General features: G+C 60.4%; 42 protein-coding genes (2 of these 42 only partly in view). 21 read left to right on the top strand and 21 right to left on the bottom strand.

Annotated features, from left to right (window positions below):
- The 3 genes in view from HU739_RS01365 to HU739_RS01355 are tightly spaced (each overlapping or abutting the next) and all read left to right on the top strand, a layout consistent with a single transcriptional unit that may run on beyond the window.
- Positions 1 to 918 carry the 3' portion of a Tc toxin subunit A-related protein gene (locus tag HU739_RS01365; RefSeq protein ID WP_186549949.1) on the top strand. Its footprint begins 3,930 nt before the window's first position, so 918 of the gene's 4,848 nt are visible here — the last part of the coding sequence; its start codon lies beyond the left edge, outside the window; it ends in the stop codon at positions 916 to 918.
- A complete protein-coding gene (locus tag HU739_RS01360) occupies positions 915 to 5,564 on the top strand; it encodes a SpvB/TcaC N-terminal domain-containing protein (RefSeq protein ID WP_186549947.1) in 4,650 nt (1,549 codons plus the stop codon). The genes HU739_RS01365 and HU739_RS01360 overlap by 4 nt, the downstream gene beginning before the upstream one ends.
- Positions 5,565 to 8,249 carry an RHS repeat domain-containing protein gene (locus tag HU739_RS01355; protein ID WP_189684490.1) on the top strand — a complete coding sequence of 895 codons (2,685 nt, stop codon included), beginning with the start codon at positions 5,565 to 5,567 and terminating at the stop codon, positions 8,247 to 8,249.
- Between the two features lie 231 nt (positions 8,250 to 8,480).
- On the opposite strand, the gene HU739_RS01350 is transcribed toward HU739_RS01355, so the two are convergent.
- Genes HU739_RS01350 through HU739_RS01325 form a run of 6 tightly spaced genes read right to left on the bottom strand, consistent with a single transcriptional unit; the run spans position 8,481 to position 14,433 of the window.
- Positions 8,481 to 10,223, bottom strand: a complete 1,743-nt coding sequence (locus tag HU739_RS01350) for an ABC transporter substrate-binding protein (protein ID WP_186549945.1) — start codon at positions 10,221 to 10,223, stop codon at positions 8,481 to 8,483.
- Between the two features lie 47 nt (positions 10,224 to 10,270).
- Positions 10,271 to 10,543: a DUF2160 domain-containing protein gene (locus tag HU739_RS01345; protein ID WP_038861868.1), complete on the bottom strand. Its 273-nt coding sequence runs from the start codon at positions 10,541 to 10,543 to the stop codon at positions 10,271 to 10,273.
- Between the two features lie 10 nt (positions 10,544 to 10,553).
- A complete protein-coding gene (locus tag HU739_RS01340) occupies positions 10,554 to 11,354 on the bottom strand; it encodes a carbohydrate ABC transporter permease (protein WP_003232361.1) in 801 nt (266 codons plus the stop codon).
- A gap of 9 nt (positions 11,355 to 11,363) precedes the next feature.
- Positions 11,364 to 12,230, bottom strand: coding sequence for a carbohydrate ABC transporter permease (locus tag HU739_RS01335; protein ID WP_007912484.1), 867 nt, complete (start codon positions 12,228 to 12,230; stop codon positions 11,364 to 11,366).
- Positions 12,227 to 13,339: an ABC transporter ATP-binding protein gene (locus HU739_RS01330; RefSeq protein WP_186549943.1), complete on the bottom strand. Its 1,113-nt coding sequence runs from the start codon at positions 13,337 to 13,339 to the stop codon at positions 12,227 to 12,229. The genes HU739_RS01335 and HU739_RS01330 overlap by 4 nt, the downstream gene beginning before the upstream one ends.
- A complete protein-coding gene (locus HU739_RS01325) occupies positions 13,339 to 14,433 on the bottom strand; it encodes an ABC transporter ATP-binding protein (protein ID WP_125918071.1) in 1,095 nt (364 codons plus the stop codon). Before HU739_RS01325 ends, HU739_RS01330 begins: the two co-directional genes overlap by 1 nt.
- Before the next feature lie 386 nt (positions 14,434 to 14,819).
- Here HU739_RS01325 and HU739_RS01320 point away from each other — a divergent pair, with 386 nt between their 5' ends.
- Positions 14,820 to 16,658 (top strand): sigma-54-dependent Fis family transcriptional regulator, encoded by a 1,839-nt coding sequence (locus tag HU739_RS01320; protein ID WP_186549941.1) that lies wholly within the window; start codon positions 14,820 to 14,822, stop codon positions 16,656 to 16,658.
- Between the two features lie 472 nt (positions 16,659 to 17,130).
- Here HU739_RS01320 and cysS read toward each other — a convergent pair whose 3' ends face one another.
- Both cysS and HU739_RS01310 read right to left on the bottom strand, forming a co-directional pair.
- Entirely contained in the window at positions 17,131 to 18,513 is a 1,383-nt protein-coding gene (gene cysS / locus HU739_RS01315; protein WP_186549936.1) for a cysteine--tRNA ligase, read from the bottom strand.
- Positions 18,514 to 18,531: 18 nt separating this feature from the next.
- The gene (locus HU739_RS01310; protein ID WP_186549934.1) at positions 18,532 to 20,229 is read right to left on the bottom strand and encodes a glutamine--tRNA ligase/YqeY domain fusion protein; all 1,698 of its coding nucleotides are present in this window, start codon (positions 20,227 to 20,229) and stop codon (positions 18,532 to 18,534) included.
- A 251-nt stretch (positions 20,230 to 20,480) separates the two neighbouring features.
- Between HU739_RS01310 and HU739_RS01305 the strand changes: the two genes are divergently transcribed.
- Both HU739_RS01305 and lpxH read left to right on the top strand, forming a co-directional pair.
- The gene (locus tag HU739_RS01305) at positions 20,481 to 20,987 is read left to right on the top strand and encodes a peptidylprolyl isomerase (protein ID WP_186549931.1); all 507 of its coding nucleotides are present in this window, start codon (positions 20,481 to 20,483) and stop codon (positions 20,985 to 20,987) included.
- Positions 20,984 to 21,736, top strand: a complete 753-nt coding sequence (gene lpxH, locus HU739_RS01300; protein WP_186549929.1) for a UDP-2,3-diacylglucosamine diphosphatase — start codon at positions 20,984 to 20,986, stop codon at positions 21,734 to 21,736. The genes HU739_RS01305 and lpxH overlap by 4 nt, the downstream gene beginning before the upstream one ends.
- 134 nt (positions 21,737 to 21,870) lie before the next feature.
- Here the strand turns inward: lpxH and HU739_RS01295 are convergent, their stop codons facing one another.
- From HU739_RS01295 to HU739_RS01265, 7 genes are all read right to left on the bottom strand, one after another.
- Positions 21,871 to 23,400, bottom strand: coding sequence for a DHA2 family efflux MFS transporter permease subunit (locus HU739_RS01295; RefSeq protein WP_110645493.1), 1,530 nt, complete (start codon positions 23,398 to 23,400; stop codon positions 21,871 to 21,873).
- A gap of 213 nt (positions 23,401 to 23,613) precedes the next feature.
- Positions 23,614 to 24,816 (bottom strand): HlyD family secretion protein, encoded by a 1,203-nt coding sequence (locus HU739_RS01290; RefSeq protein ID WP_186549927.1) that lies wholly within the window; start codon positions 24,814 to 24,816, stop codon positions 23,614 to 23,616.
- A gap of 15 nt (positions 24,817 to 24,831) precedes the next feature.
- Positions 24,832 to 26,301 (bottom strand): efflux transporter outer membrane subunit, encoded by a 1,470-nt coding sequence (locus HU739_RS01285; protein ID WP_186549925.1) that lies wholly within the window; start codon positions 26,299 to 26,301, stop codon positions 24,832 to 24,834.
- Positions 26,291 to 26,773, bottom strand: coding sequence for a MarR family winged helix-turn-helix transcriptional regulator (locus HU739_RS01280; RefSeq protein ID WP_186549923.1), 483 nt, complete (start codon positions 26,771 to 26,773; stop codon positions 26,291 to 26,293). The genes HU739_RS01285 and HU739_RS01280 overlap by 11 nt, the downstream gene beginning before the upstream one ends.
- A gap of 372 nt (positions 26,774 to 27,145) precedes the next feature.
- Complete coding sequence (locus HU739_RS01275; RefSeq protein ID WP_186549920.1) at positions 27,146 to 30,820, bottom strand: translocation/assembly module TamB domain-containing protein; 3,675 nt, start codon at positions 30,818 to 30,820, stop codon at positions 27,146 to 27,148.
- Positions 30,817 to 32,544, bottom strand: a complete 1,728-nt coding sequence (locus HU739_RS01270) for an autotransporter assembly complex protein TamA (RefSeq protein ID WP_186549918.1) — start codon at positions 32,542 to 32,544, stop codon at positions 30,817 to 30,819. The genes HU739_RS01275 and HU739_RS01270 overlap by 4 nt, the downstream gene beginning before the upstream one ends.
- A gap of 66 nt (positions 32,545 to 32,610) precedes the next feature.
- Complete coding sequence (locus HU739_RS01265) at positions 32,611 to 33,261, bottom strand: GNAT family N-acetyltransferase (RefSeq protein WP_186549916.1); 651 nt, start codon at positions 33,259 to 33,261, stop codon at positions 32,611 to 32,613.
- Positions 33,262 to 33,558: 297 nt separating this feature from the next.
- Between HU739_RS01265 and xthA the strand changes: the two genes are divergently transcribed.
- Complete coding sequence (gene xthA, locus HU739_RS01260) at positions 33,559 to 34,371, top strand: exodeoxyribonuclease III (protein WP_186549914.1); 813 nt, start codon at positions 33,559 to 33,561, stop codon at positions 34,369 to 34,371.
- Between the two features lie 188 nt (positions 34,372 to 34,559).
- Positions 34,560 to 35,894, top strand: coding sequence for a substrate-binding domain-containing protein (locus tag HU739_RS01255; RefSeq protein WP_186549912.1), 1,335 nt, complete (start codon positions 34,560 to 34,562; stop codon positions 35,892 to 35,894).
- A gap of 140 nt (positions 35,895 to 36,034) precedes the next feature.
- Here the strand turns inward: HU739_RS01255 and HU739_RS01250 are convergent, their stop codons facing one another.
- Complete coding sequence (locus HU739_RS01250; RefSeq protein WP_186549910.1) at positions 36,035 to 37,264, bottom strand: acyl-CoA dehydrogenase; 1,230 nt, start codon at positions 37,262 to 37,264, stop codon at positions 36,035 to 36,037.
- A gap of 183 nt (positions 37,265 to 37,447) precedes the next feature.
- On the opposite strand from HU739_RS01250, the gene HU739_RS01245 reads away from it, so the two are divergent.
- From HU739_RS01245 to HU739_RS01235, 3 genes are all read left to right on the top strand, one after another.
- A complete protein-coding gene (locus HU739_RS01245; protein WP_186549908.1) occupies positions 37,448 to 38,377 on the top strand; it encodes a LysR family transcriptional regulator in 930 nt (309 codons plus the stop codon).
- Positions 38,378 to 38,574: 197 nt separating this feature from the next.
- Complete coding sequence (locus HU739_RS01240) at positions 38,575 to 38,973, top strand: MerR family transcriptional regulator (protein WP_186549906.1); 399 nt, start codon at positions 38,575 to 38,577, stop codon at positions 38,971 to 38,973.
- Positions 38,974 to 39,115: 142 nt separating this feature from the next.
- Positions 39,116 to 40,015, top strand: a complete 900-nt coding sequence (locus HU739_RS01235; RefSeq protein WP_186549904.1) for a hydroxymethylglutaryl-CoA lyase — start codon at positions 39,116 to 39,118, stop codon at positions 40,013 to 40,015.
- 661 nt (positions 40,016 to 40,676) lie between these two features.
- Here HU739_RS01235 and HU739_RS01230 read toward each other — a convergent pair.
- Positions 40,677 to 42,374 (bottom strand): AMP-binding protein, encoded by a 1,698-nt coding sequence (locus HU739_RS01230; RefSeq protein ID WP_186549902.1) that lies wholly within the window; start codon positions 42,372 to 42,374, stop codon positions 40,677 to 40,679.
- Between the two features lie 295 nt (positions 42,375 to 42,669).
- Between HU739_RS01230 and HU739_RS01225 the strand changes: the two genes are divergently transcribed.
- The 4 genes from HU739_RS01225 to HU739_RS01210 all read left to right on the top strand — a co-directional run bounded on the left by HU739_RS01225 (position 42,670) and on the right by HU739_RS01210 (position 48,282).
- Positions 42,670 to 43,833: an isovaleryl-CoA dehydrogenase gene (locus HU739_RS01225; protein WP_186549900.1), complete on the top strand. Its 1,164-nt coding sequence runs from the start codon at positions 42,670 to 42,672 to the stop codon at positions 43,831 to 43,833.
- Between the two features lie 12 nt (positions 43,834 to 43,845).
- Complete coding sequence (locus tag HU739_RS01220; protein WP_186549898.1) at positions 43,846 to 45,453, top strand: carboxyl transferase domain-containing protein; 1,608 nt, start codon at positions 43,846 to 43,848, stop codon at positions 45,451 to 45,453.
- A gap of 79 nt (positions 45,454 to 45,532) precedes the next feature.
- Positions 45,533 to 46,345 carry a gamma-carboxygeranoyl-CoA hydratase gene (locus HU739_RS01215; RefSeq protein ID WP_186549896.1) on the top strand — a complete coding sequence of 271 codons (813 nt, stop codon included), beginning with the start codon at positions 45,533 to 45,535 and terminating at the stop codon, positions 46,343 to 46,345.
- The gene (locus tag HU739_RS01210; RefSeq protein ID WP_186549894.1) at positions 46,345 to 48,282 is read left to right on the top strand and encodes an acetyl/propionyl/methylcrotonyl-CoA carboxylase subunit alpha; all 1,938 of its coding nucleotides are present in this window, start codon (positions 46,345 to 46,347) and stop codon (positions 48,280 to 48,282) included. Before HU739_RS01215 ends, HU739_RS01210 begins: the two co-directional genes overlap by 1 nt.
- Positions 48,283 to 48,322: 40 nt before the next feature.
- Here HU739_RS01210 and HU739_RS01205 read toward each other — a convergent pair whose 3' ends face one another.
- Positions 48,323 to 48,982, bottom strand: a complete 660-nt coding sequence (locus HU739_RS01205; protein WP_186549892.1) for a LexA family protein — start codon at positions 48,980 to 48,982, stop codon at positions 48,323 to 48,325.
- Between the two features lie 130 nt (positions 48,983 to 49,112).
- On the opposite strand from HU739_RS01205, the gene HU739_RS01200 reads away from it, so the two are divergent.
- The gene (locus tag HU739_RS01200; RefSeq protein ID WP_186549890.1) at positions 49,113 to 49,451 is read left to right on the top strand and encodes a DUF6124 family protein; all 339 of its coding nucleotides are present in this window, start codon (positions 49,113 to 49,115) and stop codon (positions 49,449 to 49,451) included.
- 471 nt (positions 49,452 to 49,922) lie between these two features.
- Positions 49,923 to 51,074: a M14 family metallopeptidase gene (locus HU739_RS01195; protein WP_186549888.1), complete on the top strand. Its 1,152-nt coding sequence runs from the start codon at positions 49,923 to 49,925 to the stop codon at positions 51,072 to 51,074.
- A gap of 59 nt (positions 51,075 to 51,133) precedes the next feature.
- Here HU739_RS01195 and HU739_RS01190 read toward each other — a convergent pair whose 3' ends face one another.
- Positions 51,134 to 51,679: a cytochrome b gene (locus tag HU739_RS01190; RefSeq protein WP_186549886.1), complete on the bottom strand. Its 546-nt coding sequence runs from the start codon at positions 51,677 to 51,679 to the stop codon at positions 51,134 to 51,136.
- Positions 51,676 to 52,782 carry a catalase family peroxidase gene (locus HU739_RS01185; RefSeq protein ID WP_186549884.1) on the bottom strand — a complete coding sequence of 369 codons (1,107 nt, stop codon included), beginning with the start codon at positions 52,780 to 52,782 and terminating at the stop codon, positions 51,676 to 51,678. Before HU739_RS01185 ends, HU739_RS01190 begins: the two co-directional genes overlap by 4 nt.
- A gap of 156 nt (positions 52,783 to 52,938) precedes the next feature.
- Between HU739_RS01185 and HU739_RS01180 the strand changes: the two genes are divergently transcribed.
- The 4 genes from HU739_RS01180 (at position 52,939) to HU739_RS01165 (ending at position 56,990) form a co-directional block, all read left to right on the top strand.
- Positions 52,939 to 53,445: a sigma-70 family RNA polymerase sigma factor gene (locus HU739_RS01180; RefSeq protein ID WP_186549882.1), complete on the top strand. Its 507-nt coding sequence runs from the start codon at positions 52,939 to 52,941 to the stop codon at positions 53,443 to 53,445.
- The gene (locus HU739_RS01175; protein WP_186549880.1) at positions 53,442 to 54,197 is read left to right on the top strand and encodes an anti-sigma factor family protein; all 756 of its coding nucleotides are present in this window, start codon (positions 53,442 to 53,444) and stop codon (positions 54,195 to 54,197) included. The genes HU739_RS01180 and HU739_RS01175 overlap by 4 nt, the downstream gene beginning before the upstream one ends.
- Positions 54,198 to 54,332: 135 nt before the next feature.
- Positions 54,333 to 55,463, top strand: a complete 1,131-nt coding sequence (gene zapE, locus HU739_RS01170) for a cell division protein ZapE (RefSeq protein WP_186549878.1) — start codon at positions 54,333 to 54,335, stop codon at positions 55,461 to 55,463.
- Positions 55,464 to 55,676: 213 nt separating this feature from the next.
- Positions 55,677 to 56,990 (top strand): leucine-rich repeat-containing protein kinase family protein, encoded by a 1,314-nt coding sequence (locus HU739_RS01165; RefSeq protein WP_186549875.1) that lies wholly within the window; start codon positions 55,677 to 55,679, stop codon positions 56,988 to 56,990.
- Positions 56,991 to 57,092: 102 nt separating this feature from the next.
- On the opposite strand, the gene HU739_RS01160 is transcribed toward HU739_RS01165, so the two are convergent.
- Positions 57,093 to 57,671 carry the 3' portion of a YebC/PmpR family DNA-binding transcriptional regulator gene (locus tag HU739_RS01160; RefSeq protein ID WP_186549873.1) on the bottom strand. 126 nt of this gene lie beyond the right edge of the window, so the window shows 579 of its 705 coding nt (coding positions 127-705); its start codon lies beyond the right edge, outside the window — the gene reads right to left on this strand; the stop codon is at positions 57,093 to 57,095.

Raw genomic sequence — 57,671 nt, 5'->3', positions numbered from 1 at the left:
AAACTTGAAAACGAACAAGTCAAGGCGCAACTCGCCGTTTACGAAGAACAGCACAAGGCCACCCAACTGCAACTGCGCCAGGCGCGAACCGCGCTGGAGCAGGCGCAGGTGACCCACGATTTTCTGCTGGGCAGTAACCGTTTCAGCCGCTCGCAGACCTACGACTGGCTCAACAGCAAATTCTCCGGGTTCTACAGCAGCGCCTACACCACGGCCCAGTCCCTGTGTCAGGCGGCCGAAGCGTGCTGGCAGTACGAAATGGGCGATTTCTCTCGGACCTTCATCCGCCCAGGCGCCTGGAACGCAACCTACCGTGGCCTCGGTGCGGGCGAAGAGTTGAAAATGAGCCTGCAGCAGATGCACGCCGATTACCTGAAAAACAACAGGCGCGACCTGGAAATCCGCAAAACCGTCTCGCTCAAAAGCCTCAAGTCCCTGGATCCAACGGTGAACAAGACCTGGGATGAGATCAAAAAAGACCTGATTGAAAACGGCACGTGTGCGTTCGAACTCACGCAAAAAATGTTCGATGATGACTATAAAGACCAAAATCATTACCTGCGTCGGATCAAGACCATCAGCGTCACCTTGCCGGTCAGCATCCCACCGTACATAGACATCCGCGCCGTGCTGGCGCAGAGCTACAGCAAGGTCGAGATGGCCACCGCCCCCGGCAACGCCAGGGAAAACCTGCGCGCCAGCCAACAGATCGCCCTGTCCCACGGTATCGACGATAACGGCATGTTCCAGCTCAACTTCCAGGATGAACGCTATCTGCCGTTCGAATACACCGGAGCGGTGTCGCGCTGGAGCCTGACCTTCCCCAACCTCGAGGCCCAGGCAGCGCTGCTCAAATCTCTCACCGACATCATTGTGCACGTCAACTACACGGCCAGACGCGAGGGGGGAGCGCTATGAACGAACAACAGCCACAGCAACAGTCGACGCTGCAGATCAACACCCCCACGCTGCCAAAAATGGGCGGCGCCATCCAAAGTATCGGCAAGGGTTGGGGCGCCGTCGGCACCAATGGTGCCGCCTCGCTGGAACTGCCGCTGCCGATTTCGCCCGGGCGCGGCTTCGCCCCGGCGCTGGGTTTGAGTTACCAAAGCAATGTCGGCAACAGCGCATTCGGCATCGGCTGGACGAACACAGTCAATGCCATCACCTTGCGCACCACCGGCGGAGTACCCGGCTACGACGGCACAGACCTGGCGCATGGCCCTGGCGGTGATCTGTGGATGCCCGAACGCAATGAAAGCGACGGCTCGTTGATTGCCCGCACCGCCAATACCTACAACGGTGAGCCGCTGGCGGAAACCTGCACGGTGGTGCGCTACTGGCCTCGGGTCGAGAGTGAGTTCGCCCTGATCGAGCATTGGTCCACCGCCACCGACACGGCGGGATTCTGGCTGATTCACAGTGCCGACGGCAGCTTGCATGTGTACGGCAGCACAGAAAGCTCGCGCCGTGCCGACCCGAATGATTCACAACGCGTCGGCGTCTGGTTGATCGATGAAAGCCTTAACACCCGCGGCGAACACATTGTCTACGAATACCAGGCCGAAACCGATTTGCCCGCAAAGCCGCAATGGCGCGACTACCGTGCCCAGCGCTTCCTCAAGCACGTGTACTACGGCAATGCCGTGGCCCATCCGCATCTGTATGCCTGGAAGAGAGATAGCTGGAAGGACCAGCAATGGCATTTCCACCTGATATTCGATTATGGCGAGCGCTGCACTGATCTGGAAGAATTACCGACCTTCAAGGAACCGCAGCCCTGGCTTGAACGCAGTGATCCGTTCTGGAATTACGCCTACGGCTTCGAACTGGGCACCCGGCGCCTTTGCCGGCAGGTATTGATGTTTCATCATTTCCCCGAAGAACTGGGTCCGGAACCGGTTCTGGTCCAGCGCCTGCTGCTTGAACATCGGGCCGATCCGTTGGGCTATAACCATCTGACCGCGGCGCATGTGCAGGCCTACGACAGCCTGGGCCAGATTGAAAGCCGGCCACCGACGGAGTTCAGCTACAACGCCTTTGACCTCGCCCCGCAACCCCAAGGCTGGGCGCAGTTTCCGGACATGCCCGGGTTCAACGACGGCCAGCATTATCAATTGGTCGACCTGTACGGCGAGGGTATGCCGGGGGTGCTGTGTCGGTACGATCAGGCCTGGTATTACCGCGAGCCGCTGCGCTGCGAATCCGGCGGCGATAACGTCTGCTACAGCGAATGGAAACGTCTAGAGCAGATTCCGCTGGCCGATAGCAGCAAATCCGTTCACCAGTCGCTCACCGACCTGACCGGCGATGGCAAGCTCGACTGGGTGTTGGCCATGCCCGGAATGAACGGTTTCTTTACCCTTGATCCACAGCGCAACTGGGCCGGTTTTGTGCCCTTCGAGGCATTTCCCGGCGAGTTCCTCCACCCCATGGCGCAAATGGCCGATCTGATGGGTGACGGCTTGAGCGACCTCGCACTGATTGGCACCCGTAGCGTACGATTGTATGCCAACCTGCGTGAGCAAGGTTTTGCTGACGGCATCGACGTGCCCCATTTGGCGAAGACCGGCGAGGGCGACGACGACGAACTGCCGTCGCTGAGCAGAACATCGCTCGAACTGATCGCCTTCGCTGACGTGCTCGGCAGTGGCCAGCAGCATCTGGTGCGGATCCGCCCCAACGAAGTCAAATGCTGGCCCAACCTGGGCCGTGGGCATTTTGGCAAAGGCTTTGTCTTGTGCGCCCTGCCGTTTGCCGAAAGCGAGTTCAATGCCGCCCAGGTGCTGCTGGCCGACCTCGACGGCTCGGGAGCGGTCGACCTGATTTACCTGGAAACCAATCGCCTGCGAGTGTTCATGAATCGTTGCGGCGAGGGTTACGAGCAAACGTCCAGCGACCTGTCATGGCCGGAAAACGTGCAATACGACCGGCTATGCCAGGTCAGCACCGCGGACCTGCAAGGTCTGGGTTGCTCCAGCATCATCCTGACGGTGCCGCACATGGCACCACGGCACTGGCGCTACGATTTCGTCAAAGCCAAACCCTATCTGCTCGACCGTTCCTGCAACAACATGGGCGCCAGCAGCAGCGTCACCTATCGCAGTTCGGCCCAGGAATGGCTGGATGAAAAACAGGAACAACACGCCGCCGGGGTCGAAAACCCGATTTCCCAATTGCCGTTTGCCATGCACCTGGTCAGCCGGCAAACGCAGCTCGACGACATCACCGGTAACCGGCTGACACAAGGTTTCAGCTATCGCGGTGGCTATTACGATCGCTTCGAACGCGAGTTCCGCGGCTTTCGGCTATTGATGCAGACCGACACTGAGGCCTCGGCGGCGGAACGGGCGACAGCCGGGTTCAGCGCACCGATCCTGAGCAAGACCTGGTTCCACACCGGTGCGGCCATTGATCCTGCAAGAACTGGCTATTATGATCGCGACACACTGGCGCAGCCCTTGCAACCCACGCTGTTGCAGAACTACCACTTCAATGATCGGGCGGCGCAGCCCCTCAATGCCCCTGACGAAGACACCGCCCGAGAAGTCGCCCGGGCGTTGAGTGGCAGAGTGCTGCGCTCGGAGACCTTCGCGGCTGACGATGACCCGGCCACCGCGGTGCCCTATACCGTTCAGGAAAACCGCGCTCTGGTGCGAATATTACGCCCCAAAGGTGAACACCAGCCCTACTCAGTACTGCAAGCGTTAAACCTGGAATCCGTCAGTTGCCAGTACGAACCTACCATTGCCGACGACCCGTTGTGCCAGCACCAGATCAACCTGGAGTGGGACGAATACGGCGCCTGCGTTCATGGTTTCAGCGTGCACTACGCGCGCCGCAAAACCATTGACGATCCGCCGCCCTTCACTGACGAGCATCAACAAACCTGGTGGAAAGATGCCCATGACCCCGCGCAGCAAAAGTGGTATCTGACGCAAGCCCGCGCAAAGTTCATTCACTTGGCGGATCCAGAGGCATGGCGCCTGGGCTTGCCCTACCAGACCCGCAACAATGCCCTGGTTCTGGAAAAGGCCGCACTGGACCCCACGAAGCTCAACTACGATTATTTTCTTGCCCAGAGCAAGGACGACGGCGAATGGGCAGAACAGTCGGTGCTGGCGGGATTGTCCAGGCAGCACTACATCAGTCCCGCAAACGGTCAGACCCTGGCGCCGGGCCTGGCGACTTTAGAAGGTTTGCCCGGCCATACGGAAACGGCAGAACTGGACGCCACAGCCCTCAGTGCGTACGACGTACTCAAGGACGAACACGGCAACCCGCAGTTCAACCTGAAAGAGAAACTCGAATCGCCCGAAGTGGGTTATCACATCATGGAGCTGTTTTTACCCGAGGTGGCCGGGCAAGCGCTGCCAGATCCGGGCGAGGCGAAAAGCTATTTATGGGCGGTCCATCGGGGCTTTCCCGTCTATCACGGGCCGGACCGTTTTTATAACGTCTGCCAATACCGGGAAACCCGCAGTCACGGCCAGACCGAGATCACCTGGGACGATTACGACTGCCTGACCGTCGCCGTGACGCTGCCGGACAAGTGCACCACGCGCAGCCTCGATATTGATTACCGAACGTTCCTGCCAGCGATGATCGAGGACGCCAATCGCAATATCCAAGAGGCGCGGTACAACGCCTTCGGCGAACCATTGGTGACCAGTTTCCACGGCACTGAATCGGGACAGCCCGCAGGTTTTCACAAATTGGAGAGCTACATCCCACCGCTGGATCGCGATCCTGCCATTGCCATTGCCGATCCCAAGCTGGCCATCGGCAACTTCGCCAGCGCAGGTTTCGCCGACCTGTTCAGCTGGATGGGACGTCTGTCACGCACCGCGCCCCCTTCCCCGGCATGGCTTGCCTGGGCCAGCGGCGAAGGTTTTGTCCTGCCCAGTGGGCACTTCTGCGACAGGGCTCGGCAGCATGTTGCCGGTCTGGTGAATCCCGATGCCGACGAGGTGATCCTGAAGCAGCAGATGGACGCGGCAATGCGTCAGCCGGTGTATGCGGCCATGCTGCTCGCCGACAGCTACCCCAAAGACCCCGAAGCCCCCATAAACCCCGAAGACCCTGAAATGCAGGTGCGGCTCAGCATCACCTGCCTGGACGGCTTCGGCCGCACGCTGCAAACCCTGCAGGAAGTCGAACCTGGCAAATCGTGGCAGCTCGACGAACAGTGTGAACTGATTCTCAACGAAGATGGCACACCCTTGGAGGCCGAAGCCCCCAGGCGCTGGCGCTGTAGCGAACCGGTGGAATATAACAACAAGGGCAAAACCGTCCGCATCTACCGCCCGAGTTTCATCAATAAACCGTGCTACATGAAAGTTGAGTCGATGCGTCGGCACCTGTTCCACGACCAACAGTTCTACGACGCCGCAGGCCGTCCGACCGAAACCGTACTGGCCAAACAAATGCTGCAAGGCGATCCGCCAGTGTTAAAACCGTTGCGCCGAGAGACTTGGTACTGGATCTGGTGCAACGTGGCGTTCGACGAAAACGATTTGTTCGACTCTCCTCCCGAACAGGGCCGACGCAATTGGTGGTCCTGAATGCACATCCATGCGCATACGCCGCACTTGCTCGCCATTGACAGCCGCGGTTTGCCGGTGCGCCAGGTTGCCTACTGGCGCGAGGATGCCAGTGCTCCCGAAGCCTGCATCACCGCGCAGCAGCACGATGCCGCCGCGCGGTTGGTGGCGCAGCGCGATCCGCGGTTGATGACCGACCCGTCGGCCCCCGCCAACCTCACCACGATCTATTCGCTGACAGGACAGGTGCTGAGTACCGTCAGTGTCGATGCCGGGTGGCGCGTCAGTCTGAAGGGCGAAGCAAGTCAGCCCCTGCGCAGTTGGGATGGCCGGGGCAGCCAAGGCGCCGTCGAGTATGACGAGCAGATACGCGTAGTGGCGATATCCGAACAAGCGCTGGATGACGAGCCTTTATGCGTGGAGCGCTACGAATATGGCGGCAACGATCCAACCTTCGCCGCGCGCAACCAGTGTGGCCAATTGATTCGCCACGATGATCCGGCGGGCACGCAGTTGTTCGAACAGTTCGGATTGACCGGTGGGGCTTTGCAGCAGACTCGGCATTTTCTGCGCACGCTGGAAGCACCCGACTGGCCCGAGTCGCTGGCCGAGCGCGACGCGTTGCTCGAGCCTGGTGAAGGGGCGATCAGCCAAACGGTGTTCAACCCACTCGGCGAAACGATCAGACAGACCGACGCCAAGGGCAACCAGCAGTTCTTCGGCCAGACCCGCGACGGCCAATTGCGCGAAGTTCGCTTGCAACTCAGCCATCAGGCGCAAGCGAAAACGCTGGTCAGCGCCATCCAGTACAACGCGGATGGCCGGACAGCTCAGGAAACGGCCGGCAACGGCGTGATTACCACACTGCAATACGCCCCGGATGACGGCCGCTTGACCCGGCTGCAAGCGAGGGGCGGCAACGATCATCTGCAAGACTTGCTCTATGCCAATGACCCGGTGGGCAACGTACTGAGCATTGAAGACGCCGCTTTGCCAATCCGCTACTTCGCCAACCAGCGGATCGAATCGGTCAGCTACTTTGATTATGACAGCCTTGATCAGCTCAATAAGGCAACGGGCTGGGAGGCTGGCCAAACCTCGACGTTCTCACCGTTCGCCGCCCCCGCTGCGTGCGCCAACTACATCCAGACCTACCGCTATGACCGCGGCGGCAACCTGCTCGAACTGACCCATCAAGGCCCGCAAAACCACGGCCATCGCCTGATCGCTGCCGCGCACAGCAACCGCTGTTTGCCAGTGCGCGATGGCGCGGAACCGGGCGAGGAAGACTTTCGCAACGGCTTCGATGCCAACGGCAACTTGCTCAGCCTGCAACCCGGGCAATTGCTGAGTTGGGATATACGTAACCAATTGCGCGAAGTCCGAACGGTTGTGCGTGCAGTTGATGCAGACGATGGCGAGCATTACATGTACGGCGCTGATGGCATGCGCGTGCGCAAAATACGGCAGACGCAGACCAATGTCCGCACCTTGACCGCTGAAGTTCGTTACCTGCCGAACCTGGAAATCCGCACCCACAGCGGCACGGGTGAACGGTTGCAGGTCATCAGCGTTCAGGCCGGACGCAGCAGTGTGCGGGTTTTGCACTGGGAGTCTGAACCGCCAAAAGACATGGACAACCATGAACAGCGCTACAGCCTCAACGACCACTTGGGCTCTTGCACTTTGGAACTCGACGCCGAAGGCCAGGTGATCAGCCATGAGCGCTATCACCCTTTCGGCACCACCGCGTGGTTTGCCGGGCGTGGGGAAATCGAGGCGAGCTATAAAACGTTGCGCTATTCGGGCAAGGAACGGGATGCGACGGGGTTATATTACTTCGGGTTCAGGTATTACATGGCGGGATGGCAGCGGTGGATCAATCCGGATCCGCTTGGTCAGGCCGATGGACTGAATATGTTCAGTATGGTGAAAGGCAACCCGTTGACCTACTTCGATATTGATGGGCGGGTTCGTGAAGGAATCAATAAAGAGAATTTACCTGAAGAGGCCTTCGGATTTTCGCCTCCGCCATTATCAGGAACGCCATTTTCAGCGAACGCCGTGGGCAACGAAAGCACACATTTCGAATTTCCTGATACCCCGCCTCTCTCTTCCGAAGACAGGAGTGAAAGTCAGCCTATCGAAGTGTTGATGAAAAAAATGCAGCTGACAGACTCTCCCCTTCAGAATAAGGTCACCTCCATTGCAAGTGATATTGGTGATCGCTCCCCTATAGCCGGCGGTGGTGAAGGAGAAATCTACGCAAGCTCCGATGGAAAGCACGTCTATAAAAAATTCAAGGGATTCCAAGAACTAAGCAGTATTCCAGGTTCCATAAAATCCGAGGCCGAAAGTTTCAACGCTTTTCATGGGCCCGGTTCGGCGATGGCGCTCATTGAAGACAATCAAGTTTATCTCAAGATGATAAAACTCGATGGCATCCCCCTCGGCAGAATTAAAAAAGGTGCCATTCCAGCAAGCGCCGCCAATGCACTTTTGGAAATGTTTGACGAGATGGAGGCAAAGGATCTGTTCCACCAGGATGTACAGGACCATAATTTCCTTTTTTCCGAAAAAGATAACAAGGTCTACCCGGTCGATATGGAAACGCACCCGTTTGAGTTTGCCCAGTATTCCATAGATGTGTACGACCGGAAGAAAATACAGTTGCTGACGCAGTTCGCAGATAACGTAGAACGTTGATTTGGGTACTCAACGAATTTTATGAAGCTGGCTGGTTCGCTGGGATACGATTCCAATGTGGAATGTCAGGCCGCGATCGCTTGCAGGCAAGCTCCCACAGTAACTCGCGATGTACGCAAAACGTGTAAATACGGCAAACATCTGTGGGAGCCAGCCTGCTGGCGATTTCTGTAATCAGACAGAAAAGAAAACGGCACCCTGCGGTGCCGTTCGCTTTCCACATTTCAGCTGTTACTTACGCGCATCCGCCCACGATTTCAGCAGTTCGCTATAGCTCACGGTTTCACCCTTCGGCTTCTCGTTCGCCAGTTTCGGTTTCGGTGCGCCCGGCTGATCGAACCAATACTGAGCATCGCGCTCCGGGTTCATCTTCGGAGCACAAACTGCCTGAGCCTTGGAGCGTTCGAGGCGTTCCATGATGCGGTCCTGATCCTTGGCCAAACCATCAAGCGCCTGTTGCGGGGTTTTCTCGCCACTGGCCGCTTCGGCGATGTGGCTCCACCACAGTTGCGCCAGACGCGGATAGTCCGGCACGTTGGTCCCCGTCGGGGTCCATTGCACGCGGGCCGGGCTGCGGTAGAACTCGACCAGGCCGCCGAGCTTCGGTGCCAGATCGGTCATCGCCTGGGAGTTGATGTCCGACTCACGAATCGGCGTCAGGCCGACGATGGTTTTCTTCAGCGAGACGGTTTTCGACGTGACGAACTGCGCGTACAGCCACGCCGCCAGTTTCTGCTTCTCAGGCGTAGACTTCATGAACGTCCACGATCCCACGTCCTGATAACCGAGCTTCATGCCCTCTTCCCAATACGGCCCACGCGGCGAAGGCGCCATGCGCCATTTCGGCGTGCCGTCGGCATTGACCACCGGCAGGCCCGGTTTGGTCATGTCGGCGGTGAACGCGGTGTACCAGAAGATCTGCTGAGCGATGTTGCCTTGCGACGGCACCGGGCCGGACTCGGAGAAGGTCATGCCGGCCGCTTCCGGTGGCGCGTACTTCTTCAACCAGTCGACGTATTTGGTGGTCGCGAACACTGCCGCCGGGCCGTTGGTATCGCCGCCGCGGGTCACGCTGGAGCCGACCGGGTGGCAGTCTTCGACGCGAATGCCCCACTCGTCCACCGGCAAACCGTTGGGAATGCCCTTATCGCCGCCGCCGGCCATGGAGAACCAGGCATCGGTGAAGCGCCAGCCCAGCGACGGGTCTTTCTTGCCGTAATCCATGTGCCCGTAAACGCGTTTGCCGTCGATTTCCTTGACGTCTTCGCTGAAGAATTTGGCGATGTCTTCATAGGCCGACCAGTTCACCGGCACGCCCAGCTCGTAACCGTACTTCTCCTTGAACTTGGCTTTCAGATCGGCGCGCTCGAACCAGTCGGCGCGGAACCAGTACAGGTTGGCGAATTGCTGGTCGGGCAATTGATAGATTTTGCCGTCCGGCGCGGTGGTGAAGGAGATACCGATGAAGTCCTTGAGGTCGAGAGTCGGCGAGGTGAAGTTCTTGCCCTCGTTGGCCATCAGGTCGGTGATCGATTCGGTCTTGCCGTAGCGAAAGTGCGTGCCGATCAGGTCGGAATCGTTGACCCAGCCGTCATAGATGTTCTTGTCCGACTGCATCACCGTTTGCATTTTCTCGACCACGTCGCCTTCCTGCAGCAAGTCGTGGGTGAGCTTGATCCCGGTGATTTCGCTGAAGGCCTTGGCGAGTACTTTCGACTCGTATTCGTGGGTGGTCAGGGTCTCGGAAACGACCTTGATGTCCATGCCGCGAAACGGCTCGGCGGCCTTGATGAACCACTTCAATTCTTCGAGCTGCTGTTCGGCCGTCAGGGTCGAGGGCTTGAACTCGCTGCCGATCCATTTTTTCGCAGCATCTTCATAGGCGTCCGCCCAGGCAGATGCGCTCAAACCGCTGAGTGCCAGCATGGCTGCCAATGAAATGCTATGTCGCAGCTTATTGTTTTTATCGAACATAGAGACCTCCTGTTTAAGTTGTGGAGCCGCGTTGCCGAACGATTCGACTAGCCCCAACGCATCACAGCCAACAGCCACACCAGGGATAACGCGGACGCGACCCAGATGCTCCAGTCGGTGACGCCGATTACCAGCAGATGCAGGTAGGCGCTGCCGAGAAGACCGATAAACAAGCGATCGCCACGGGTGGTGGCAATCGGCAAAAACCCTCGCCGCAGAATGCTCGGCGAACGCAGTTCCCAAGTGGTCATGCCCACCAGAATCAGACCGATGCCGATGAAGAACGCGGCGGTCGGTGTCGTCCAGCTCATCCATTCCATCATCAGTTCCTCAGACTCGACCGAGGGCAAAGCCCTTGGCCACGTGGTTGCGCACAAACCAGATCACCAGCATGCCCGGCAGGATCGTCAACACCCCCGCCGCTGCCAGCACGCCCCAATCGATCCCCGATGCCGACACCGTTCGCGTCATCACCGCCGCAATCGGCTTGGCGTTGACCGAGGTCAGGGTGCGCGCCAGCAGCAGTTCGACCCAGGAAAACATGAAGCAGAAAAACGCCGTGACACCGATGCCGGAGCCGATCAACGGGATGAAAATCTTCACGAAAAACTTGGGGAAACTGTAGCCGTCGATGTAGGCGGTTTCGTCGATCTCCTTGGGCACGCCGGACATGAAACCTTCCAGAATCCATACCGCCAACGGCACGTTGAACAGACAGTGCGCCAAGGCCACGGCGATGTGCGTGTCAAACAGTCCGATTGACGAATACAACTGGAAAAACGGCAGCAAAAACACCGCCGGCGGCGCCATGCGGTTGGTCAACAGCCAGAAGAACAGGTGCTTGTCGCCGAGGAAACGATAGCGTGAAAACGCATAGGCCGCCGGAAGCGCCACACTCAAAGAAATCACGGTGTTGAGGCTGACGTAATACAGCGAGTTCAGATAGCCGGTGTACCAGCTCGGATCAGTGAAGATCACCTTGTAGTTCGCCAGCGTGAAGTCCTGTGGGAAAAGCGTCAGGCCGCCGAGGATTTCGGTGTTGCTCTTGAACGACATGTTCAGCAGCCAGTAGATCGGCACCAGCAGGAACAGGATGTAGATCAGCAACGGAATCAGCTTTCTCTTGCTCATGGCCGGGCCTCAGCGGTTGGCGTCGGAGTGCGTCATGGCGGTATAGAACAGCCAGGACACCAACAGAATGATCAGGAAGTACACCAGCGAAAACGCCGCTGCCGGACCGAGGTCGAATTGCCCTACCGCCATCTGCGTCAACGTCTGACTCAAGAAGGTCGTGGCATTACCCGGCCCGCCGCCGGTGAGCACGAACGGCTCGGTGTAGATCATGAAGCTGTCCATGAAGCGCAGCATCACGGCGATCAGTAGCACGCTCTTCAGCTTGGGCAGTTGAATGTGGCGGAACACCGCCCAGGCCGAGGCCCGATCAATCCGTGCAGCCTGGTAATACACGTCGGGAATCGCGCGCAAACCGGAGAAACACAGCAGCGCGACCAGCGAAGTCCAGTGCCAGACGTCCATTACCAACACGGTCACCCAGGCGTCCATGGTATTGGCCGCGTAGTTGTAGCTGATGCCCATCGCGTTGAGGCTGGAGCCGAGCAGGCCGATGTCGGCGCGGCCAAAAATCTGCCAGATGGTGCCGACCACGTTCCACGGAATCAGCAGCGGAATCGCCAGGATGATCAGCACCACCGAGGACCAGCGGCCCTTGGTCGGCATGGTCAGCGCGACGGCGATGCCCAGCGGGATTTCGATCAGCAGCACGCAGGCCGAATAGATGAACTGGCGCAGCAGCGAATCGTGCAAACGCGGGTCGAGCAGTACCTGCTTGTACCAGTCGGCACCGACGAAGTAGCGGCTGGACTGGTCGAAGATGTCCTGCACCGAATAGTTGACCACGGTCATCATCGGGATCACCGCGCTGAACGCCACCAGCAGAAATACCGGCAACACCAGCCACCAGGCCTTGTTGTTCTGCACCTTGTTCATGGCTGCGCCTCCTCGTCGCTGACTTCCAGCAAAAATTCATCGGCATAGACCATCAGCCACTGCGCCGGGAAACTGATGTACGCCGTGCCCTGCGGCACCGGTTTGTCTTCGGCCAGACGTACCTTCAACGGCGCGCCATCGAGGTTGAGGGTCATGATCTTGTAGGTGCCGAGGTCTTCGACGTGTACGACTTTTGCCTGCATCGCATCGTCAAACGGCTCGTCCCACACATGAATAAACTCGGGACGGATGCCGACCTTCAGATTTTTCCACTGACCGTGCTCGATATGACGCTGCATGGCGTCGGACAGGGGCAGGTGGGTCGAGGCGAAACCGACGCCACCGGGTTGCGCCTGCACCTCAATCAGATTCATCCCCGGGCTGCCGATGAAATAGCCGACAAAGGTGTGGCTCGGCCGCTCGAACAATTCCCGTGGCGTACCGAACTGGACGATCTGGCCGCCGTACATCACCGCGATCTTGTCGGCAAAGGTCGAGGCCTCCAGTTGATCGTGGGTGACGTAGACCATGGTGATGTTGAACTGCTCGTGGATCTGCTTGAGCTTGCGCCGAAGCTTCCACTTCAGGTGCGGGTCGATCACCGTCAGCGGCTCGTCGAAGAGAATCGCCGAAACGTCGTCGCGCACCAGACCACGGCCCATCGAGACTTTCTGTTTTTCATCGGCGGTGAGGTTGCGCGCCTTTTTGCTCAACAGATTCTGCAGGTCGAGCACTTCGGCAATTTCCTGCACCTTGCTGTGCACTTTCGCCTCGGCCATGCCCTGATTTCGCAGGGGAAAGGCGAGGTTATCGAACACGGTCATGGTGTCGTAGACCACCGGAAACTGGAAAACCTGAGCGATGTTGCGCTTCTCCGGCGTCAGGTCGTTGACCGCTTTGCCATCGAACAGCACGTGGCCCTGTGAAGGGCTGAGCAGGCCGGAAATGATGTTGAGCAAGGTCGACTTGCCGCATCCGGACGGACCGAGCAAGGCGTACGCCCCGCCCTGCTCCCAGATGTGGTCCATTTCGCGGATCGCATAATCTTCCGCGCCGCTCGGGGTTTTGCTGTAACTGTGGGCGAGGTGCTGCAATCGGATTTCGGCCATCAGGCAACCCTCGCGACACGCCGGCCAGGTGCTTGCACCAGACGGCCCTGCGCATCGAAAACGAACAGTTTATGGGTCGGGATATAAATGCGGATCGGCGCATCGACGTCGTATTCGTGAACCCCGGGCAGGTGCAGCACCAGCAGGAAATGCTCGTTGCGCACGTGCAGGAAGGTTTCTGAACCGCTGATCTCGGCGACTTCGACGGTCACGGCCAATTCCAGATCGTCGTCGTTGCTCGGCACCAGCGAGATATGGCTGGGGCGTACGCCGAAACGGAACTCGCCCTCGCCCACCGGGCGCAAGTCAACGTTCAACGGAAAGTGTACGAAGTTGGCAAAGCTGACTTCGTTGCCGGCAATGCGCCCGGGCATCAGGTTGATCGGCGGCTCGGAGAACAACTCCGCCGCCAGTACCGTTTGCGGCTGATGGTAAACCTCGGTCGACGGCCCACTCTGGATCACCCGGCCTTCGTGCAGGATGGTCGTGGTGCCGCCGAGGGCCAGTGCTTCGTTGGGTTCGGTGGTGGCGTAGATGGCAATGGTGTGGCGCGCCTTGAACAGCTCGCGCATTTCCTGGCGCAGCTCTTCGCGCAGCTTGTAGTCGAGGTTGACCAAGGGTTCATCGAAGAGGATCAGTTCGGCGTCCTTGACCAGCGCGCGAGCCATGGCCGTACGCTGCTGCTGACCGCCGGAGAGTTCCAGCGGATAGCGCTGCAAGAACTTCTCGATCCGCAGCATGCGTGCGGTTTCCTGCACCTTGCTGTGGATGATCTCTTTGGAAATACCGGCCTGGCGCAGCGGCGAGGCAATGTTCTCGAACACGGTCATGGTCGGATAATTGATGAACTGCTGATAGACCATCGACACATTGCGCAGACGCACCGGGCGCTGGGTGACGTCGACGCCGTTCATCAGCACGCGACCGCTGTCGGGCTTGTCCAGACCGGCCATCAGGCGCATCAGACTGGTTTTGCCGGACAGGGTACGCCCGAGCAAGACGTTGAAGGATCCGGGTTCGAATTTCAGGCACGCATCGTCGATCCAGATCTGGCCCTCGACGGTACGGCTGACGTGCTCCAGGGTGAGTGACATGGCTCGGCCTTTTTTATTTTTTGGAGTCAAGCGACCGAAGCAATAGAGCGACATTCGTGCCAGAAATGGCAAGTGGTTGATTTGGTTTGAGAATCGCTGATTACGGGGAAACGAGGCGTTCACAGCTGAACACTTTTGAACAGTGGGGTGATTGACAATGAACAATAGTGAACAACACTCTATAAGCGCTTTTTGCCCGGATTGTCTGAGCGCCGCAGATCCAATGTGGGAGCGAGCTTGCTCGCGAATACGGTGTGTCATTCAACCCATTTGGTGACTGATACGCCCCATTCGCGAGCAAGCTCGCTCCCACAGGTGGTCTGCGTGGCTCTCAGGAATCGGGTTCATAACAATAATAAAATCGCTGCACTCAGAGGCTCGCCCCCATGGCCGCACCTGCTTCGCCGCTGTCCCACGACGCGATCGTCCAGACCTCCTGGCAACGTTGCCGCGCGTTCGGTCTCGACCATCAGAGCACACCGGCCTTCGATCAATTGCCTGCGGCCGGCATTGCGCGCCTGCTCGACAGTCATCATTCACTGGTGCAGACCACGCATCAGGAAGTCCTGCCCTATTACGAAAACATCCTCAGCAACTCCAATTGCCTGATCATGCTCGCCGACAATCAGGGCCAGGTGCTGACTTCGTGGGGCACCCAGCGGTTTATCGAGCCGAATCTGGCCCGGGGCTTTCAGGCCGGGGCGAGCTGGATGGAACGCAGCAGCGGCACCAATGCGATCGGCACCGCGCTGGCCTGCGAACAGGCAGTGCACATCGAACACGACGAGCATTTTCTCAAGGCCAACCGCTTCATGACCGGCTCCGCCGCGCCGATTTTCGATGCCGAGCGCAAGGTCATCGCCGTGCTGGATGTGTCCAGCGACAGCTACCTGCCGCCCTCGCACACCCTCGGCATGGTCAAAATGATGAGCCAGACCGTGGAGAACCGGTTGATCCTCAACCTGTTTCATGGCCAGCATTTTCAACTGACCTTCAACACCGGGTTGAACAACCTCGACAGCCAATGGGCCGGTTTGTTGATTTTCGATGAGAGCGGTCAGGTGCTTTCGGCCAATCGCCGCGCCGACAACTTGCTCGGTGTGCGCCTGTCACGGGTCAGCGTCGAAAGCCTGTTCAAGGTCTCGCTGCTGGAGCTGATCAATCAGCCCGAAGGCCTGCCGTTTGCCTTGCAGACTTCCGGGCGCAACCGTTTTCAATGCTTGCTGAAACGGCCGAAACAGGCGCCGGTTCAGGCGCGGGTGTTTGTCGCCGAGGACAAGCCTGCGTCAGCCAGTGCGATCAGCCTCAATACGCTGCATTTCGGCGACAGCCGCGTAGAAAAAGCCGTGCGCCAGGCCGAACGGTTATTGGAGAAAGACATTCCGCTGTTGATCCACGGTGAAACCGGGGTCGGCAAGGAAGTCTTCGTCAAAGCCCTGCACCAGGCCAGCTCCCGGAGCAAACAGGCATTCATCGCGGTGAACTGCGCAGCGATCCCCGCCGAACTGGTCGAATCTGAATTGTTTGGCTATGAGAAAGGCGCGTTTACCGGAGCCAACCAGAAAGGCAGCATCGGCCTGATCCGCAAGGCCGACAAAGGCACGCTGTTCCTCGATGAGATCGGTGATATGCCGCTGCCGACCCAGGCGCGCCTGTTGCGGGTGTTGCAAGAGCGTTGCGTGCAACCGGTGGGCAGCAGCGAATTGTTCCCGGTGGATCTGCGAATAATCTCGGCGACCAATCGCTCGTTGCGCGAGCAAGTGCAGTTGGGCCGCTTCCGTGAAGATCTGTATTACCGCATCGGCGGCCTGACCCTGGAACTGCCGCCGCTGCGTGAGCGCAGTGATAAACAGGCGTTGTTCAAGCGACTGTGGGAGCAGCATCGCGAGCCGACGCAATGGGCGGGGCTGAGCCCAGAGGTACTGGAATTGTTTGAAAAGCATCCGTGGCCGGGGAATTTGCGTCAGGTCAGCAGCGTGATGCAGGTGGCGTTGGCGATGGCCGAGGAGCAACCGGTACGGCCGGAGCATTTGCCGGATGATTTTTTTGTCGATCTGGAGATGGAGCCGGTGGAGACGGCTGCGCCGCTGGGGCTGGATTTGAATGATGTTGACGCGTTGAACCGCGAGTTGAAGGCGGCTGGGGGGAATATTTCGCATCTGGCGCGGCGGTTGGGGGTGAGCCGGAATACGCTGTATAAGCGGTTGCGGCAGATTGGCAACTGAGTACAGCCCTTGCCCTCACCCCAGCCCTCTCCCACAGGAGAGGGGGCCGACCGCGGGATATTCGAGAGATACGCCGACCTGAACTTTCTTCACCGAATCCAGAATCGACTCGGTCATTCAGGTCGGCGTATAACAAAAGACACCTCGGTCAGTCCCATCTCCCTCGAGGAGAGGGAGCCGATTGGGGGATATTCGAGAGATACGCCGACCTGATCTTGCTTCACCGAATCCAGAATCGACTCGGTCATTCAGGTCGGCGTATAACAAAAGACACCTCGGTCAGTCCCCTCTCCCTCGAGGAGAGGGAGCCGATTGGGGGATATTCGAGAGATACGCCGACCTGATCTTGCTTCACCGAATCCAGAATCGACTCGGTCATTCAGGTCGGCGTATAACAAAAGACACCTCGGTCAGTCCCCTCTCCCTCCGGGAGAGGGTTAGGGTGAGGGGCTTTTGACTTTTGGCTTTTAGATCAGTCCGCCAGACGCCAGGTAGTCCCACCCTTGCCATCTTCCAACACGACACCCATCGCCGTCAGCTGATCACGAATCCGATCCGACTCAGCCCAATCCTTACCCGCCCGAGCCGCCAGACGCGCGGCAATCAACGCATCCACTTCTGCCGCATCGACACGCCCTTCGGCGCCCGCCTGCAGGAAGTCATCGGCCTCGAGCTGCAACACGCCCAACACACTCGCCAGTTCTTTCAAGCGCGCCGCCAGCCCCGCCGCTGCATCGAAATCGCTCTCACGCAGACGGTTGATCTCGCGCACCATCTCGAACAGCACGGCGCACGCTTCGGGGGTGCCGAAGTCGTCGTTCATCACCGTGGTGAAACGCTCGACGAACGCTTCGCCGCCCGCCGGCGCCACAGACGCCAGACCTTTCAGCGCGTGGTAGAAACGCTCCAGTGCGCCCTTGGCGTCCTTGAGGTTGTCTTCCGAGTAGTTGATCGCGCTGCGGTAGTGGCTCGACACCAGCAGGTAGCGCACGACTTCCGGGTGGTACTTGTCGAGCACGTCGCGGATGGTGAAGAAGTTGTTCAACGACTTGGACATCTTCTCGCCATTGATGCGAATCATCCCGCAATGCATCCACGCGTTGGCGTAGGTCTTGCCGGTGGCCGCTTCGCTCTGGGCGATTTCGTTTTCGTGGTGCGGGAACTCAAGGTCGCTGCCGCCGCCATGAATGTCGAAGGTCTCGCCGAGGCAGCAGGTCGACATGACCGAGCACTCGATGTGCCAGCCCGGACGTCCGGCGCCCCATGGCGATTCCCAGCTCGGCTCGCCCGGCTTGGCGGCTTTCCACAGCACGAAGTCGAGCGGGTCTTCTTTCGACTCGTCGACTTCGATACGCGCGCCAATGCGCAGGTCTTCGATCTTCTTGCGCGACAGCTTGCCGTAGCCCATGAATTTGGCGACGCGGTAGTACACGTCACCATTGCCTGGCGCGTAAGCGTAGCCCTTGTCGATCAGGGTCTGGATCATCGCGTGCATGCCAGCGATATGATCGGTCGCGCGCGGTTCCATGTCCGGCTTCTTGATATTCAGGCGCGCTTCGTCTTCGTGCATCGCGGCGATCATGCGCTCGGTCAGCGCTTCGAACGATTCACCGTTCTCGCGAGCACGATTGATGATCTTGTCGTCGATGTCGGTGATGTTGCGCACGTAGGTCAGGTCATAACCGCTGAAGCGCAACCAGCGCGTCACCAGGTCGAACGCGACCATGCTGCGGCCGTGGCCGAGGTGGCAGTAGTCGTACACGGTCATCCCGCAGACATACATGCGCACCTTGTTGCCATCCAGCGGCTTGAAGACTTCTTTGCTCTTGGTGAGCGTGTTGTAGATCGTTAGCACGTTAGTTCCTTGACTCACTCACTGGCCCCACGAATCACGCAGGGTCACAGTACGGTTGAATACCGGCTGACCGGGTTTCGAGTCCTTCAAATCAGCGACGAAGTAACCTTCGCGCTCGAACTGGAAACGGTCTTCCGGCTGGGCGTTGCCGAGCGATGGCTCAGCACGACAGCCGGTCAGCACTTGCAGCGAGTCAGGGTTGATGTTGTCGAGGAAACTGGCGCTGTCTTCGGCCTTTTCCGGGTTCGGCGAACGGAACAGGCGATCGTACAGACGCACTTCGCACTCGACGCTGGCGGCGGCCGGCACCCAGTGGATCACGCCTTTGACCTTGCGCCCTTCCGGGTTCTTGCCGAGGGTGTCCGGGTCGTACGAGCAACGCAGTTCGACGATGTTGCCGTCGGCGTCCTTGATCGCTTCGTCGGCACGGATCACGTAGCTGCCGCGCAGACGCACTTCACCGGCCGGTTCCAGGCGCTTGTAGCCCTTCGGCGGCTCTTCCATGAAGTCCTCACGGTCGATGTAGATTTCCCGGGCGAACGGCAACGCGCGCACGCCCATGTCTTCTTTCGGGTGGCGTGGCAGTTCGAGGTTTTCGACCTGGCCTTCCGGATAATTGGTGATGACCACTTTCAGCGGACGCAGCACGCACATCGCGCGCGGTGCGCTGTGGTCGAGGTCGTCACGGATGCTGAATTCGAGCATGCCGAAGTCAACCACGCCGTCGGAACGGTTGGTGCCGATCATTTCGCAGAAGTTGCGGATCGATTTCGGCGTGTAGCCACGGCGGCGGAAACCCGACAGCGTGGACATGCGCGGATCGTCCCAGCCATTGACGTGCTTTTCGTCAACCAGTTGCTTGAGCTTGCGCTTGCTGGTGATGGTGTAGTTAAGGTTCAGACGGCTGAACTCGTACTGACGCGGGTGCGCCGGCACTGGCAGCGCGTCGAGGAACCACTCGTACAGCGGACGATGGCTTTCGAACTCCAGGGTGCAGATCGAGTGGGTGATGCCTTCGATGGCGTCCGACTGACCGTGAGTGAAGTCGTAGTTCGGGTAGATGCACCACTTGTCACCGGTCTGGTGGTGATGGGCGTGGCGAATGCGGTACATGATCGGGTCGCGCAGGTTCATGTTCGGCGAAGCCATGTCGATCTTCGCGCGCAGTACGCGAGCACCGTCCGGGAACTCACCGGCCTTCATGCGCGCGAACAGGTCGAGGTTTTCCTCAACCGAACGGTCACGGAACGGGCTGTTCTTGCCCGGCTCGGTCAGGCTGCCACGGTATTCCTTGGCCTGCTCAGGAGTCAGGTCATCGACGTAGGCCTTGCCGGCCTTGATCAGCTCGACCGCCCAGTCGTGCAACTGGTCGAAATACTGCGAGGCGTAGCGCACCTCGCCTGCCCATTCGAAGCCCAGCCACTGCACGTCGCTTTTGATCGCGTCGATGTATTCCTGATCTTCCTTGGCCGGGTTGGTGTCGTCGAAACGCAGGTGCGTGACACCACCGAACTCCTGGGCCAGGCCGAAGTTCACGCAGATCGACTTGGCGTGGCCGATGTGCAGGTAGCCGTTGGGCTCCGGCGGGAAGCGGGTCACGATCTGGGTGTGCTTGCCCGAGTCCAGGTCTGCCTGGATGATCGGCCGCAGGAAGTTGACCGGCACGGCAGGGCCGGACTTGGCATTCGAGGTAGGGTCGACAGTGGGCTTGCTCATAGGATCCTTGACTTACATGTGCGCGGCCGCAAAGAGGGGCCAGACAAAACAAAGCCGCTATCATAGCCGATGCCGTCAAGGGCCTGACAGAGCAGGCCCTATAAAGGCATGCATTTAATCGCCACGAAATGAAAAACCGCCTCGAAATTCGCGCCTGTCACGCTAAACTGCGCACCTTGGCCGAAGCAGGCTGAACCGGTTTTCGGGCCAGGTGTCGGAAAACCACGAATTCCCTATACAGAGTAATGACCATGACTCAAGTCAAACTGACCACCAACCATGGCGACATCGTCATCGAACTGAACGCTGAAAAGGCGCCGATCACCGTTGCCAACTTCATCGAATACGTGAAGGCCGGTCACTACGAAAACACCGTTTTCCACCGCGTCATCGGTAACTTCATGATCCAGGGCGGCGGTTTCGAGCCTGGCATGAAAGAAAAGAAAGACAAGCGTCCAAGCATCCAGAACGAAGCGGACAACGGTCTTTCCAACGACAAGTACACCGTCGCCATGGCCCGCACCATGGAGCCGCATTCGGCTTCGGCGCAGTTTTTCATCAACGTTGCCGACAACACCTTCCTCAACCACAGCGGCAAGAACGTGCAGGGCTGGGGCTACGCGGTATTCGGTAAAGTCACCGAAGGCACCGACGTTGTCGACAAGATCAAAGGCGTGTCGACCACTTCCAAGGCCGGCCACCAGGACGTACCTGCTGACGACGTGATCATCGAGAAAGCCGAGATCATCGCAGCGTGATATTGCTGATTTCAGACTTGCATCTGGAAGAGGAGCGCCCGGACATTACCCGGGCGTTTCTGGATTTGCTCGCCGGACGCGCCCGCTCGGCGAGTGCGCTGTACATCCTCGGCGACTTTTTCGAGGCGTGGATTGGCGACGACGCCATGACGCCCTTTCAGCGTTCCATCTGCCAGGCCCTGCGCGATTTGAGCGACAGCGGCACGGCCATCTTTCTGATGCACGGCAATCGCGACTTCATGCTCGGCAAGGCGTTCTGCAAAGAGGCCGGCTGCACGCTGTTGAAGGACCCGAGTGTCGTGCAGTTCTACGGCGAGCCGGTGCTGCTGATGCACGGCGACAGCCTGTGCACCCGCGACGTCGGCTATATGAAGCTGCGCCGCTACCTGCGTAACCCGATCACCCTGTTTACTCTGCGCAACCTGCCCTTGCGTACCCGGCATAAACTGGCGCGCAAACTGCGCAACGAAAGCCGGGCGCAGGTGCGGATGAAGGCCAATGACATCGTCGATGTCACGCCGGAAGAAATTCCGCGGATCATGCAGGCGTTCGGGGTGAAAACCCTGATTCACGGGCACACCCACCGCCCGGCGATTCACAAGTTGCAGCTCGGTGAGCAGGCGGCGAAGCGGATTGTCCTGGGCGATTGGGATCGTCAAGGCTGGGCGTTGCAGGTGGATGAGAGCGGGTACGCGTTGGCGCCGTTCGATTTTGCCCCGCCGCCTGCCCTGCCCGCCCCAACCACATGATCGCTCCCTGCGCATGATCGTTCCCACGCTCTGCGTGGGAATGCCTCATCGGACGCTCCGCGTTCGGCATTGAAGGGACGCGGAGCGTCCCGGGCTGCATTCCCACGCGGAGCGTGGGAACGATCTTGCCAAGGTCAATGCCCGCTGGCGGCCGGCCCGGCCTTCGCCGCAAACGGCGGCTTCGCCAGCCACACGATCAAGATCAACCCCATGAACCCCCACCCGAGCAGCGTGAAGTAATCCACGGTCGAGAGCATGTAAGCCTGACTGGTCAGAATCTGATCCATCTGCGCATACGCCGACTGACTCGCCCCGCCCAGCGTATTCAAGGTCTCACGCGTCGCCGGCTCGAACGTGCTGATGCTCTCGCTCATGTAGGCATGATGCTGATCGGCCCGGCGAATCCAGATCCACGTCGTCAGCGACGCCGCAAAGCTGCCGCCCAACGTGCGCAGGAACGTCGCCAGACCCGCGCCATCGGCAATCTGGCTCGGCGGCAAGTCCGACATCAGAATGCTCAACGTCGGCATGAAGAACAGCGCCACGCCGATGCCCATGAACAACTGCACCAGGGCGATGTGCTGGAAATCGACCTCATTGGTGAACTCGGCGCGCATGAAGCAACTCAGGCCAATCGCCAGAAACGCAATGCCGGCGAGCAGACGCAGGTCAAACTTGTGCGCGTACTTGCCGACAAATGGCGACAGCAGCACCGGTAGAATACCGATCGGTGCCACGGCCAGACCGGCCCAGGTCGCGGTGTAGCCCATTTGCGTTTGCAGCCACTGCGGCAGGATCAGGTTGATGCCAAAGAAACCGGCGTAACCCAACACCAGCACCAGCGTGCCGATACGGAAGTTGCGATAGGCGAACAGGCGCAGGTTGACCACCGGATGGCGGTCGGTCATTTCCCAGATCACGAACACCGCCAGCGCCACCACAGAAATCGCCGCGCCGACGATGATGAAGTTCGACTCGAACCAGTCCAGGTCATTGCCCTTGTCGAGGATCACCTGCAACGCACCGACGCCGATGATCAGCGTAATCAACCCGACGTAATCCATCGGCTGACGGCTGGTCACGACCGGCCGTTTAGCCAGTTGCGAACGCACCACCATCACCGCAAAGATGCCGATCGGCACGTTGATAAAGAAGATCCATGGCCAGCTGTAACTGTCGGTGATCCAGCCACCGAGAATGGGCCCGGCAATCGGCGCGACCACCGTGACCATCGCCAATAACGCCAGGGCCATCCCGCGTTTCGCCGGCGGATACACCGCGATCAACAGGGTTTGGGTCATCGGGTACAGCGGCCCAGCGACCAGTCCCTGCAACACCCGAAAGCCAATCAGCTCGGGCATCGAGGTCGAGATACCACAGAGAAACGAGGCCAGCACAAACAGCATCGTCGCCCACAGAAACAGCTTCACCTCGCCGAAGCGGCGGCTGAGCCAACCGGTCAGCGGCAGCGCAATCGCGTTGCTCACCGCAAACGAAGTGATGACCCAGGTGCCCTGCTCCGAACTCACGCCGAGGTTGCCGGAGATCGTCGGCAGTGCGACGTTGGCGATGGTCGTGTCGAGTACTTGCATGAACGTCGCCAGCGACAGACCGATGGTGCTGAGCAACAGGCTGGGCGGCGTGAAAGAAGCGTTATTGCTCATGGTGAATCCTTTGGAACCGGGTTGGCGCTGCGTCCTGATGAACACAGCCGGCCTTGTGGGAACGGGCCCCTGTGGCGAGGGGATTTATCTGTGGCGAGGGGATTTATCCCCGCTGGACTGCGCAGCAGGCCCGTTTTTCCTGAGTCAAAAGCGGGGGCCGCTTCGCGACCCAGCGGGGATAAATCCCCTCGCCACAACTGAAAGATCGTGGTGTCAGCGCTGCGCGGTCTTGCCCGCCGCTGCGCTGTTGTCGTGAATCAGCTGCGCAATCATCGCGTCCGCTTCGGCCAGTTGGCGGTCGTAGACGTTGGTGCTGAACGAGGCCTTTTGCGGTGGTTGCTGCGCCAGCACCGGGCCGCTCTGATCGTGCAGATTCACTTCAACGTTGGTCGACAGCCCCACGCGCAATGGGTGCCTGGCCAATTCTTCGGCATTGATGTGAATGCGCACCGGCACCCGCTGCACAATCTTGATCCAGTTACCCGTAGCGTTCTGCGCCGGCAGCAGGGCAAACGCGCTGCCGGTACCGGCGCCGAGGCTGTCGACGGTACCGCTGTATTTCACGTCGCTGCCATAGATGTCGGCCTCGATATCCACCGGCTGACCGATGCGCATGTCGCGCAGTTGGGTTTCCTTGAAGTTGGCGTCGATCCACAGTTGATCCAGCGGAATCACCGCCATCAGCGCGGTGCCCGGCTGCACGCGCTGACCGAGCTGCACGGTGCGCTTGGCGACGTAACCGGTAACCGGCGCGATCAAGGTGCTGCGGGCATTGGTCAGGTAGGCCTGACGCAGATCGGCGGCGGCCGACATCACATCCGGATGCGACGAGACCACGGTGTCGTCGACCAGCGCGCTGGTGGTTTTCAGTTGCTGTCTGGCGTTGGCCAAGGCGTTCTGCGCCGAGGTCAGGTCATCGCGGGCGTGGGACAGCTCTTCCTGGGAAATCGCCCCGCCCTGGGCCAGATTTTTCCGCCGGTTGTAGTTGTCCTGCGCCTTCTGCACTTCGGCCTGTTGCGCGTTGACCTGGGCCTTCATGCCGTCGACGTTGCTGTACAAGCCGCGCACCTGGCGCACGGTGCGCGCCAGTTTGGCCTTGGCACTTTGCAGGCCGACTTCGGCATCGTTGGGGTCGAAGTTGACCAGCACCTGGCCTTCATGAACCAGATCACCGTCGTCGGCACCGATGCTGACCACGGTGCCGGTGACCAGCGGTGTAATTTCCACCACGTTGCCGTTGACGTAGGCATCATCGGTGCTTTCGTTAAAGCGTCCGATGAACTCGTGATAGGCCCAGACGCCGGCACAGGCGAGTGCGACCACAACGGCGAGGGTCAGCAGCAGCACTTTGCGTTTGCGCGGGTTACCGGTGTCCGGGGTGTTGTCTTGAGCTTGGGTGTTTTCGGCAGTGGCCATGACAAATACCTTGAATTAGGGGTGCGGCGTGGCTGGGCTGGCGTTGGCTGCGGTCAGGCTTTCACCCTGGAAGCCACCGCCCAGCGCTTGCATCAGTTGAATCGACAGGTCGATCTGCTCGGCATTCAGGGTCGCCAGTTGGCGCTGGGCCTGGAGCAATTGCTGCTCGATGCTGAGCACGTCCAGGTAGTTGCCGATGCCGGAACCGTAACGCTGGACGACGGTGTTGTAAGAATCCTGAGCGATGTCGGTGGCGTGTTGCTGCGCACCGATCTGTCGACCGATATCACGCAACTGGTTGATCGTGTCGCCAACATCGCCGAGGGCTTTCACCAGACTTTTGTTGTACTGCGCCACCGCCAGATCGTAATCGGCGTCGCGGGCATCGAGGTTGGCGCGCAGGCGTCCGCCATCGAAGATCGGCAGCGACACGGTCGGCGCGATGTTGAAGAAGCGACTCGCGGAACCGAACATCGCATCCCCCAGCAACGACTCGGCACCGGCCGAGGCCGACAGGTTGAGATTGGGATAGAAACGGGTTTTCGCCGCGTCGATATCTTTGCTCGCCGCTTCGACACGCCAGCGCGCCGCGACCAGATCCGGGCGGCGACCGAGCAGTTCCGCCGGCAACACCGACGGCACCGCCACAGCGCTGGCTTGCAGGACTTTCGGCCGGGCGATTTCGTTACCGCGATCCGGGCCTTTGCCGAGTAATACAGCCAAAGCGATTTTCGCGCTGTTCAGGCGCTTTTCCGCATCGATCAGGCTGGCCTGAGAACTGGCTTCCAGACTCTGGGTTTGCTGGAACTGGTACTGGCTGTCGATCCCCGAACTCAAGCGGCGCTGACTGAGGTCGAGCATTTGCCGGGTGCGCTTGAGGTCTTCACTGGCGAGGTCGTACACGATGTGCGCCTGGCCGAGATCGCTGTAAGCGCGGGCGACGTCAGCGGCGAGTGTCAGCTGCGCGGCCTGACGGTCGACTTCAGCAGCGCGAGCCTCGCCGAGTGACGCTTCCCAGGCATCGCGCTGGCCGCCCCACAAATCGAAGTTGTAATTGAAGCCGGCGCTGACATTGCGCACCGTCGCATAGGCACCGCCCTGCCCCAACGGATCCTGGTCGCGGGCCAGACGCGAACGGCTGATGCCGGCGCTGGCGTCGAGGGTCGGATAACGTTCGGCATCGGCGGCGTACGCGGCAGCACTGGCCTGATGCGCGCGGGCTTCGGCGATTTGCATGTCCGGGCTGTCGTGCAGGGCTTCGCGGATCAGACCGTCGAGCTGCGGATCGCCGAGGCTGCTCCACCAGTCGCTCTTCGGCCAGGCCGCCGGCGACAGGCTGACGCCCTGCAGAGACTGCGCTGTCTCAAGCTTCGCCGCGTCGAGGCGCTGGCCTTCGGTGTCGAGGCCGCTGTAGTTGGCGCACCCGGCGAGGATCATTGCCGACAGCAACAGCGTCAGGCTGCTGCGCAAGGTTTTAGCGCTCATTGTGTTCACCTAAACGCTGGACGGTGATCGGGTCGCCGGCCGCCAGGAGGATTTTCTTGAGGATGTACTCGAGGGTTTTCAGCTCATCGCGGGAGATGGCGCCGGCCAGCTCGTTCATCGCGTCGGCGCCGATGTACGGCAGACGATCGGCCAGGTGCTGGCCCTGCTCAGTCAGTTTCAGTTGCACCTGACGCCGATCGCCTTCGCTGCGCTGGCGGATCAGGAAACCTTTCTGCTCCAGACGATCAAGCATGCGCGTCATCGAACCGCTGTCCAGCGACAGATGCCGGCACAGCTCGGCCGGGGTGTCCACGCCAAACTGGGCCATGATGATCAACACCTTGAACTGCGCGGCGGTGATGCCGTGGGGTTCCATGTGGGTGTCGATGATCCGGTCCTTGAGCAACGCGGCACGGCCAAGCAACAGGCCGAGGTGGCAATGTTTGAATTCGTCGGGGGTGAAATGCTTCATGTGTCCACCTAATAACTGCCTAGGCAGTGAAAGTATGTCGAGATGTTACTGCTTAGGCAGCGAATGTCAACGCAATAGTTAGGGGGCTTGGTAATTAGTTGATCAGTAGGCTTGGTTTTTGCGGCGCGGCGCCGGACGCCATCGCTGGCAAGCCAGCTCCCACAGGGGGAACGCATTTTCAGTGTAGGAGTGAGCCTGCTCGCGATGAAGCCTTAAGCCGCACCCTCTCTGCTGGCTGGAAAGCCGCCTTCGCGAGCAGGCTCGCTCCCACATTTGACCTGTGGCAGGCACACATTCATGTCTGCTGGAGATCCCCGTGGGAGCGAGCCTGCTCGCGAAGGGCGCGACTCGGTTCAAATGAGCAGGTGTGCGCTAGAAATCGCGTTTGTAGAAAATATCCAGCGAACTGGCCACGCCGCTGGCCGCTTCGACATACACCTTCTTGCTCAGCTTGTAGCGCAACGCGATGGTGCTGGCCGGTTCGAACACGCCGACGCCGTAGCGCAAGCTGAGTTTCTCGGAGATGTTGCCGCTGGCGACGACGCTGGTGTCGTTGCCGCTGCCCTGAGTGTCGAGCTGGAAATCCTGAATCCCCAAGTCCTTGGCCAGACCACTGGTGACCCCGGCGCTGCCCATCAAGCCCAGGCCCAATGCGGCTTGCGCGAGCATGTTGTTGTCTTCGCCATTGGTGCTCAGCGGGCGTCCCAGCACCAGATAGGACAAGGCTTGCTCCTGACTCATGGCCGGTTCGGAGAAGATTTGCGTCGTCGGCTGTTCGGCGCTGCCACTGAGCCGGATGCCGGCGATGACGTCGTCGGTCTGGCGAATCGCCTCGATGTCCAGATACGGCTGGTCGATGGGCCCGGCAAACAACAGACGCGCACGCCGCACCGTCAGGCGCTGCCCGTAGGCGCGGTACTTGCCGTCGTTGAGCCAGAGTTCGCCACGGGTGTCCATGTTGTCGCCGATGTGCACCTGACCTTGCAGATTGGCAGTCAGGCCAAAACCGGCAAAACTCAGCTTGTCCTGGCCGACGATGACATCGATGTCCATTTTCATCGCGATGGGCGGTTTGCCCTCTTCGGTCTGCGCCCCGACGATGATGGTGTCGTCGGAGACTTTCACCGTCGACGGCGGTAGCTCGCGCACGGTGATTTCGCCCTTTGGCACCAGCACCTTGCCGGCAATTTTCAGCTCATCGCCGGCCATGGAAATTTTCAGATCCGGGGCCATCTCAAGCTTGGCGTAGGGTTCGACGCTGACCGGCAATTGCGTGCCCTTGAGTGCCAGGTCGACCACCAGCGCCGGCCCCCAGGCCACATCACCGTTGAGGCTGCCCTGCCCGCTCGGGCCACTTTTCCAGCCGCCGTCCAGACGCACCGCTTCGCCAGCGATCACCGCTTTGAGCTGCAAATCCTGCAACTCCATCGGCAGTTCGGCGCCAGACACTTCGCCGTCGCTGAGCTGCACGGTGCCATTGACCAATGGCGCGAGCAGGCCGCCGGAAAGCGTGCCGCTGCCGTTGAGGTGCCCGGTCAGTTTCTCCACCATCGGCACAAACGGCCGCGCCACGGACACGTCCAGACCGGTGAGGCGGAACGAGCCCGTCAGCGGTTTGTTTTTCGGCAGTGGATTGAGCTGCGCCTGCACCATCAACTCGCCCAGTTTGCCGCCGACGAAGTTGAGTTCGGTGTCGACGCGCTTGGGCGTGAGTTTGCTGGTGAGCTTGAGCGTCTGGTACGGAAAGTCCAGCCACTGCTCTTTGTCACGCACACGCAGGGTGCCACCACTGGCATCGACACTGACCACGCCGTTCGGGCCGCTCGCTGGCAGGTCCAGTTGCAGATCGGCGTTGAGCCGGCCCTGCCAGGCAAAGTCCTTGGGCAGCCACTGCGCCAGGCTTTCGATGGGGAATTGCTTGAGGTGATAGCGCAGTTTTGGCTCGGGCATCAGGCGCTGGTCTTCACCACACAGGCTGGCACTGCCGGACAGCCAGCAATGCGCACCGAAATTGATCTGGCCGTCCGCCAGGCGTTCCAGTCTGGCAGGGTTTTGCAGCTTCCAGCCCTGACCGCCGACCTGAATGTCGCCGCTGGCCAGCCGCCCGCGCCAGTTGCCTTGATCAAGCTTGCCGTCCAGGCCCAACGCCAGTTTCAGCTTCGGCCCGATCAGGTCGAGGTTGAGTTTCTGGCTCTTGATATCGCCCTGAGCATTGGCGGTCAGGGTGCCCAGCGAGGTATCGCCCGCGTGAATGCCGCTGCCCTTTAAATCGATCTTCGCCCGTTGCGCACTGCCGAGCGTGGCGTCGAGGTTAAGGCTTTGCAGGCGGTTGTCCTCAAACACCAGCTGCGAACCTTGCAGATTCAACTTGCCCTGCGGCGCCTTCAGCGTGCCGGCGGCGTTGAGCTGGCCGTTGATCTGCCCGCGCAACTGCGGCCACAGCTGGGCCAGTCGCGGCAATTTGATGTCGATCTGTCCGCTGAGTTTCTCGTGCAGACTGCCCTTGCCGCTGATGTGGTTATCGCCGAGGCGGATTTGCAGGGCGTTGAGGTTCCACTGTTCGCCGGCACCGTCAGCCTTGGCTTGCAGAATCGCCGGTTGACCACGCAGTTTGCCTTTGAGGTCGAGGTCGGCGCTGAGGCTCAGCCGTTCATTCTTCATTTCGCCTGTGCTTTTCAACGGCCCGGCCAACGTGCCCGGCAGTTCCGCGACCCAATACGCCGGGTTGAGCGCCGACAAGTCCAGCGCCGTGTCCCAGGCGATACCGTCGGCGAAGCGCACATTGACGTGCCCTTCTGCCTTGCCCTGTCCGGCCTGCATGACCAGTTGCGGCAAGGCGATCTGTTCGAGGCTGCCGCTGAACGGACTGCTCAGGGTGAACGCCCCCGCCGGGCCATCCAGCGCGGCGGCGAAGTTGCCCAGATATTGTCCGTCGGTGTAGGAGACTTCGCCGGTGAATGTACGCAAGGCAACTTGCGGCTCGTCGATCTCCGGGTAGAGCCGATGCCAAGGGAAGTCTTGCCAGTTGATGTTGGCCTGGGCGCTGAGGCCTTTGCTCCAGTCGACATTGCCGGTGAGCTTGAGGCTTTGCGTGTCGTTGGCGTTGAGGTCGAGTCCGGCAATCTGTGCGCCGCTGGCGTCGACCTTGCCTTTGAGCAGCAGCGCCACTGGCGATTTTTCGGCGGGCAAGGTTGCGTTGCCAAGCAGTTGATAGCCGTTTTTCAGGTCGCCTTCGCCCGTCAGTACAAGTTGATTGAATTGCAGGGTGTCAGGCAGATCGGCGCTGGGTTTGAACGCGTCGCTGGTGATGCGCACCTTGGCCGGGAGATTTTCCGCCAGCGCTTGCAGTTCACCGCTCAACTGGCCGTCGAGGTAGCCACGGCTGTCGGCTTGCAGGTTGAGGGTTTTCAGCAAATCGCCGTCGACTTTCAGCGCCAAGGTCCACGGCCCGCTGCCGGGAGCGGGCAAACTCAGATCGCCCTGAATCGTCAGCGGCCAGTTGCCGCTCGGTTGCAGCAAACCGGAGAGGTTCAGGCTGAGTTCGTCGCGCTGCAATTTCACGCTGTCGATCTGCAAGCCCTGAGCAGTCCAGTGCGCCGCCAGTTGCAAGCCCTTGAGCTGTTCGCTGCCGTTGAACAACAGGCTGCCCACCTCGACATCGCCCAGTTCAATAGCCAGCGGCAATTGCAGATCAGGCAGTTTGATCGGGCCGTTCTCGGTGGTTTCTTCGCTCGGTGGAAACTGCAGACTCACCTGATCGGCCTTGAGCTGATCGATGCACAAGGTCATGCGTGTCAGGCACAGCGGCGACCAGGCGAAGATGGCCTTGTTCAGCTCGACGCGACTGGTGTCCTTCTCCCAGAGCAGATGATCGGCGCTCCATTGGCCACCAAGGCGACCCTGAAAATTCTCCACGCTCAGGCCCGGTACCAGACCCAGCGCCCAACGGCTGCCCGCCTGCGTGCCGAGCACTGCGGCGAGGCTCGATACAATCAACACGAGCAGCGCCAACAGGCTCAGCGCCGTTATCTTCACACCACGCTTCACAGCTCAGGCCCCATGGAAAAGTGCAGCCGGATGCCGCCGTCGTCGTCCAGCGCGTGGGCCAGGTCGAGGCGGATCGGCCCGACCGGCGAGACCCAGCGCACACCCACACCGACCCCGGTCTTGAGGTTCGGCAGTTCGAGTTTGTTGAAAGAGTTGCCCTGGTCGACAAAGGTCGCGACCCGCCATTTCTCGGCGACCGAATACTGATATTCGACGCTGCCGGCGACCATGTAACGGCCACCGATGCGGTCGCCCTTGGAGTTTTTCGGCGACAGGCTCTGATAGTCGTAACCGCGCACGCTCTGATCGCCACCGGCAAAGAAGCGCAGCGAAGGCGGGATCGAGTTGTAGCCGTTGGTGGCGCTGCCGCCGACTTGTACGCGACCGAGCAGACGGTGCTTGTCGAAGACGGTGGTCAGGCCTTTGACCAACGCCGTGCCATAGAGAAGGTTGTTGTCCGAACCGAGGCCTTCCTTGGCCACTTTGCTTTCGAAGCTCAGGCGATAGCCGTTGCGCGGGTCGATACGGTTGTCACTTTTCAGGTACGAATAACTGATGCCAGGCATCAGCAACGTACTGAGACCGGAGTCGTCACCCAGTTCATATTCTTCGCGCTGCCATTTCAACGAGATCACGCGTTGCCAGCCGCTGGGCAACTTGCTGTGCCATTCCGGGCCGAAGGTGAGCAGTTTGCTCAACGTGTCGGAGCCTTCAATGTCCTCGAATTGATAACCGCCGGCCCAGCGCAGTTTGTCGGTCAATGGCGGATCGAGCGGAATGTCGTAGAACAGCCCGACGTTTTGCCGTGGCGCCGACAGCTCGGCTTCCCAACCATAGCTGTCGCCCTGCGGATTGACCCAGTGCCGCGTCCAGTTAGCCCTGACTCGCGGGCCGACATCGGTCGAGTAGCCGAGACCCAGGCCCATGGTCCGTGGTTTGCGCGTGTCGAGCTTGACGTCCACCGGGATCACATCGTTCTTCGCCGCGGTCGGCGCGGCGTCAACACGCACGCCTTCAAAATAGCCGCTCGATTGCAGGTCGCGGTTGAGTTCGGCGATCAGTTCGGAGTCGTAGGGTTCGCCTGCCTTGAATGGCACCATGCGTTGCAGCAGGTCTTCGTCGAACGGCGTGTCGCCTTCGAAACTGACTTTGCCCAGCGCATAACGCGGGCCGCTGTCGTAGATCAATTCAATGTCGGCCACACCCGCGCGCGGGTCGACCAAAAGCTTTTGGCTGGTGAAGCGACCGCTGAAGAAACCGAAACGCGAGGCCTGGTTCTGGATCACTCGCTTGGCGTCTTCGTAGCGGCCATGGTTGAGTGGCGCACCGGATTTGAGCTGATCGCTCTTCGGTACGCGAAAGGATTTGAGCGAGGCCGCCGGGCCGTCGACGCGGATGATGACGTTGCGCAGGCGAATCGGCTCGCCGGGGTCGATGTTCAGCACCAGGCGCGGTTTATCGCCGCCCCTGACGTCACTTTCAATCTGCGCCTGGTAATAGCCCAACGCCTGGGCAGCCTTGCGCGCCTGCTCCTCGGCACCGCGACTGAAGCGCTGCAAGGCTTCTTCGTCGCGGTCGCCGAGGCTGCCGATATAGCCTTCTATATTGGCCTTGAGTTCATCGTTGGACGGTTTGATCCGCACATCCAATTCACTTTGCGCCAGCGCCGCGCAGCTGGATAACAGCATCAGCACGCCACTGGTAAATCTTCCTGGAAACTTCATAGGCGCGGATGCTATCACGGGCTTGGGAGCCTGATAGAACAGGAAATTTCTGAAGAAGTTCGATGATTAACCCGTTGCTGTTTGTAACACCTGCGGATTGGCGTGGAAAAAGACGTGTTCGCGCACCGGCCCGACGGCAACCTCGCCGATCTCCTGATAACCCTGCCTTTTATAGAATTCCAGGTAGCGCGGGTTGCCGGTGTCGAGCACCACGCCTTGCGAGGTTTCATCCACCGCGCACCAGTTGTGCACCGCCGTCAGCAATTGTTCGCCGTAGTGCTTGCCCTGAAACTGCGGGTGTACGCCGAGCAACGGCAGCATGTGCACCGAGTCACCGGGCACGCACGCCGCGACGGCATCGTGATACTCCAGATAACGCCGGGTGCAGCGAAACCCGGTGCTGAGCACCATGCGCAGGCGCCATGCCCAACTTTCGGTGATACCGAGGCGACGTTGTGGCGGTGCAATCAAGGCAATGCCGATCAGTCGGTCGTTGACCAGCAGGCCGATGGCGGGCAGGTCCTGGAGAAAATGCTGTTTGACCCGTTCGCGCACCGTCGCGCGCACGCGCTGTTCATAACCGGGGCGCTCGGCTTCGAACAGATACCCGAAGGTCGGTTCGTGACGATAGGCCTGATACAACAACGAGCGGGCTTCGCGGGAATAGCCGCGGTCGAGCATATGAATGTCGGCGATGGCGGTCTGGGTTTCAGGCATGACGGTGGATCTCCCCGGGGCGCGCTCGGAGGATGGCGCGCTTGTTGGTACGAACCTTTTGACGGTGGCGTGGTTCCCTCACAGGTTAGACCAGCCCTGGATCTTCATCGAATGTGGGGACGCTATCGCGAGCAGGCGAAGGCCTACATTTTGGAATGCGTTCCCCTGTAGGAGTGAGCCTGCTCGCGATAGCGTCATCACTAACAACATGAATCCCACAGGTGAAATTGATTTGTCCCACACTGGCCCATCTCCCCCATGTCAGCTAGCATCGCCCTTTTGCCAGGACTGCCGACCATGAAGATCGTTTCCTTCAACATCAACGGACTGCGTGCCCGTCCGCATCAGTTGGCAGCGCTGATCGAAAAACACCAGCCGGATGTAATCGGCCTGCAGGAAACCAAGGTTCACGACGACCAGTTCCCCCTCGACGACATCCGCGCGCTCGGCTACCACGTGCATTTCCATGGCCAGAAAGGCCATTACGGCGTGGCCCTGCTGTCACGCCGCGAGCCGATTGCCATCCACAAAGGCTTCGCCACCGATGACGAAGACGCCCAGCGCCGTTTCATCTGGGGCACTTTTGCTGACGCCGATGGCGTGCCGGTGACGATCATGAACGGCTATTTCCCACAGGGAGAAAGCCGCGACCACCCGACCAAATTCCCCGCCAAGCAGCGTTTCTACAGCGACTTGCAAGCGCTGCTGGAAAGCCAGTTCCATAACGAACAGCCGCTGGTGGTGATGGGCGATGTGAACATCTCCCCGGAAGACTGCGACATCGGCATCGGCCCGGACAACATGAAGCGCTGGCTGAAAACCGGCAAATGCAGCTTCCTGCCCGAAGAGCGCGAATGGATGGCGCGCCTGAAGAACTGGGGCCTGACCGACAGCTATCGTCATCTCAACCCGGACGTGACGGACATGTTCAGCTGGTTCGACTACCGCAGCCGTGGGTTTGAGGATGAGCCCAAGCGCGGGCTGCGAATTGACGTGATTCTCGCGTCCAACGGCTTGCTGCCGCGGGTCAAGGATGCCGGCGTGGACTACGAACTGCGCGGGATGGAAAAGCCGTCGGACCATGCGCCGATCTGGCTGGAACTGGCCTGATCCCAAGTCTTACGCAATACCTGTAGGAGTGAGCCTGCTCGCGATAGCGTAGTGTCAGTCGATGCAAATGTTGACTGATATATGGCTATCGCGAGCAGGCTCACTCCTACAAAGGACCGTTGTCATCTCCAAGTCATCTTTCTGACTTAATCTCCCCGGCAATCCCCTTGGCTTGATTCGGTGCCGGCATGACCCTGCGTGTTCTGTTCGTCTTTCTCTCGAGTGCCTGGCTGACGGTGGCTGCCGCCGCCCTGCCCATTCCGGAAAACGGCCCGGCGTTGCGCATTCAAGGTTCCAACACCATCGGCGCCGAACTCGGCCCGGCACTGGTTGAAGGCCTGCTGCAGGAACAGGGCTTGCTGAAAGTCCACCGCGAAACCCCGGACACCGCCAACGAACAACGCATCGTCGGCCAGACCGCCCAAGGTCAACGCGTGGTCGTCGACGTTGCCGCCCACGGTTCCAGCACCGGCTTCACCGCCTTGAAAAACGCCAGCGCCGATCTGGCCGCCGCCTCCCGTGAGATCAAGGACAGCGAGCTGCTCAGCCTGCAATCACTCGGCGATCTGAAGAGTCCTGCCGCCGAACAGGTCATCGCCATCGATGGCTTGGCGATCATCCTTCATCCCGATAATCCCCTTCAGCAACTGGACACCGCCCAACTGGCGCGGATCTTCGCCGGCGAAGTGAAAACCTGGGAAGCCCTCGGCGGTCGTGGCGGGGCCATCCATTTATATGCGCGGGATGATCAGTCCGGCACGTACGACACGTTCAAGGAATTGGTCCTCAGTCGTCATGGGAAAAGTCTGAGCAGCGCAGCGAAAAGGTTTGAAGCCAGCGAGCAATTGTCCGACGCGGTCAGCAGTGACCCGCAAGCCATCGGCTTCATCGGCTTGCCATATGTGCGCCAGGCCAAAGCGCTGGCGATTGCCGATGGCGCATCGCAAGCGATGTTGCCGCTCAACAGCCTGATCGCCACCGAGGATTATCCGTTATCCCGGCGGCTGTTTTTCTACCTGCCGCCCGACAGCCAGAATCCGTGGGCGCAGGCCTTGGCGGCGTTTGCGCAAAGCCCCCAAGGCCAGGCGATTGTCGCGGCCAGCGGGTTTATCAGTCAGACCGTACACGCCATGACCGTCGCGCCGAATGCACTGATGCCCGAGGGTTATCAATCGCTCAGCCGTCACGCCCAGCGTCTGACGGTGAATTTTCGTTTTGAAGAAGGCAGCGCGAGCCTGGACAACAAGGCCCGGCAGGATCTGGCGCGGGTGTTCGACTATATAAAGCGTCACGGCAAGATGGATCGGGCGGTGACGCTGGTGGGCTTTGGCGATCTCAAGGATGATCCGGCGCGCGCCGATCTGCTGTCCAGACTGCGGGCGATGACGGTGCGCCGCGAGTTGGTCAAGAACGGCGTGGTGTTGCGCGAGGTGCGCGGGTTCGGCGCGTTGATGCCGGTGGCGGCTAATAGCGCCGATGAGGGACGGATCAAGAATCGGCGGGTTGAGGTTTGGGTGTATTGACTCAGCCCCTGATGTAGTGAACCTGCTTACGCCATCGCGGGCAAGCCCGCTCCCACAGGTTCCGATGGTGAACACGAGACTCATGTCCACTGCAGATCCCTGTGGGAGCGGGCTTGCCCGCGATGAACGATAACGCGGTGTTACTGACCGCTACGCAACATCTCCTTCGGCACATATTTGCCGATCTCGAACTTGCCGATCGCCGCGCGGTGCACTTCGTCCGGGCCGTCAGCCAGGCGCAGGGTGCGCTGCATGGCATACATATAGGCCAGCGGGAAATCGTTCGACACCCCCGCCCCGCCATGCATCTGAATGGCGCGGTCGATCACCCGCAACGCAACGTTTGGCGCCACCACTTTGATCTGGGCGATTTCGCTTTTCGCCACTTTGTTGCCGACCGTGTCCATCATGTACGCCGCTTTCAATGTCAGCAGACGCGCCATGTCGATCTCCATCCGCGAGTCGGCGATCTTGTCGACATTGCCGCCCAGGCGTGCCAGCGGTTTGCCGAACGCGGTGCGGCTCACCGAACGTTTACACATCAGTTCCAAGGCACGTTCAGCCATGCCGATCGAACGCATGCAGTGGTGAATCCGGCCCGGGCCGAGGCGACCCTGAGCGATTTCGAAGCCGCGCCCTTCGCCAAGCAGGACGTTTTCGTAAGGCACGCGCACGTTGTCGAACAGCACTTCGGCATGACCGTGCGGTGCATCGTCGTAACCGAACACCGGCAGCGGACGGACAATTTTTACCCCGGGGGTATCGACCGGGACGAGGATCATCGAGTGCTGGGCGTGACGCGGGGCGTCGGGGTTGCTCAGGCCCATGAAGATCAGAATCTTGCAGCGCGGATCGCAGGCGCCGGAGGTCCACCATTTTTTGCCGTTGATCACCCACTGATCGCCATCGCGCACCGCGCTGGCGGCCATGTTGGTCGCGTCGGAAGACGCCACGTCCGGCTCGGTCATGGCGAACGCCGAACGGATCTCGCCGCGCAGCAGCGGTTCCAGCCAGCGCTGTTTCTGCTCTTCGTTGGCATAGCGCACCAGCACTTCCATGTTGCCGGTGTCCGGCGCCGAGCAGTTGAACGGCTCCGGCCCCAGCAGGGAACGGCCCATGATTTCCGCCAGCGGCGCGTATTCGAGGTTGCTCAGGCCGGCACCGAGTTCGGACTCAGGCAGAAACAGATTCCACAGACCTTCAGCCTTGGCCTTGGCTTTGAGCTCTTCCATGATCGCCGTCGGCTGCCAGCGATCACCTTCGGCGACCTGGCGTTCGAACACCGCTTCGGCCGGGTAAACGTAAGTGTCCATGAACGCAGTCACGCGCTCACGCAGTTCTTGCACCTTGGGCGAATAAGCGAAATCCATGAGCAGCTCCCGATGGTTAAGGCAGTTCTTGCAGAGGTTGTTCAAGTCATGCAATCGATGCTAGAACAGCGCTGATCATTTACCTAGCCTATTCTCGGCGTGTATAAACATTCATCACCAATATATGATCCGCTGATCGTCAGCCCCAAAACACTTGCACTTAATAACAAGAGAAGCCGCGTTATGAATCTGAGTAAGGTCGACCTCAACCTTTTCATCGTCTTCGACGCGATCTACACCGAAGCCAACCTGACCCGCGCCGGGCAGATTGTCGGCATCACGCAGCCGGCGGTGTCGAACGCGCTGGCACGGTTGCGCGAAACCTTCAACGACCCGCTGTTTGTGCGCACGGCCCAGGGCATGGTGCCGACGCCGATGGCGCAGAACATCATCGGCCCGGTGCGCAACGCCCTGTCGCTATTGCGCGTGTCGGTGCAGGAAAGTCGCATTTTCAACCCGGCGCAGGCGGTCAAGACCTACCGCATCAGCATGACCGACCTCACTGAAGCGATAATCCTGCCGCCACTGTTCCAGCGCTTGCGCCGCCTGGCGCCGACGGTGATTATCGAAAGCTTTCTGTCCAAACGTCGGGAAACCACCAAGGAACTGGCGGCCGGGCGTCTGGATTTCGCCGTGGATGCGCCGCTCAACACTGACCCACAGGTGCGCCACGTCAAGCTGATGGACGACCGTTACGTCTGTGCGATGCGCAAGGGCCATCCGATGGCGGGCAAGGACAAACTCAGCCTCGATGACTACCTGTCGCTGACTCACATCCATATTTCCAGCCGCCGCAGCGGTCTGGGTTATGTCGATCTGGCACTGGGCAAAATGGGCATCCAGCGCAAGATCGCCCTGCGCTCGCAGCACTATCTGATGGCCTCGCAAGTGATGCAGCAGACCGACATGGTCATGACCGTACCGGAGCGGTTTGCCCGCCGGCACGAACTGCAGGCGTTCAATTTGCCGGTCAACGACGTGCCGTCGGTGGAGACGCATCTGTACTGGCATGAAAGCACCGACCAGGACCCGGCCAACCGCTGGATGCGCGAACAGATGATCGAGTTGTGCCAGCAGGTGACGGCGCAGGAGAAGAAGCTGGATAAGGTGTAGGGCGTTTTACCGGGTTATCGTTCTTCGCGAGCAAGCCCGCTCCCACATTCGACCGCATTCCTTCAGTTGGAATGCAATTCAATGTGGGAGCGGGCTTGCTCGCGAAGAGGCCAACAAATGCAGCGAAGATCTTGAACCTTGACGTAAACGTAAACCACCGATTAGCTTAGCGCCACGCCCCCTTTCCGAGCGCTTTCATGAGCAGTCAGACTTACAGCATTTCCGACCTCGCCCGCGAGCTGGACATCACCACCCGGGCGATCCGCTTTTATGAAGAGCAAGGCCTGCTCAGTCCTGAGCGTCGTGGCCAGGAACGCATTTACTCACCGCGCGACAAGGTCACGCTGAAACTGATCCTGCGTGGCAAACGCATCGGCTTCTCGCTGGCCGAATGCCGCGAGCTGATCGAGCTTTACGATCCGTCGAGCGGTAACACCAGACAGCTCAACAGCATGCTGGCGAAAATCAGCGAGCGCCGTGAACAGCTTGAGCAACAGCTGCTCGATATCGAGCAGATGAAGCTGGAACTCGATACCGCCGAAGAGCGCTGTGTGCAGGCGTTGGAGCAGACGCTCAAAAGCCAGCAGGTGGTCTAGCCAACACCACATCCCCCTGTAGGAGTGAGCCTGCTCGCGATAGCGGAGTGTCAGAAACAAATATGATGACTGACACTCCGCTATCGCGAGCAGGCTCACTCCTACAAAGGGATCTCCACGAATTCAACAGAGCAGGTCAGCCATGTCCCTCCCCTCCCAAGTACGCCTGATCGAAGTCGGCCCACGCGACGGCCTGCAGAACGAAGCCCAACCCATCAGCGTGGCCGACAAGGTGCAACTGGTCGATGCCCTCAGCGCTGCTGGCCTGGGCTATATCGAAGTGGGCAGTTTCGTCTCGCCCAAGTGGGTGCCGCAGATGGCCGGCTCGGCCGAGGTCTTCGCGCAGATCCAGCGTAAACCGGGGGTGACCTACGGCGCACTGGCGCCGAACCTGCGCGGCTTCGAAGATGCCGTCGCCGCCGGGGTCAAGGAAGTCGCGGTGTTTGCCGCCGCCTCCGAAGCCTTTTCGCAACGCAACATCAATTGCTCGATCAGCGAAAGCCTGGCGCGGTTCGCACCGATCATGGAGGCGGCCAGACAACACGGCGTTACCGTGCGTGGTTACGTTTCCTGTGTGTTGGGCTGCCCGTATGAAGGCACGGTCGCGCCGGAGCAAGTGGCGCTGGTCGCCCGCGAGCTGTACGCGATGGGCTGCTACGAGGTGTCGCTGGGCGACACCATCGGCACAGGGACCGCCGGGGCGACTCGACGCCTGTTCGAAGTGGTGTCGGCGCACGTGCCGCGAGACAAGCTCGCCGGGCATTTCCACGACACTTACGGCCAGGCCATGGCCAACATTTACGCCAGCCTGCTCGAAGGCATCGCCGTGTTCGACAGTTCGATCGCCGGCCTCGGCGGTTGCCCTTACGCCAAGGGCGCGAGCGGTAACGTTGCCACCGAGGACGTGGTGTACCTGCTCAACGGCCTGGGGATCGAGACCGGCATCGACCTGGACACCTTGATTGTCGCGGGCCAGCAGATCAGCGCCGTGCTCGGCCGGCCCAGCGGCTCGCGCGTGGCCAAGGCGCGCAGCGCACAGTGAAGTGTTACCGCTGCGTCGACGATGTGGGGCAAAAGCGAGTAACACGGAAACAAATTGTCTGGATTGCTCCGACCCGAAAAACCCTGAAAATCCTAAGCAATTGATTTGTAAGGGTTTTAAAAAGTTGGCACGACACCTGCTATCTCTATCGCATAACAAGAATAAAAAGCCGCAAACCAATAAAAACAAGACGAAACGACTCTGACATAACAAAAACAACACGGCAGAGACGCAGCTAACAGATTTTTTTGGAGAAGGTGTGCTTTTCAGGGTGCTCTCAGGAGTGACCCGCAACCGGGCAGAGAACAATAAAACTACCTTCAGGTAGCTCCCGAATCGGTTGGATCGCTTGGCGAGAAAGCAGATCAGCGCTCAAAAAAATACGTTTGCTCTTGACCCCGGATGGGGGTCGCCAAAAACAGCGGTAAAGGGCCACGGTTGCCAAAAACAACAACAGACCGACCCTCAATAATAAAAAAGAGCACGCGACGACAAAATTAAAGGGGAGCTTCGGCTCCCCTTTGTGCTTTGTGCAATTCCAAATTTCACCGCGCATCCCCTGTAGGCCTTCGCCTGCTCGCGATAGCGATGTATCAGTCTATATTTGCATCGGCTGACACGACGCTATCGCGAGCAGGCGAAGGCCTACATTTGGTCTTCTTCAGGCCTGCCTTCCGCGCAGCTCTTCGATACTGATCTCGCGCATGCGGAATTTCTGGATCTTGCCCGTCACTGTCATCGGAAACGCTTCAACGAATTTGAAGTGCCGCGGCGTCTTGAAGTGCGCGATACGTTCCTTGCACCAGGCTTGCAGTTCCAGTTCCGAGGCGCTGTGGCCGGGGTGGAATTTGATCCAGGCGACAATTTCTTCGCCATAGCGCGAACACGGAATGCCGATCACCTGGACGTCGGCCACCGCCGGGTGAGTGAAGAAAAACTCCTCCAGTTCACGCGGATAAATATTCTCGCCGCCACGGATGATCATATCCTTGTTGCGCCCGGCGATATTGACGTAGCCCGCCTCGTTCATGCTCGCCAGGTCGCCGGTGTGCATCCACCCTGCCTCGTCGATGGCTTCTGCGGTGGCCTGCGGGTTGTTCCAGTAACCCAGCATCACGCTGTAGCCGCGGGTGCAGAGTTCGCCGATGGTGCCTCGGGGTACTAGATTCCCGGCCTCGTCGATGATTTTGCTTTCCAGCTGCGGCTGGGTGCGGCCGACGGTCGTCACGCGCAATTCCAGTTCGTCGTTCGGTCCGGTCTGTAGCGATACCGGGCTGGTTTCGGTCATGCCGTAGGCAATCTGCACTTCGCTCATGTGCATCTCGCGAATGACCCGGCGCATGACTTCAATCGGACACGTGGCGCCGGCCATGATGCCGGTGCGCAGGCTCGACAGATCGAATTCGCCGCGCTGTGGCTGATCGAGCATGGCGATAAACATGGTGGGGACGCCGTACAGGCCCGTGGCCCTTTCCTCGGCGACGGCTTGCAGGGTCAGCAGCGGATCGAATGCATCGTTGGGGTAAATCATCGTGCTGCCATGGGTGATGCAGCCGAGGTTGCCCATGACCATGCCAAAGCAGTGATACAGCGGCACCGGGATCATCAGGCGATCGGCGGGGGTCAGGCCGATGCTCTCGCCGACCATGAAACCGTTGTTGAGGATGTTGTAGTGACTGAGGGTGGCACCTTTGGGAAAACCGGTGGTGCCGGAGGTGTACTGGATGTTCACCGGTTGATCGAAATGCAGGCTGTCGCTGCGTTCGCATAATTGTTGCGGCGAGACACTGCGGGCCAGATCGGCCAGTTGCGACCATGGCAGGAAGCCGGATGGCGGTTGCGCATCGAGACTGATCACCCCGCGCAGGTCCGGCAGGCGTTCGCTGTGCAACTGGCCGATGGATTGTTCGGCCAGTTCCGGCGCCAGGCCCTGCAGCATTTCGTGATAGTTCGAGGTTTTGAACGCGCCTGCACAGACCAGCCATTGACAGCCGGACTGCTTGAGCACGTATTCGAGCTCGGAACTGCGGTACGCCGGGTTGATGTTGACCAGGATCACGCCGATTTTCGCCGTGGCGAACTGGCTGATGCACCACTGCGCGCAATTGGGTGTCCAGATGCCGAGGCGGTCACCGGCCTGCAAACCGAGGGCGAGCAAGGCGCGGGCATGCAAGTCCACGGCGTCGCCCAGTTGCCGCCAGGAATAACGCAACTGTTGATGGCGCACCACCAGCGCCTCGCCGTCCGGGTACTGCGCGACAGTCTGATCGAAGCGCTGACCGATGGTCATCGCCAGCAAGGCTTTGTCCTGAGAACCGCGGGTATAGCTGCGCTGCGGTGTTGCACTGGGTTGATCCATGATGACCCCTATTGTCTTTATTAGTGGGTGTATCGAAGTGCCCTTTGTAGGAGTGAGCCTGCTCGCGATAGCGGTGTGTCAGTCGAGGCAAACATTGACTGGTACGACACTATCGCGAGCAGGCTCACTCCTACATGAAGCTCTCCGTTTTCGATCCTGAACTGTCCTTACTCTCGCCCAGGTTGACGCTTACGTAAAGCCGATTGACAGTCGAAGTCATGAAGCTTTACGTTTACGTAAAGCTGAACGCCGATTCTCGAGCGCTCCACCCGATAAAAAAGCCAAAAGGTGACCCATGAGCTATCCATCCCTGAACTTCGCCCTCGGTGAAACCATCGACATGCTGCGCGATCAGGTTCAGTCCTTTGTCGCCGACCAGATTGCGCCGCGGGCGGCGCAGATCGATCAGGACAACCTGTTCCCGGCCGACATGTGGCGCAAATTCGGTGACATGGGCCTGCTCGGCATTACCGTACCGGAAGAGTACGGCGGCGCCGGCCTGGGTTATCTGGCGCACGTGGTGGCGATGGAAGAAATCAGCCGCGGCTCGGCGTCGGTGGCGTTGTCCTACGGCGCGCATTCCAACCTCTGCGTCAACCAGATCAACCGCAACGGCAACCACGAACAAAAGACCAAGTATCTGCCCAAGCTGATCAGCGGCGAGCACGTCGGCGCCCTGGCGATGAGCGAACCCAACGCCGGTTCCGACGTGGTCTCGATGAAACTGCGCGCGGACAAACGCGGCGACCGTTTCGTGCTCAATGGCAGCAAAACCTGGATCACCAACGGCCCCGACGCCAACACTTACGTGATCTACGCCAAGACCGATCTGGAAAAAGGCCCGCACGGCATCACTGCGTTCATCGTCGAGCGCGACTGGAAAGGCTTCAGCCGCAGCAACAAATTCGACAAGCTCGGCATGCGCGGCTCCAACACGTGCGAGCTGTTTTTCGATGACGTTGAAGTGCCGGAAGAAAACATCCTCGGCGTACTCAACGGCGGCGTGAAAGTGCTGATGAGCGGCCTCGATTACGAGCGCGTGGTGCTCTCGGGCGGCCCGACCGGGATCATGCAATCGTGCATGGACCTGATCGTGCCGTACATCCACGACCGCAAGCAGTTCGGCCAGAGCATCGGCGAATTCCAGCTGATCCAGGGCAAAGTCGCCGACATGTACACCCAACTCAACGCCAGCCGCGCCTACCTTTACGCCGTTGCCCAGGCCTGCGAGCGCGGCGAAACCACGCGCAAGGACGCCGCCGGGGTGATCCTCTACACCGCCGAACGCGCCACGCAAATGGCCCTCGACGCGATCCAGATTCTCGGCGGCAACGGCTACATCAACGAATTCCCCGCGGGCCGCCTGCTGCGTGACGCCAAGCTGTATGAAATCGGCGCCGGCACCAGCGAAATCCGCCGCATGCTGATCGGCCGTGAATTGTTCAACGAAACCCGCTAAACGGAGCTGACCATGGCAACCCTGCACACTCAGCTCAACCCGCGTTCAGCGGAGTTCGCCGCCAACAGCGCGGCGATGCTCAAACAGGTCGACGCCCTGCAGACCCTGCTCGCCCAAGTGGCGCAGGGTGGCGGCGCGAAAGCCCAGGAGCGACACACCTCGCGCGGCAAGTTGCTGCCGCGTGAGCGCATCAATCGCCTGCTCGACCCTGGCTCGCCGTTTCTCGAGATCAGCCAACTCGCCGCGCACGCCGTGTATGGCGAAGAGGTGCCCGCCGCCGGGGTGATCGCCGGGATCGGTCGGGTCGAAGGCGTCGAATGCATGATCGTCGCCAACGACGCGACGGTGAAGGGTGGCTCGTACTACCCGTTGACCGTGAGAAAACACCTGCGCGCGCAGACCATCGCCCAGCAGAATCGCTTGCCATGCATTTATCTGGTGGACTCGGGTGGCGCCAATTTGCCGCGCCAGGACGAGGTGTTTCCGGACCGCGAGCACTTCGGGCGGATCTTTTTCAATCAGGCCAACATGAGCGCCATGGGCATCCCGCAGATTGCCGTGGTCATGGGCTCGTGCACCGCTGGCGGCGCTTATGTGCCGGCGATGGCGGACGAGGCGATCATGGTGCGCAACCAGGCGACGATTTTCCTCGCCGGGCCGCCGCTGGTGAAGGCCGCGACCGGCGAAGTAGTCAGCGCCGAAGACCTGGGCGGTGCTGACGTGCACTGCAAGACTTCCGGCGTGGCCGACCACTACGCCGAGAGTGACGAACACGCCCTCGCCCTCGCCCGCCGCAGTGTCGCCAACCTCAACTGGCGCAAGCTCGGCGAGCTGCAGCAACGCACGCCGATCGCGCCGCTGTACGCCAGCGATGAGTTGTATGGCATCGTTCCGGCCGACGCCAAGCAGCCGTTCGACGTGCGCGAAGTGATCGCACGGCTGGTCGACGGTTCGCTGTTCGATGAGTTCAAAGCGCTGTTCGGCACCACACTGGTCTGCGGTTTCGCCCATCTGCATGGCTACCCGATCGCGATTCTGGCGAACAACGGCATCCTCTTCGCCGAAGCCGCGCAGAAAGGCGCGCACTTTATCGAACTGGCCTGCCAGCGCGGCATTCCGTTGCTGTTTCTGCAAAACATCACCGGTTTCATGGTCGGGCAGAAATACGAGGCCGGCGGCATCGCCAAGCACGGCGCAAAACTGGTGACCGCGGTGGCGTGCGCCAAGGTGCCGAAATTCACCGTGATCATCGGCGGCAGCTTTGGGGCTGGCAATTACGGCATGTGCGGGCGGGCCTATGATCCGCGTTTCCTGTGGATGTGGCCGAATGCGCGAATCGGTGTGATGGGCGCCGAACAGGCGGCCGGCGTGCTGGTGCAGGTCAAGCGAGAACAGGCCGAGCGCGGCGGTCAGGCGTTCAGCGCCGAACAGGAAGCCGAGATCAAACAACCGATCCTTGATCAATACGAAGAACAGGGCCACCCCTACTATTCCAGCGCCCGGCTATGGGACGACGGCGTCATCGACCCGGCGCAGACCCGCGACGTGCTGGCCCTGGCCTTGTCCGCGTCGTTGAACGCGCCAATCGAACCGAGCCGCTTCGGCGTGTTCCGGATGTGATGCCTTTTTTGTGGGAGCGAGCCTGTGTGGCGAGGGAGCTTGCTCCCGCTCCTGCAAAAAACCGTGGAGACGGATGAATATGAGTGATTTCAACACCCTTGAGCTCCAGAGTGACCCACGCGGCTTCGCCACGCTGTGGCTCAACCGCGCCGAGAAGAACAACGCTTTCAACGCCGAAATGATTCGTGAATTGATCCTCGCCCTCGACAAGGTCGCCAGCGATGCCAGCCTGCGTTTCCTGTTGCTGCGTGGACGCGGCAGGCATTTCAGTGCCGGCGCCGACCTGGCCTGGATGCAGCAATCGGCGGAACTCGATTACAACACCAACCTCGACGACGCCCGTGAACTGGCAGAGCTGATGTACAACCTCGCCAAACTGAAAATCCCTACCGTGGCCGTGGTACAAGGCGCGGCGTTCGGTGGCGCGCTTGGACTGATCAGTTGCTGCGACATGGCCATCGGTGCCGATGATGCGCAGTTCTGCCTGTCGGAAGTGCGCATCGGCCTGGCGCCGGCAGTGATCAGTCCGTTCGTGGTGCAGGCGATCGGCGAACGTGCGGCACGGCGTTATGCGCTGACGGCCGAGCGCTTCGGCGGGCAGCGCGCGCGGGAGATCGGCCTGTTGTCGGAGAGCTATCCGGCTGCAGAACTCGATCAACAGGTCGAACAGTGGATCGACAATTTGCTGCTCAACAGCCCCGCCGCCATGCGCGCCAGCAAAGATCTGCTGCGTGAGGTCGGCAACGGTGCGCTGACCCCGGCCCTGCGCCGCTACACCGAAAATGCCATCGCGCGGATTCGTGTCAGCCCGGAAGGCCAGGAAGGCTTGCGTGCCTTTCTGCAAAAACGCCCGCCGAACTGGCAAGCCGCAACCACTCAGGAGTCGCGTTGATGAGCGCACCCGTGATTACCACCTTGCTGGTGGCCAACCGTGGCGAAATCGCCTGCCGCGTGATGCGCACCGCCAAAGCCCTCGGACTGACCACCGTCGCCGTGCACAGCGCCACCGACCGCGAGGCGCGACACAGCCGTGAAGCGGATATTCGCGTCGATCTGGGCGGCAGCAAAGCGGCCGACAGTTACCTGCAAATCGACAAACTGATTGCCGCGGCCAAGGCCAGCGGCGCGCAGGCCATTCATCCGGGGTACGGTTTTTTGTCCGAGAACGCCGGGTTCGCCCGCGCGATCGAGGCGGCCGGGCTGGTGTTCCTCGGTCCGCCCGCCTCGGCCATCGACGCCATGGGCAGCAAGTCCGCCGCCAAAGCCCTGATGGAAACGGCGGGCGTGCCGCTGGTGCCGGGCTACCACGGCGAAGCGCAAGACCTCGACACCTTCCGTGAGGCGTGTGAACGCATTGGTTATCCGGTGCTGCTCAAGGCCACGGCCGGCGGCGGCGGTAAAGGCATGAAAGTGGTTGAGCATGTCGGTCAGTTGGCGGAAGCCCTCGCCTCCGCGCAACGTGAAGCGCAATCGTCGTTCGGCGATTCGCGGATGCTGGTGGAAAAGTACCTGCTCAAGCCGCGCCATGTGGAAATCCAGATCTTTGCCGATCAGCACGGTCATTGCCTGTACCTGAACGAGCGCGATTGCTCGATTCAGCGACGCCATCAGAAAGTCGTCGAAGAAGCCCCCGCGCCAGGCCTGACGCCTGAGCTGCGGCGAGCGATGGGCGAAGCGGCGGTCCGTTCGGCGCAAGCGATCGGTTACGTCGGCGCCGGCACCGTTGAGTTTTTGCTGGATGCTCGCGGTGAGTTCTTCTTCATGGAGATGAACACGCGGTTGCAGGTTGAGCACCCGGTGACAGAAGCCATTACCGGCCTGGATCTGGTTGCCTGGCAAATTCGCGTTGCCCGTGGTGAGGCGCTGCCGATCACCCAGGCGCAAGTGCCGCTCAACGGGCACGCCATTGAAGTGCGGCTGTATGCCGAAGACCCGGCGAACGACTTTTTGCCGGCGACTGGTCGCCTCGACCTGTACCGCGAATCCGCTGCGGGACCGGGGCGCCGGGTCGACAGCGGCGTTGCCGAAGGTGACGAGATTTCGCCTTTCTACGACCCGATGCTCGGCAAGCTGATTGCCTGGGGCGAGGATCGCGAGCAGGCTCGCCTGCGCTTGTTGAGCATGCTCGATGAGTTCGCGATTGGCGGCCTGAAGACCAATATCAACTTCCTGCGCCAGATCATTGCCCACCCGGCGTTTGCCGCCGCTGAGCTGGACACCGGTTTTATCCCGCGTTATCAGGAGCATTTGCTGCCCGTGCCGGGGGCGCTGAGCGATGCTTTCTGGCATACCGCCGCACAGGCCGTTGCGCAAAGTTTGCCGGCGGACGATACACAGTCGCCGTGGGCGTCAGCCAGTGGTTGGCGTGCCGGCCTGCCCAGCGAGATCACCCTTCACTTGAGCTGTGAGGGCGAGGATCGCGCACTGACCTTGAACGCAGATGGCAACGTAAGGCTTTGCGGCGAAACACTGTTGATCGAACACGACGGTGTTCGTCGCCAGGTACGAGCGATTCGTCGGCATGACGCGGTGTATTTGCAATGGGATGGCCAGTTGCGCCGCATCGAAACGTACGATCCGATCAGCGCCGTGGAAGCTAGCCACAGTCATCAGGGCGGGCTGACCGCGCCGATGAACGGCAGCATCGTCCGCGTGCTGGTCGAGGCCGGACAAACCGTCGAAGCGGGCGCTCAGCTCGTGGTGCTGGAAGCCATGAAAATGGAGCACAGCATTCGTGCGCCCCATGCGGGCGTGGTCAAGGCGCTCTATTGCCAGGAAGGCGAAATGGTCGGCGAAGGCAGCACGCTGGTGGAACTGCAAGAGCTGTGAACAAGCCGATCGATCCGACGGCAGACGCGGATCGATCGGCCTAGAAACGTGCCGTTGCCTGGACCACGACACCGAGGATTCGGCATTCGTCGGTGAACAGCGCTTTCGGCCAGGTCGGGTTGAGCGGCACCAGGTAACGCTGGCCGCCCTCTTCGTCGAGTTTGCGAAAAATCGCTTCGTCGCTGTCGGGCCACTGCGCGATGACCAGTTTGCCCGGCAGCGCCTCCGCTGCCGGATCGACCAGGATCAACATCCCTTCGGCCACGCTCGGGCCGCTGGGTGCCGTCATCGAATCGCCGGCCACCGTCAGCCAGAACGCGGCGCCACGGGCGTGGTAATCCGTCAGTTCGAACCTTTGCTTGCCTGAGGCGGGCGCATAGGCGGTCTGATCGCTCTCGCGCGCTTCGCACGGGGTACGCCAATCACTTACCGGGTAGCGGAAGTACGGGTTGTACTTTTGCGCCAGCGGCATTTCGTCCGCAGGCGTCAGCTGCGGCTCGCGGATCACCAGCTCCACTTCCAGAAATTCCATGCCCAGCGCTTGCAGCACACGGTTCATTTGCGTAATGCCCGGCTCGCGACGTTTGTTCAGCCAATGACCGATGCCGCCCTGGGACATGCCGACGCGCTCTCCGAGCTCTGTTTGAGTGATTTTGAGTTCACTCATTTTGGCCTTGACCAACTCAATCCATTTATCCATGTGCGGCACCTTACGCGGGAGCCTGCGGCCCGCAAAACACATATTGTAGTATTAAAATTCAAGTCACAATTACGGATCGTACTATCCTGAGCGGACGGACTTTCAATCCAACACGGAGTGGCCCCTCACGATGAACATCAACAGCAAAGACCTGCCCGATCTGCAAATGGACACCACCTTCACCTCGCCCCAAGGCACCGCCGCGGCCCAGCGAGCGCTCGACTATTACTTGAAACCAACTGTTTCAGAACCTCAGGCCGATGAGCGTTTTTTCGATGTCAGGCGCCACCTCAGCGGCGAGGAAGCGCTGGTGCATGCCTCGGATCTGTTGCGCTGCGCCGCGGCGACAGCCTTCAAAGCCGCCGAAAACCTGCAAGGCGCGAGTCGTGATCTGGCGTTCTCGGTGGTGCACATGGTGGATATGGCGCGGGCGATGGTCGACCACTCGCTTGACGGCGATGAGGCCTGAGCCACGAAAGCTCAAACGGACAGGAAAGAATTTTCCAATCGAGCAGATAAAAACATTTGACTTGCAAATGATAATGATTATTATTGCAAGCAACTGGTCGCGAGATCAGTCGATAGACCAGAGACCTTAGGTCGGTCTTCTGGACTATCTCCTCATCAGGCTAATCACGGTTTTTGACCCGGCTTTTTGCCGGGTCTTTTTTTGCCCGTTTTTCGGGCTTGTGTCTTCAGGCTAATGAAGTCTTTGGGTGCTGCAAATTCGATGGCGCGGATAATATCAAAAGAATATCGGTTGGCAAGCCGAGCCCGGCCACATTGGGTCAAACTAACGACAATTAGCACTTGAGAATCAATCGCACAGTCTCTAAGCTGCCTTCGCGTCATGGAGGACGCCCCCCCGCGATTCCCCTCGGTTTCACCGCTGTCTTGCGTGTAAAGTAGCCGCCATAAAAATCATATTCAGGATTCGATTATGACTGTGGCCAAATCTTCATTCGATATCAGCGCCAACTTCGACAGCGGCAATATCCAAGTCATCGACATCAGTAATCCGCTCAATCCGGTGCTGGCCATCCGCCCGGATACACGCAGCGCGCATTTTCAGTGGTTCCACTTCAAGGCCAGCGGCCTGCATGTTCATCAGGAACACTGGTTTCGCCTGGTCAATGCCAGCCAATCGACCTACAGCAAAGGCTGGCCGGGCTATCAAGCGGTGGCGTCGTACGATCACGTCAACTGGTTCCGCATCCCCACCAGTTTCGAAGGCGACAGCCTGCGCTTTTGCCTCGAAGCCGAGCAAACCCACGCCTGGTTCGCCTATTTCGAACCTTACAGCCGTGGCCGTCACGATTGGCTGATCGGGCAAGCGCTGAGCAAGGCTGGCACCGAACTGCTGGCGACCGGCAAAAGCGTCGAAGGCCGTGACATCCAGTTGCTGCGCAAAGGCAGCGGTGCCGAAGGCCAGCGCAAGATCTGGATTATCGCCCAGCAGCATCCGGGCGAGCACATGGCTGAATGGTTCATGGAAGGCGTGATTGAGCGCCTGGAACGTCAGGACGATCCGCTGCTGAACAAACTCCTGGCCAGCGCCGATCTATATCTGGTGCCGAACATGAACCCGGACGGCGCCTTCCACGGGCATCTGCGCACCAACGCCATGGGCCAGGACTTGAACCGCGCCTGGCAGAGCGCCAGTCAGGAAATCAGCCCGGAAGTGCTTTTCGTCCAGCAACAGATGGAAAAATATGGCGTCGATGCGTTTATCGACGTACACGGCGACGAAACCATTCCTCACGTGTTCACCGCCGGCTGTGAAGGCAACCCTGGCTTTACGCCGCGCATCGAAAAGCTCGAAGAGCATTTCCGCAGCCACCTGAAGCACACCACCAAAGACTTCCAGACCACCTACGGCTACACCCGTGACGAACCGGGTCAGGCCAACATGACACTGGCCTGCAACAGCGTCGGGCAGAAATACGACTGCCTGTCGCTGACGCTGGAGATGCCGTTCAAGGACCACGACGACCACCCGGACAAGCTCACCGGCTGGTCGGGCAAACGTTCGAAGCAATTGGGCAAAGACGTGCTGACCACTCTCGCCGACATGGTCGATACCCTGCGCTGATCGCCCTCCCCTGTAATGACAAAAGATCGCAGCCCGCCTGCGATCTTTTGCTTTGAGGGTCAGCCGTGATCGCGCCCGCGCAACATGCTCTCAAGCACCTCATCACGGCGCACCCAGCCATGAAACAGTGCCGCCGCCAAGTGCACCAATACCGTCAGAAACAGCAGATAGGCCAGATAACCGTGGGCCTTGCGCAACAACGCAAACAGCTGTGCATCGGCCGGCACGATTGACGGCAAATGCACTGAGGCACTGAGCATCACCGGCTCGCCCGAAGCGCTGATCATCGCCCAGCCGAGCAGCGGCAACACCAGCATCAACGCGTACAACAAGACATGGGAGCCCTTGGCTGCCAGCACTTGCCAGCCCGGCAGATCATCGGGCAGCGGCGGCTGGCGCGTGGTCCAACGCACCAGCAGGCGCACGATCACCAGCGCCAGAATCGCGATACCCAAGGGCTTGTGCAGATGGATCAGCCACTCATGGCGAGACGACACCGAAGTGACCATCCCGGCGCCGATAAACAGCATGGCGATGATCATCAGCGCCATCAGCCAGTGCAACAGGCGCGCCAGCAAGGCGAAATGAGTCGGTTGAGCGCTCATGGACGAGCCTCCTGTTTGGCCGCGGGCAACTGGCTGACTTCGCTGGTGCGACGCAGGTAGGAATCGGCGTAACCGGCGGAACGCGCGGCAAGCAATGGATCGTCAGAACCTTGAATCCCGGCCGGCAACACCAGCGGGTCGTAGTTGATGTCGCGACACTCACCACTGAGCTGCGGCTGGGTTTTCTCCAGCACCAGCGTACCGGCGTTCAGCACCTTGCGCCCGACGGGCCAGGATTTGCTGGCATCGTTTACCGGATCGCCGGCGTTGGCCAGGGTGATGTTCAATTGGAAGCGCAATGGTGCAGCAGCCAAGCGTTGCACCAGATCCTTTTCCAGAAAGTCCGCGCCCTCAGGGGCGGTGGCACCTGCCGCGTCCTGCGCCAATGGCGTCATGCTCCAGCGCACTGCCTGCTTTTTACCGCTGGCGTCGACCAGGTAAAACGCATTGACGCTGTTATAGGTTTCAGTGGCGTAACTGGCCGACGGCTTGGCGGCCTTCACCCACGTCAGGAACGGCACGGCTTCCGGGTGCGCAGCAAAGAATGCCGGGACCTTCGTCGGGTCGGGCTTACCGGTGGCCGGATCCGGTGACTGCGCCTGCTGCAATTGGTAGAACGCTTCGGGAGTGGCCACCGGGAACACCGGCATGCTGTTCATCCCGGTGCGCCATTGCTGGCCGTCCGCCTGAGTGAAGCGCAGCGCCAGACTGCGGATCGGCACGGCGCTGTCCGGCGCATACGGGTTGCCCGCCGGCAAGGCGAAGCGTCCGACCACCGGCGTCTGTGGTTGATTAAACACCTGCGCAGTAGAAAACGCCCGAGCCTCGCCACTGCTCTCGAAATGGCCGATCACGCAGACGCCCTTGGCGTGGTTGCGCCGAAAACCATGATGCACGCCGTTGTTCTTTTCCAGCACATCGACCAGGGCCTTGGGCGTCAATCGCTGTGGGTCGAAGTTGCCATGCACGTAGGCCATCGCCCCGGCAACGGCGGCGACTACCACGGCGATGCCGCCCAGACGCAAAACCAGACTCGCGGCACTCAATGGCTGGCGCGGTGGCCTGCCGGGCGGTGAGGTGTGGGGAGACGAGCGATCAACCATGAAACTCTCCAGGCCAACGGCCATAGGTAGGAAGAATCAGCAAGACGCGCGCCGTCAGGGTTTATTCCATGGCGCAGTGTTTATTTTTCCGAACGTGGAATAACCTCCAGTGACGGACGTCTTCCTAGTCCACAGCGTAGTGACTAGTAGAATTTCATGAGCGAATTCGACGAACAGTTGAGAGAAATCATTCCGCGGCTGCGCCGCTTTGCCGTGTCCCTGACGCGCAACAGCAGCAGTGCCGACGATCTGGTCCAGGCCAGCCTTGAACGAGCGCTGTCAGCGTGGGGCGCCAAACGCACCGACGGCGATTTGCGCGCCTGGTTGTTCGCGATCCTGTATCGGCAATTTCTCGATGCCCATCGCCGCGCTCGGCGCTATGCGCGAATGCTCGAATTCTTCACCGGGCGCGAGGATGCCGAACCGTCGGTAGAGCGCACCGTTATCGCCCGCTCGACCCTGCAAGCCTTCGATCGCTTGCCCACCGAACAACGCGCCCTGCTACTGATGGTGTCGGTGGAAGGCCTTGCCTATAAAGAGGTCGCCGAGATCCTCGGCGTCCCGACCGGCACCGTGATGTCGCGCCTGTCCCGCGCCCGCCAGGCCTTGCGCCAACTCAGCGACGGCGAAATCAGCAGCCCTTCTTTGCGGATACTCAAATGATCAGCCTGCCTCCCAGCGAGCGTGACTTGCACGCCTACGTCGACCACCAGCTCAGCGACGCCGACCGGCGCGTGCTGCAAACCTGGCTGGCCAGCCACCCCGAGGAAGCGGCGCAAGTGCGCGCCTGGCAGCAGGATGCCCAGCAGCTGCGCGCGGCGCTCGGTGGCGCCTTGCAGCAACCGGCCAATCCGGCACTGGATCCGGTGCTGATCCGCCAGCGCCGCCGGCAGCAATCCCGACGCCATCTGGCCAGCGCGGCCGTGTTGCTGATCGCGGTCGGCATCGGCGGCTTCAGTGGTTGGCAGGCCAGGGAAATGACCCTCGCACGCCCCACCGCGCTGCCAATGACCGACGCCTTGCAGGCTTATCGGTTGATAGCCCAACAAGGGATGCTGCCGGCTGATTACCAAGTCGACGATGACGGCGACATGCAGCGCTGGCTCGACGGTTATTTCAAGCAGGCCGGGCGCTTGCCGGATCTCAAAGACGCCGGGTTCGAGCCGGTCAGCGGGCGTTTGCTGAGCACCGACGAAGGTCCGGCGGCGATGGTGATGTACGAGGATGGCAACGGCCACAAAGTGAGTTTTTACGTGCGCCCGCCGGGGCCGAAGAATACGTTCCTGCCGCGGGGCAGTCGCAACGATGGCGATTTGCAGGCTGACTATTGGTCCGGTGCCGGCTACAACTATGCGCTGGTCAGCCCGACGGACTCACCGGCGGCGCAGTTGCTCAAGCAATCACCACCGTTCTGAAATACCACCCTGCACTCGTCAGCTCTTACATTCGGGATCGTGCATATTTCATGGAGCTGGCGCCCGAGCTCTGGTTAAACTGGGACCGCCGCGCTCCCGGTGGAGCCGGCCCAATCAACCAGGAGTCTGCCCCGCGTGCCCGCCCGACCGACCAGACGATCACGATTGAGCCAACGCTGGCCGGTGTTGCAGCGCTTGTTCGGCAAGGGCCTGGCCGCCAGCGCGGCGCCTGATGGCAATGCCCGGTCGATCCGCGAATATTTCCGCGACAAGGCCCACCAGCAGGGTTACACCCTCAGCCGCAGCCAGCAGCAGGTGATTGACTGCATGGCGCAGCAGGCCAGTATTTTGCTCGACAGCCGCGCGCGCACGCCGCCCAGCCTGTATCTGTACGGCCCGGTCGGGCGCGGCAAGAGCTGGCTGCTCGACGGTTTTTTCCAGGCACTGCCGATCACCCGCAAACGCCGCCTGCATTTCCATCAGTTCTTCGCCCAATTGCATCAGGACATGTTCCGCCACCGTCAGTTGGAGGACGCGCTGGAGGTCACGCTCGACGAATGGCTGCAAGACTGCCAGGTCCTGTGTTTCGATGAGTTTCATGTCCACGATATCGGCGACGCGATGCTCATCAGTCGCCTGTTCAAGGCATTGTTCAAGCGCCGGATCGTGCTGTTACTGACTTCCAACTACGCGCCGGAAGGGCTGCTGCCCAATCCGCTTTATCACGCCCGCTTCAAGCCGGTGATCGAACTGATCAATGCGCGTATGCAGGTGATGGAGGTGGGTGGTCCTCACGACTATCGCAGCCAGGCCCGGCGCCATGCGCATCAGCGGTTCACCCAGGGACATTACGTCTGGCCCGCCACGCCGGCCCAACGCCAGGCCCTGAACGTGCCGCCGGACACCGCGCCGGCCCTGACGCTCGCGGTCGGCACCCGCCACCTGCAGGCGCGCTTGTGCGAAGAGCGTCGGGTCGGTTTTACCTTCGGCGATCTGTGCGAACAGCCGACGGCCGTCATGGATTACCTGCAGCTGTGCCAGCGTTTCGATCAGTGGATCATCGATGGCTTGCCGGCACTGGATGGCTGCCCCATCGCTGTGCAGCAGCGCTTCATCAACCTGATCGACGTGCTTTACGATCAGGACAAACACCTGACTTTGCTTGGCCGATTGCCGTTGTGCCAGAGCCTGGCAGGCAACGCCATCGACCTGGCGCGCACGCGCAGTCGGTTGGGGCAATTGCAGGAAACTCCCAAATCAGCCTGACACCCGGCCCCCTGTAGGCCTTCGCCTGCTCGCGATAGCGCTCTTTCAGATGCTGATGATGTGACTGACAAACCGTTTTCGCGAGCAGGCGAAGGCCTACAATATCTGCTGTGATTCCAGCATCGCGTTAAATCCGTCATTCGCTTTGCCGTTATCATGTCGCCCATCCCCAGCGCCCAGGCGCCGTTCCACTGATCAATAGCGAACCTCACCATGCACACCCTTGCTCAATTGCGCGCCGGCGAGCTGTCAGGCATTACGCGGCTGGATCTGTCCGGCGGTCTGACCGAATTCCCGCGCGAGATTTTCGATCTGGCTGACACGCTGGAGGTGCTCAACCTCAGCGGCAACGCCCTGGATCGCCTGCCGGATGACCTGCATCGACTGACTCGCCTGCGCGTGCTGTTCTGCTCCGACAATCTGTTCACCGAACTGCCCGCGTGCCTGGGCCGGTGTACGGCGCTGACGATGATCGGCTTCAAGGCCAACCGCATCGACGACGTCCCCGGTGCCGCCCTGCCCCCGCTGCTGCGCTGGCTGATCCTGACCGATAACTGCATCGAGACCCTGCCGAGCGAACTCGGTGAACGGCCTCACTTGCAAAAACTGATGCTCTCGGGAAATCGGCTACAAACGCTGCCCTCGTCGCTGAGTCATTGCCTGCGTCTGGAACTGATCCGCGTTGCGGCCAACCGCCTCACGGAGCTGCCGCACTGGCTGCTGACCCTACCGAGCCTGACGTGGCTGGCCTACGCCGGTAATCCTCTGGAAACCGAAGCTGACGCCGCCGCCCTTGAAGCCACACCACGCATCGACTGGGCGGCGCTGCGCCTCGAAAAACAGTTGGGCGAAGGCGCGTCCGGGGTGATTTCCCGGGCGCAGTGGCAGCGCGGCGATGGCGTTTCTGTCCCGGTGGCGGTGAAACTCTACAAAGGCCAAATGACCAGTGACGGCTCGCCGCTGCACGAGATGAACGCCTGCATCACCGCAGGTCGGCACCCGAACCTGATCCGGGTCGAAGGGCGCATCGTCGACCATCCCGATGGGCAGCAAGGGCTGGTGATGCAGCTGATTGATCCGAGTTATCGCAACCTCGCCGGACTGCCCAGCCTCGCGTCTTGTTCGCGCGATGTTTACGCCGACGACCTGCGCTTGAACACCGGCGTCGCCTTGCGCATTGCCAAGGGCATCGCCTCGGCAGCCGGACACTTGCACGCGCAAGGCATCACCCACGGCGATCTCTACGGGCACAACATTTTGGTCAACGATCAGGGCGATTGCCTGCTTGGGGATTTTGGTGCGGCGTCGTTTCACGCCACCGCAGACAGCCCGCAAAGCCGTGCCCTGCAACGCCTTGAAGTGCGCGCGTTCGGTGTGCTGCTGGGGGAATTGCTGGCGCGCATCGACGCGGGGTTCAGTGTCGAGCGGCGTGTGGCGCTGGAGGAACTGGAGCGGCGCTGTTGTCAGGCCGATGTGCTGGGGCGGCCAGGTTTCAGCGAAATCAGCGAGGTGTTAGAGGGTCTGTGACCGCTGCGCGGTCATTCGCGAGCAGGCTCGCTCCCATAGTTGAAATACCTTCCAATGTGGAAGCGAGCCTGCCCGCGAAGAAGTGCTTACTGGCGAAACAGATCAGCCCGCCAGACCGACAAACATGTCCTGCACATCGTCATGGTTGTCGAGGCCTTCGAGGAACGCTTCGACTTCTGCCATTTGCTCGTCGCTCAGGCCGCTGACCGGACTCTTCGGCTGGTAGCCCAGTTTCGCCGACAACACCGTGAAGCCCTGCTCCGGCAATGCTTTCTGCACGGCGTCGAGGTCGGTTGGATCGGTCAGGAACAGCGTTGCGCCCTCGTCACCCGGTTCGAAATCCTGGGCGCCGGCTTCGATCGCGGCCATTTCCGGATCGGCGTCAGGGGTGTCCGGCGAGGCTTCGATCATGCCGACGTGGTTGAACATCCAGGCCACCGAACCGGAAGCGCCCAACTGGCCCTTGCGGAAGGCCACACGGATTTCCGCCACGGTGCGGTTGATGTTGTCGGTCACGCACTCGACGATCAGCGGCACCTGATGCGGGGCAAAACCTTCGTAGGTGACGCGATGGTATTGCACGGTCTCGCCCAGAAGACCGGCGCCTTTCTTGATCGCGCGGTCCAGGGTTTCTTTTGGCATCGAGGCTTTCTTGGCCTGTTCGACCACCAGACGCAAATG

Origin of the sequence: Pseudomonas hamedanensis (assembly GCF_014268595.2) — a bacterium.
In the GTDB taxonomy this organism is placed as follows: domain Bacteria; phylum Pseudomonadota; class Gammaproteobacteria; order Pseudomonadales; family Pseudomonadaceae; genus Aquipseudomonas; species Aquipseudomonas hamedanensis.
The sequence above is the reverse complement of the archived record's forward strand: the minus strand, read 5'-3'. Positions and strand labels throughout refer to the sequence as shown.

What these genes read in the sequence shown, in the direction of transcription:
- HU739_RS01360 (WP_186549947.1), top strand. Translation starts at nt 915, where the DNA reads ATGAACGAACAACAGCCACAGCAACAGTCGACGCTGCAGATCAACACC.
- HU739_RS01355 (WP_189684490.1), top strand. Translation starts at nt 5,565, where the DNA reads ATGCACATCCATGCGCATACGCCGCACTTGCTCGCCATTGACAGCCGC.
- HU739_RS01350 (WP_186549945.1), bottom strand. Translation starts at nt 10,223, where the DNA reads ATGTTCGATAAAAACAATAAGCTGCGACATAGCATTTCATTGGCAGCC.
- HU739_RS01345 (WP_038861868.1), bottom strand. Translation starts at nt 10,543, where the DNA reads ATGGAATGGATGAGCTGGACGACACCGACCGCCGCGTTCTTCATCGGC.
- HU739_RS01340 (WP_003232361.1), bottom strand. Translation starts at nt 11,354, where the DNA reads ATGAGCAAGAGAAAGCTGATTCCGTTGCTGATCTACATCCTGTTCCTG.
- HU739_RS01335 (WP_007912484.1), bottom strand. Translation starts at nt 12,230, where the DNA reads ATGAACAAGGTGCAGAACAACAAGGCCTGGTGGCTGGTGTTGCCGGTA.
- HU739_RS01330 (WP_186549943.1), bottom strand. Translation starts at nt 13,339, where the DNA reads ATGGCCGAAATCCGATTGCAGCACCTCGCCCACAGTTACAGCAAAACC.
- HU739_RS01325 (WP_125918071.1), bottom strand. Translation starts at nt 14,433, where the DNA reads ATGTCACTCACCCTGGAGCACGTCAGCCGTACCGTCGAGGGCCAGATC.
- HU739_RS01320 (WP_186549941.1), top strand. Translation starts at nt 14,820, where the DNA reads ATGGCCGCACCTGCTTCGCCGCTGTCCCACGACGCGATCGTCCAGACC.
- HU739_RS01310 (WP_186549934.1), bottom strand. Translation starts at nt 20,229, where the DNA reads ATGAGCAAGCCCACTGTCGACCCTACCTCGAATGCCAAGTCCGGCCCT.
- HU739_RS01305 (WP_186549931.1), top strand. Translation starts at nt 20,481, where the DNA reads ATGACTCAAGTCAAACTGACCACCAACCATGGCGACATCGTCATCGAA.
- HU739_RS01295 (WP_110645493.1), bottom strand. Translation starts at nt 23,400, where the DNA reads ATGAGCAATAACGCTTCTTTCACGCCGCCCAGCCTGTTGCTCAGCACC.
- HU739_RS01290 (WP_186549927.1), bottom strand. Translation starts at nt 24,816, where the DNA reads ATGGCCACTGCCGAAAACACCCAAGCTCAAGACAACACCCCGGACACC.
- HU739_RS01285 (WP_186549925.1), bottom strand. Translation starts at nt 26,301, where the DNA reads ATGAGCGCTAAAACCTTGCGCAGCAGCCTGACGCTGTTGCTGTCGGCA.
- HU739_RS01280 (WP_186549923.1), bottom strand. Translation starts at nt 26,773, where the DNA reads ATGAAGCATTTCACCCCCGACGAATTCAAACATTGCCACCTCGGCCTG.
- HU739_RS01270 (WP_186549918.1), bottom strand. Translation starts at nt 32,544, where the DNA reads ATGAAGTTTCCAGGAAGATTTACCAGTGGCGTGCTGATGCTGTTATCC.
- HU739_RS01265 (WP_186549916.1), bottom strand. Translation starts at nt 33,261, where the DNA reads ATGCCTGAAACCCAGACCGCCATCGCCGACATTCATATGCTCGACCGC.
- xthA (WP_186549914.1), top strand. Translation starts at nt 33,559, where the DNA reads ATGAAGATCGTTTCCTTCAACATCAACGGACTGCGTGCCCGTCCGCAT.
- HU739_RS01255 (WP_186549912.1), top strand. Translation starts at nt 34,560, where the DNA reads ATGACCCTGCGTGTTCTGTTCGTCTTTCTCTCGAGTGCCTGGCTGACG.
- HU739_RS01250 (WP_186549910.1), bottom strand. Translation starts at nt 37,264, where the DNA reads ATGGATTTCGCTTATTCGCCCAAGGTGCAAGAACTGCGTGAGCGCGTG.
- HU739_RS01245 (WP_186549908.1), top strand. Translation starts at nt 37,448, where the DNA reads ATGAATCTGAGTAAGGTCGACCTCAACCTTTTCATCGTCTTCGACGCG.
- HU739_RS01240 (WP_186549906.1), top strand. Translation starts at nt 38,575, where the DNA reads ATGAGCAGTCAGACTTACAGCATTTCCGACCTCGCCCGCGAGCTGGAC.
- HU739_RS01235 (WP_186549904.1), top strand. Translation starts at nt 39,116, where the DNA reads ATGTCCCTCCCCTCCCAAGTACGCCTGATCGAAGTCGGCCCACGCGAC.
- HU739_RS01230 (WP_186549902.1), bottom strand. Translation starts at nt 42,374, where the DNA reads ATGGATCAACCCAGTGCAACACCGCAGCGCAGCTATACCCGCGGTTCT.
- HU739_RS01225 (WP_186549900.1), top strand. Translation starts at nt 42,670, where the DNA reads ATGAGCTATCCATCCCTGAACTTCGCCCTCGGTGAAACCATCGACATG.
- HU739_RS01220 (WP_186549898.1), top strand. Translation starts at nt 43,846, where the DNA reads ATGGCAACCCTGCACACTCAGCTCAACCCGCGTTCAGCGGAGTTCGCC.
- HU739_RS01215 (WP_186549896.1), top strand. Translation starts at nt 45,533, where the DNA reads ATGAGTGATTTCAACACCCTTGAGCTCCAGAGTGACCCACGCGGCTTC.
- HU739_RS01210 (WP_186549894.1), top strand. Translation starts at nt 46,345, where the DNA reads ATGAGCGCACCCGTGATTACCACCTTGCTGGTGGCCAACCGTGGCGAA.
- HU739_RS01205 (WP_186549892.1), bottom strand. Translation starts at nt 48,982, where the DNA reads ATGGATAAATGGATTGAGTTGGTCAAGGCCAAAATGAGTGAACTCAAA.
- HU739_RS01200 (WP_186549890.1), top strand. Translation starts at nt 49,113, where the DNA reads ATGAACATCAACAGCAAAGACCTGCCCGATCTGCAAATGGACACCACC.
- HU739_RS01195 (WP_186549888.1), top strand. Translation starts at nt 49,923, where the DNA reads ATGACTGTGGCCAAATCTTCATTCGATATCAGCGCCAACTTCGACAGC.
- HU739_RS01190 (WP_186549886.1), bottom strand. Translation starts at nt 51,679, where the DNA reads ATGAGCGCTCAACCGACTCATTTCGCCTTGCTGGCGCGCCTGTTGCAC.
- HU739_RS01185 (WP_186549884.1), bottom strand. Translation starts at nt 52,782, where the DNA reads ATGGTTGATCGCTCGTCTCCCCACACCTCACCGCCCGGCAGGCCACCG.
- HU739_RS01180 (WP_186549882.1), top strand. Translation starts at nt 52,939, where the DNA reads ATGAGCGAATTCGACGAACAGTTGAGAGAAATCATTCCGCGGCTGCGC.
- HU739_RS01175 (WP_186549880.1), top strand. Translation starts at nt 53,442, where the DNA reads ATGATCAGCCTGCCTCCCAGCGAGCGTGACTTGCACGCCTACGTCGAC.
- HU739_RS01165 (WP_186549875.1), top strand. Translation starts at nt 55,677, where the DNA reads ATGCACACCCTTGCTCAATTGCGCGCCGGCGAGCTGTCAGGCATTACG.